At 61.3% G+C, this 53,866-nt stretch carries 50 protein-coding genes and 6 pseudogenes (1 of these 56 cut by a window edge); 50 read left to right on the top strand and 6 right to left on the bottom strand.

Features of this window, described 5'->3' with window-relative positions; translation table 11 throughout:
- Positions 1–245 carry the 3' portion of a hypothetical protein gene (locus NKH23_RS08130; protein ID WP_353034461.1) on the top strand. It extends 127 nt beyond the left edge of the window, so 245 of the gene's 372 nt are visible here — the last part of the coding sequence; its start codon lies off the left edge, out of view; it ends in the stop codon at positions 243–245.
- A 69-nt stretch (positions 246–314) separates the two neighbouring features.
- Here NKH23_RS08130 and NKH23_RS08135 read toward each other — a convergent pair whose 3' ends face one another.
- The gene (locus NKH23_RS08135) at positions 315–635 is read right to left on the bottom strand and encodes a HesB/IscA family protein (RefSeq protein WP_352506805.1); all 321 of its coding nucleotides are present in this window, start codon (positions 633–635) and stop codon (positions 315–317) included.
- A 724-nt stretch (positions 636–1,359) separates the two neighbouring features.
- Here NKH23_RS08135 and NKH23_RS08140 point away from each other — a divergent pair.
- The 9 genes from NKH23_RS08140 to NKH23_RS08180 all read left to right on the top strand — a co-directional run bounded on the left by NKH23_RS08140 (position 1,360) and on the right by NKH23_RS08180 (position 9,961).
- Positions 1,360–2,427: a hemin-degrading factor gene (locus NKH23_RS08140; protein WP_352821000.1), complete on the top strand. Its 1,068-nt coding sequence runs from the start codon at positions 1,360–1,362 to the stop codon at positions 2,425–2,427.
- Between the two features lie 848 nt (positions 2,428–3,275).
- Positions 3,276–4,493 (top strand): cytochrome P450, encoded by a 1,218-nt coding sequence (locus tag NKH23_RS08145; RefSeq protein WP_352548234.1) that lies wholly within the window; start codon positions 3,276–3,278, stop codon positions 4,491–4,493.
- A 39-nt stretch (positions 4,494–4,532) separates the two neighbouring features.
- A complete protein-coding gene (locus NKH23_RS08150) occupies positions 4,533–4,745 on the top strand; it encodes a ferredoxin (protein WP_352821002.1) in 213 nt (70 codons plus the stop codon).
- 950 nt (positions 4,746–5,695) lie between these two features.
- Entirely contained in the window at positions 5,696–6,004 is a 309-nt protein-coding gene (locus NKH23_RS08155; protein ID WP_353034464.1) for a hypothetical protein, read from the top strand.
- Complete coding sequence (locus tag NKH23_RS08160; RefSeq protein ID WP_353034466.1) at positions 6,001–6,396, top strand: E2/UBC family protein; 396 nt, start codon at positions 6,001–6,003, stop codon at positions 6,394–6,396. Before NKH23_RS08155 ends, NKH23_RS08160 begins: the two co-directional genes overlap by 4 nt.
- Positions 6,393–7,721: a HesA/MoeB/ThiF family protein gene (locus tag NKH23_RS08165; RefSeq protein WP_353034468.1), complete on the top strand. Its 1,329-nt coding sequence runs from the start codon at positions 6,393–6,395 to the stop codon at positions 7,719–7,721. Before NKH23_RS08160 ends, NKH23_RS08165 begins: the two co-directional genes overlap by 4 nt.
- Complete coding sequence (locus NKH23_RS08170) at positions 7,718–8,260, top strand: ubiquitination-like system serine protease family protein (protein ID WP_353034470.1); 543 nt, start codon at positions 7,718–7,720, stop codon at positions 8,258–8,260. Before NKH23_RS08165 ends, NKH23_RS08170 begins: the two co-directional genes overlap by 4 nt.
- Entirely contained in the window at positions 8,257–8,487 is a 231-nt protein-coding gene (locus tag NKH23_RS08175) for a multiubiquitin domain-containing protein (RefSeq protein ID WP_353034472.1), read from the top strand. Before NKH23_RS08170 ends, NKH23_RS08175 begins: the two co-directional genes overlap by 4 nt.
- 7 nt (positions 8,488–8,494) lie before the next feature.
- Complete coding sequence (locus tag NKH23_RS08180; RefSeq protein ID WP_353034474.1) at positions 8,495–9,961, top strand: phosphotransferase; 1,467 nt, start codon at positions 8,495–8,497, stop codon at positions 9,959–9,961.
- A 231-nt stretch (positions 9,962–10,192) separates the two neighbouring features.
- Here NKH23_RS08180 and NKH23_RS08185 read toward each other — a convergent pair whose 3' ends face one another.
- Complete coding sequence (locus NKH23_RS08185; protein ID WP_353034476.1) at positions 10,193–10,576, bottom strand: tyrosine-type recombinase/integrase; 384 nt, start codon at positions 10,574–10,576, stop codon at positions 10,193–10,195.
- A gap of 121 nt (positions 10,577–10,697) precedes the next feature.
- Between NKH23_RS08185 and NKH23_RS08190 the strand changes: the two genes are divergently transcribed.
- From NKH23_RS08190 to NKH23_RS08220, 7 genes and pseudogenes are all read left to right on the top strand, one after another.
- Positions 10,698–10,823 carry a hypothetical protein gene (locus tag NKH23_RS08190; RefSeq protein ID WP_353034478.1) on the top strand — a complete coding sequence of 42 codons (126 nt, stop codon included), beginning with the start codon at positions 10,698–10,700 and terminating at the stop codon, positions 10,821–10,823.
- Positions 10,824–10,826: 3 nt separating this feature from the next.
- Positions 10,827–11,183, top strand: coding sequence for a hypothetical protein (locus NKH23_RS08195; protein WP_353034480.1), 357 nt, complete (start codon positions 10,827–10,829; stop codon positions 11,181–11,183).
- 528 nt (positions 11,184–11,711) lie between these two features.
- A pseudogene (gene fdxB / locus NKH23_RS08200) lies at positions 11,712–12,013 on the top strand (ferredoxin III, nif-specific); the annotation flags it as partial.
- A 41-nt stretch (positions 12,014–12,054) separates the two neighbouring features.
- Positions 12,055–12,675, top strand: coding sequence for a nitrogen fixation protein NifQ (locus NKH23_RS08205; protein WP_353034482.1), 621 nt, complete (start codon positions 12,055–12,057; stop codon positions 12,673–12,675).
- A 139-nt stretch (positions 12,676–12,814) separates the two neighbouring features.
- Positions 12,815–13,603, top strand: a pseudogene (locus NKH23_RS08210) (ABC transporter permease); the annotation flags it as partial.
- Between the two features lie 313 nt (positions 13,604–13,916).
- On the top strand, positions 13,917–15,020 hold the full coding sequence (locus tag NKH23_RS08215; protein ID WP_352749953.1) for an IS5 family transposase: 1,104 nt from the start codon (positions 13,917–13,919) through the stop codon (positions 15,018–15,020).
- Positions 15,017–15,361: a hypothetical protein gene (locus tag NKH23_RS08220; protein WP_352622070.1), complete on the top strand. Its 345-nt coding sequence runs from the start codon at positions 15,017–15,019 to the stop codon at positions 15,359–15,361. Before NKH23_RS08215 ends, NKH23_RS08220 begins: the two co-directional genes overlap by 4 nt.
- Here NKH23_RS08220 and NKH23_RS08225 read toward each other — a convergent pair.
- The 3 genes from NKH23_RS08225 to NKH23_RS08235 form a co-directional block, all read right to left on the bottom strand.
- A complete protein-coding gene (locus NKH23_RS08225) occupies positions 15,358–16,575 on the bottom strand; it encodes an MFS transporter (RefSeq protein WP_353034485.1) in 1,218 nt (405 codons plus the stop codon). The two genes, NKH23_RS08220 and NKH23_RS08225, sit on opposite strands and share 4 nt — an antisense overlap.
- A 57-nt stretch (positions 16,576–16,632) precedes the next feature.
- Positions 16,633–18,069, bottom strand: a complete 1,437-nt coding sequence (gene rpoN / locus NKH23_RS08230) for an RNA polymerase factor sigma-54 (RefSeq protein ID WP_353034487.1) — start codon at positions 18,067–18,069, stop codon at positions 16,633–16,635.
- A 69-nt stretch (positions 18,070–18,138) separates the two neighbouring features.
- Positions 18,139–18,672 carry a peroxiredoxin gene (locus NKH23_RS08235; protein WP_353034489.1) on the bottom strand — a complete coding sequence of 178 codons (534 nt, stop codon included), beginning with the start codon at positions 18,670–18,672 and terminating at the stop codon, positions 18,139–18,141.
- Between the two features lie 1,368 nt (positions 18,673–20,040).
- Here NKH23_RS08235 and NKH23_RS08240 point away from each other — a divergent pair.
- From NKH23_RS08240 to NKH23_RS08400, 33 genes and pseudogenes are all read left to right on the top strand, one after another.
- Positions 20,041–20,196 (top strand): annotated as a pseudogene (locus NKH23_RS08240) (hypothetical protein); the annotation flags it as partial.
- A gap of 121 nt (positions 20,197–20,317) precedes the next feature.
- Positions 20,318–21,520 carry a cytochrome P450 gene (locus NKH23_RS08245; protein WP_353034491.1) on the top strand — a complete coding sequence of 401 codons (1,203 nt, stop codon included), beginning with the start codon at positions 20,318–20,320 and terminating at the stop codon, positions 21,518–21,520.
- A gap of 90 nt (positions 21,521–21,610) precedes the next feature.
- Positions 21,611–22,900: a cytochrome P450 gene (locus NKH23_RS08250; protein WP_353034493.1), complete on the top strand. Its 1,290-nt coding sequence runs from the start codon at positions 21,611–21,613 to the stop codon at positions 22,898–22,900.
- A 1-nt stretch (position 22,901) separates the two neighbouring features.
- Positions 22,902–23,027, top strand: a pseudogene (locus tag NKH23_RS08255) (ferredoxin); the annotation flags it as partial.
- Between the two features lie 168 nt (positions 23,028–23,195).
- Positions 23,196–24,038, top strand: coding sequence for an SDR family oxidoreductase (locus NKH23_RS08260; RefSeq protein ID WP_353034550.1), 843 nt, complete (start codon positions 23,196–23,198; stop codon positions 24,036–24,038).
- On the top strand, positions 24,038–25,381 hold the full coding sequence (locus NKH23_RS08265; protein ID WP_353034495.1) for a cytochrome P450: 1,344 nt from the start codon (positions 24,038–24,040) through the stop codon (positions 25,379–25,381). The genes NKH23_RS08260 and NKH23_RS08265 overlap by 1 nt, the downstream gene beginning before the upstream one ends.
- 148 nt (positions 25,382–25,529) lie before the next feature.
- Positions 25,530–26,528 carry a polyprenyl synthetase family protein gene (locus NKH23_RS08270; protein ID WP_353034552.1) on the top strand — a complete coding sequence of 333 codons (999 nt, stop codon included), beginning with the start codon at positions 25,530–25,532 and terminating at the stop codon, positions 26,526–26,528.
- A gap of 148 nt (positions 26,529–26,676) precedes the next feature.
- On the top strand, positions 26,677–28,227 hold the full coding sequence (locus NKH23_RS08275; RefSeq protein ID WP_353034497.1) for a hypothetical protein: 1,551 nt from the start codon (positions 26,677–26,679) through the stop codon (positions 28,225–28,227).
- On the top strand, positions 28,224–29,126 hold the full coding sequence (locus NKH23_RS08280) for a terpene synthase family protein (protein WP_353034499.1): 903 nt from the start codon (positions 28,224–28,226) through the stop codon (positions 29,124–29,126). The genes NKH23_RS08275 and NKH23_RS08280 overlap by 4 nt, the downstream gene beginning before the upstream one ends.
- 85 nt (positions 29,127–29,211) lie before the next feature.
- Positions 29,212–30,261 (top strand): type 2 isopentenyl-diphosphate Delta-isomerase, encoded by a 1,050-nt coding sequence (fni, locus tag NKH23_RS08285; protein ID WP_353034501.1) that lies wholly within the window; start codon positions 29,212–29,214, stop codon positions 30,259–30,261.
- Positions 30,262–30,316: 55 nt separating this feature from the next.
- A complete protein-coding gene (locus tag NKH23_RS08290; protein ID WP_353034503.1) occupies positions 30,317–31,483 on the top strand; it encodes an NAD(P)/FAD-dependent oxidoreductase in 1,167 nt (388 codons plus the stop codon).
- 137 nt (positions 31,484–31,620) lie between these two features.
- Complete coding sequence (locus NKH23_RS08295; protein WP_502912330.1) at positions 31,621–32,208, top strand: transposase; 588 nt, start codon at positions 31,621–31,623, stop codon at positions 32,206–32,208.
- 124 nt (positions 32,209–32,332) lie between these two features.
- On the top strand, positions 32,333–32,659 hold the full coding sequence (locus NKH23_RS08300) for a helix-turn-helix domain-containing protein (RefSeq protein WP_352825324.1): 327 nt from the start codon (positions 32,333–32,335) through the stop codon (positions 32,657–32,659).
- Entirely contained in the window at positions 32,634–33,890 is a 1,257-nt protein-coding gene (locus NKH23_RS08305) for a type II toxin-antitoxin system HipA family toxin (RefSeq protein WP_353017310.1), read from the top strand. The genes NKH23_RS08300 and NKH23_RS08305 overlap by 26 nt, the downstream gene beginning before the upstream one ends.
- 487 nt (positions 33,891–34,377) lie before the next feature.
- The gene (nifH, locus tag NKH23_RS08310) at positions 34,378–35,271 is read left to right on the top strand and encodes a nitrogenase iron protein (RefSeq protein ID WP_023801970.1); all 894 of its coding nucleotides are present in this window, start codon (positions 34,378–34,380) and stop codon (positions 35,269–35,271) included.
- 98 nt (positions 35,272–35,369) lie between these two features.
- Positions 35,370–36,872 (top strand): nitrogenase molybdenum-iron protein alpha chain, encoded by a 1,503-nt coding sequence (gene nifD / locus NKH23_RS08315; protein ID WP_353034505.1) that lies wholly within the window; start codon positions 35,370–35,372, stop codon positions 36,870–36,872.
- Between the two features lie 128 nt (positions 36,873–37,000).
- Positions 37,001–38,542 (top strand): nitrogenase molybdenum-iron protein subunit beta, encoded by a 1,542-nt coding sequence (gene nifK / locus NKH23_RS08320; RefSeq protein WP_353034507.1) that lies wholly within the window; start codon positions 37,001–37,003, stop codon positions 38,540–38,542.
- Positions 38,543–38,598: 56 nt separating this feature from the next.
- Positions 38,599–40,089: a nitrogenase iron-molybdenum cofactor biosynthesis protein NifE gene (gene nifE / locus NKH23_RS08325; RefSeq protein WP_353034509.1), complete on the top strand. Its 1,491-nt coding sequence runs from the start codon at positions 38,599–38,601 to the stop codon at positions 40,087–40,089.
- A gap of 9 nt (positions 40,090–40,098) precedes the next feature.
- Positions 40,099–41,481 carry a nitrogenase iron-molybdenum cofactor biosynthesis protein NifN gene (gene nifN, locus NKH23_RS08330; RefSeq protein ID WP_353034511.1) on the top strand — a complete coding sequence of 461 codons (1,383 nt, stop codon included), beginning with the start codon at positions 40,099–40,101 and terminating at the stop codon, positions 41,479–41,481.
- A complete protein-coding gene (gene nifX, locus NKH23_RS08335) occupies positions 41,447–41,944 on the top strand; it encodes a nitrogen fixation protein NifX (RefSeq protein WP_353034513.1) in 498 nt (165 codons plus the stop codon). The genes nifN and nifX overlap by 35 nt, the downstream gene beginning before the upstream one ends.
- 17 nt (positions 41,945–41,961) lie before the next feature.
- A complete protein-coding gene (locus tag NKH23_RS08340; RefSeq protein ID WP_353034515.1) occupies positions 41,962–42,441 on the top strand; it encodes a NifX-associated nitrogen fixation protein in 480 nt (159 codons plus the stop codon).
- Between the two features lie 108 nt (positions 42,442–42,549).
- Positions 42,550–43,254 carry a response regulator transcription factor gene (locus tag NKH23_RS08345; protein ID WP_352823563.1) on the top strand — a complete coding sequence of 235 codons (705 nt, stop codon included), beginning with the start codon at positions 42,550–42,552 and terminating at the stop codon, positions 43,252–43,254.
- A 349-nt stretch (positions 43,255–43,603) separates the two neighbouring features.
- Entirely contained in the window at positions 43,604–44,248 is a 645-nt protein-coding gene (locus NKH23_RS08350; RefSeq protein ID WP_353034517.1) for a universal stress protein, read from the top strand.
- Between the two features lie 1,340 nt (positions 44,249–45,588).
- The gene (locus NKH23_RS08355) at positions 45,589–46,758 is read left to right on the top strand and encodes a TlpA disulfide reductase family protein (protein WP_353034519.1); all 1,170 of its coding nucleotides are present in this window, start codon (positions 45,589–45,591) and stop codon (positions 46,756–46,758) included.
- A 333-nt stretch (positions 46,759–47,091) separates the two neighbouring features.
- Positions 47,092–47,563, top strand: a pseudogene (locus tag NKH23_RS08360) (NifX-associated nitrogen fixation protein).
- Positions 47,564–47,587: 24 nt separating this feature from the next.
- Complete coding sequence (locus tag NKH23_RS08365; protein WP_352571114.1) at positions 47,588–47,791, top strand: CCE_0567 family metalloprotein; 204 nt, start codon at positions 47,588–47,590, stop codon at positions 47,789–47,791.
- On the top strand, positions 47,788–48,108 hold the full coding sequence (fdxB, locus tag NKH23_RS08370; RefSeq protein ID WP_353034521.1) for a ferredoxin III, nif-specific: 321 nt from the start codon (positions 47,788–47,790) through the stop codon (positions 48,106–48,108). Before NKH23_RS08365 ends, fdxB (NKH23_RS08370) begins: the two co-directional genes overlap by 4 nt.
- Before the next feature lie 29 nt (positions 48,109–48,137).
- Positions 48,138–48,461 carry an exopolysaccharide production repressor protein gene (locus NKH23_RS08375; RefSeq protein WP_353034523.1) on the top strand — a complete coding sequence of 108 codons (324 nt, stop codon included), beginning with the start codon at positions 48,138–48,140 and terminating at the stop codon, positions 48,459–48,461.
- Positions 48,462–48,550: 89 nt separating this feature from the next.
- Positions 48,551–48,956: pseudogene (locus NKH23_RS08380) on the top strand (pyridoxal-phosphate dependent enzyme); the annotation flags it as partial.
- Between the two features lie 351 nt (positions 48,957–49,307).
- A complete protein-coding gene (locus NKH23_RS08385; protein WP_353034525.1) occupies positions 49,308–49,613 on the top strand; it encodes a hypothetical protein in 306 nt (101 codons plus the stop codon).
- A 370-nt stretch (positions 49,614–49,983) separates the two neighbouring features.
- Positions 49,984–50,175, top strand: coding sequence for a hypothetical protein (locus NKH23_RS08390; RefSeq protein ID WP_353034527.1), 192 nt, complete (start codon positions 49,984–49,986; stop codon positions 50,173–50,175).
- A 902-nt stretch (positions 50,176–51,077) separates the two neighbouring features.
- Entirely contained in the window at positions 51,078–52,337 is a 1,260-nt protein-coding gene (ectB, locus tag NKH23_RS08395) for a diaminobutyrate--2-oxoglutarate transaminase (protein WP_353034529.1), read from the top strand.
- A complete protein-coding gene (locus NKH23_RS08400; RefSeq protein ID WP_353034531.1) occupies positions 52,327–53,169 on the top strand; it encodes a 2OG-Fe(II)-dependent halogenase WelO5 family protein in 843 nt (280 codons plus the stop codon). Before ectB ends, NKH23_RS08400 begins: the two co-directional genes overlap by 11 nt.
- Positions 53,170–53,317: 148 nt before the next feature.
- On the opposite strand, the gene NKH23_RS08405 is transcribed toward NKH23_RS08400, so the two are convergent.
- On the bottom strand, positions 53,318–53,494 hold the full coding sequence (locus NKH23_RS08405; RefSeq protein ID WP_353034533.1) for a hypothetical protein: 177 nt from the start codon (positions 53,492–53,494) through the stop codon (positions 53,318–53,320).
- Positions 53,495–53,866 lie beyond the last annotated feature (372 nt).

Genomic DNA, 53,866 nt, shown 5'->3' on the forward strand with positions numbered 1-53,866 from the left:
ACCGGATCGGCGTCGGCATGGCCAAGTCCGCAGTCGCAAGGACGCCCGAACACGACAACGTTATCGATAAGCCGAATTTGGCGCAGCGGCGCGATTTGGCCGCCAGCTTGGGTGCCACCAGGAACCGAACTGTTTCGGGAGGCGACGTTCTTTGCATCCTACCTGAAGCGATTGCCGGTCCCAAGATCGGCTTCGACCTTGCCTTGTTGTTGAGGACAGGGACATCTGTTGTGCCGGCCATATAAGCCTCCTCTGCCGCAAATGAGTGCGTCGGCGGCAATCGCTTCATGGACCCGCACAGGCGCTTCGGGCGATCAACTGAAGGACTTGCCGCAGCCGCACTTCTCGCGCGCGTTGGGGTTATCGAAGACAAAGCCGGAAGATTCGAGCCCGGTGAGGAAGTCGACGGTCATGCCGGCAACATGCGGTTGGGAGCCCGCGTCCACGAACAGCTTGATCCCATCTGTCTCGGTGATCGCGTCGCCCTCGCGCGACACGCTCTCCAGGCCCATTAAGTATTTGAAGCCGGCGCAGCCGCCGGCCTGGACCATGATGCGAAAGCCTTCCGCCGGCTCTTGGGCGCGGGAAAGAGCAGTCTTGATGGCGGCAACAGCGTTGTCGGTGAGCGTAATCATGGCTCCATTCTCCTCAGTCCGGGACCTGCTTGCGCATCACGCTGCATGCACCGTGCCAAAGCGAAAACCGTTTCAACACAGCGCGCCATCTCTGACCCTGCGGTGATTCTTGTGAGTCCATTGCTGCGAAGGTGTCGGCCAACCGACACGTACTGTCGGGTTTGTCGGGTCCGCCACGCGGGATGTTGGGCCTGAGTTGTTGGCTGAACTCACATTAAACCAATGACCATTACAAAAGACTCCTTCTGAGCTTGCTTCGGCGCAATTGGCACGGTTTTTGAAGCTCCACTGGCGAGGTGGCAAGAGACTGCCGATCCACAATCGTGTCGTGGGTGCCCTCGCGATCGATGCGGCGAAGCAAGGGAGCAACATGTCAGGACTGGGTCAGACACGCTTTGTTTGGCGAAGCAGCGCCGCCCGTGGCATCCGAATGACCGATTGGCCGATTGCGACAACACCCACAATCGCTCACCACCGCCCGGTGGCCACCGACCGGCTCGATGAGATTCCATCGGCATGTGCCTGCTCGTGTCACTCGGGTCTCGCCGCTCCGATAGCACCCCCGGTTTTCGCGCGGGTGCGACGACGTGCGCACGCTGTCCAGCGACACTTTGTTCACGGGCCAGCAGCAGATCAGGGTCGAGCATTACGGCGCGCCCGATCGGCTGAAGATTCACCGGCAGGGCAGCTGATCCTCACACGTAGGTGGAAGCAGGGGTAAGACATGGACCAGCGCGAGAAACCGTCGCCGGACGAAATCCGGCGGGCGTGCGAAGACAATCCGAAAATCCGGGAGCATGATCTCGCCGCTCGATTGGGCATTTCGGAAGCCGAATTGGTCGCGGCGCATTGTGGTCACGGCGCGGTGCGCATCGAGCCGCGCGTCGATGATCTGCTGACCGGCCTCGAAGCGGTCGGCGAGGTGATGGCGGTCACCCGCAACCAAAGTGCCGTGCACCAAAAGATCGGCGTCTACGACAAAGTGGTCACCGGCAACCCGCATGCCATGGTGCTCGGCGACGAGATCGACCTGCGCATCTTCCCGAAAGCGTGGGCGTATGGCTTCGCCGTCGAGAAGCGCGAGGGAGCCGAGATCCGCCGCAGCCTGCAATTCTTTGATGCCACCGGCGAGGCGATGCACAAAGTACATCTCAGGCCCGCCTCGAACCTGCAGGCCTATCAGAATCTGGCGGCAGAGCTCGCATCCTCCGACCAGGAGCCGATCATATCGGTCGAGGCGAGCGGGGTGCGCGATAACGCAGTGAGTCCAGACCAAGCCGCCACGGTCGACGACCTACGCGAGCACTGGAGCCGGCTGAGCGACGTGCATCAGTTCTACCATATGTTGAAGGCACTGAAGCTCAGCCGCTGCCAGGCGATGCGTATGGCCGACGAGGATTACGCCTGGCTGCTCGACAATGATGCCGTTGGCGCCCTGTTCCAACAGGCGGCCGAAGACGAGATGCCGATCATGTGCTTTGTCGGCAATCATGGTTGCATCCAGATCCATTCCGGCCCGATCAAGTCGGTCAAGCAGATCGGGCCGCGGATCAATGTGCTCGACGAGACCTTCCATCTGCATCTTAGGACCCATCACATCCGCGAGGTCTGGGCCGTGCGCAAGCCGACGAGGGACGGTCACGTCACGTCCATTGAAGCCTATGGCGCCGACGGCAAGATGATCATCCAGTTCTTCGGCACGCGCATGGAAGGCGAACGCGAGCGCAGCGACTGGCGGTTTCTGGCCGAGAGTCTGCCACGCGTTCCCGGTCCGACCGACAGGGATGTGTAGAGCCGACAGGCCCTCGGAATGAACCGGCCGCCATAGGACTCGGCACCACGTTCCGACAGCGGCTCGCGAGGAAATTTAGGTCCATGTGCGGAAAAGCTTGCCGTCGTAGCGCATACGCACGGTCAGATGATGCACGCCGGAATCGACGGCATCGATACAGTCAAGCTAGTCGTCGCCGGACCGGTGCGCACGAGTGCATCGCCGTCTGAGGGAAATCCTTGCAGCGGCTAAAACAACGCATATGCCATCAGCGCCGAACCGAAGCGGAAGCGCCGCCAGGTCTTGTCGGACCGCACCCGAACCTTGCGCTGGGTCGCGTCGTTGCTCAATCCGGGCCGTGCGAGCGATCTCCTCGCTCGTCGACCGGAAGGCTGTGCAGCAGCAGCCAAGCCGAACAGCCCGATGTCGCGGACTCGACAAACCGACCACGGATGTCGGTTGTCGGACGTTGTCCTAAGAATGATGGACAGGTGATCATCAGCGGCGGGCCTAGTGCAGGCTGGCATTGCTTGGTGCAGCGCCATGGGTACGCCTATCCGGCACGCGACTTGCTTCGACAATTTGATCAGCAGGGCATCAGCAGTGCGTCACGGAGCTCAGAGGTGATTGACCAGCCTCTCAACCCTAACGGGGATAAGCGGCGGCTTTGCTTCATGACCGCAGCGCGGCGGAGATGCCCCTTCTGATCGACTTCGCAACCGATCTCATCCGCGCTGGTGCAGGTGGGCTGTATCAGGCGACAGAATCTAGAAGGCGCCCGACAAGAGACGTGCCCATGCTGGAAATCGACTTTATGAACAGCGGTGCAATCTCAATCGAGCCATGAACGCCAATGTAGAGAAAACAAAATGGCGACCAACCCCGTTCCAGATCATGTCCCGCCCGAAATGGTGAGGGACTTCAGCCTGTTTACATCGCCAGGGATGCCACCAACACCCAACGGGGATCCACACGCAGCTGTCGCTTGCGTACATGACGGGCCTCCGATCTTTTACTCCCGCTACAACACGCAAGATGGCCGGGGTACCTGGGTCATCACCCGTGCCGCGGACCAGCGGAAGGTGCTGCAGGACGCAGAGACTTTTTCCAGCCATCGCAGCATCTTCTCCTCCATACTGGGTGAAAACTGGCCGACGATCCCGCTTGAGCTCGATCCACCGGCCCATGGCGTCTTTCGCTCACTGCTCAATCCGCTGCTTTCGCCAAAGCGGGTGTTGGCTTTGGAACCGGCTGTCCGCGAACGGGCGGTCGAGCTGATCGAAAGGATCGCCGCGTCGGGCACAAGCTGCGACGTGATGAAGGATTTTGCCTTTCCTTTCGCGGTGAGCACCTTTCTTCGCTTTCTGGGGTTGCCCGATGACCGACTCGATACATTCGTCGGCTGGGGGAAAGATCTGCTCCACGGCGACGATAAGGAACGACCTGTGGCTGCCCGGACGATCGTGGCATTCATCGACGAACTTGCAGCCATGCGCCGCCAGGAGGCGGTTGACGATTTCATGACCTTTATCGTGCAGGCACAGGTCGAGGGCCGCCGGCTGACGGACACCCAAGTCCGCGGCATCGGCGTGCTTGTCTTCGTCGCTGGGCTCGACACGGTCGCAGCAGCTATAGGCTTTGACTTGGCGTACCTCGCGCGCAACCTCAAAGATCAGCAATTGCTGCGGAGCGAACCGGACCGCATCCCGCTCGCAACCGAAGAATTGCTGCGGGCCTATCCGCCCATTCAGTTGATCCGCGTGGCTACGAAAGATATCGACTTCGAAGGCGCGCCGATCCGGAAGGGGGACTATGTTTCCTGCGCCACGATGATTGCCAATCGTGACCCGGCGGAATTCGAATGCCCCAACACAATCGATTTGGAGCGTGAGGACAACCGCCACGCAGCGTTTGGCTATGGTCCCCACCGTTGCCTTGGCTCACACCTTGCCCGGCGGGAGATTGTCATTGGGCTGGAGGAGTGGCTGGCGCGCATCCCGGCTTTCAGGATCAAGCAGGGTACGGCACCCATAACCTCTGGCGGCCATGTATTCGGGATCGAAAATTTGATCCTGGACTGGTCCTAGGCCCGCCCCGGCCCGGGCACAGACAATGGAGGCAGCGCCATGCGCATCATCGTCCAAAATGCCAAATGCCAGGGTCACGCGCGATGCGCGGCGCAAGCGCCGGACATCTTCAAGCTTGATGACGACGGTTACATCCTGCCTGGTAACATTGAAGTTGCGGAAGGGGAGGAGCTGCCTGCATCGCGAGGCGCGCGATCCTGCCCCGAACGGGCGCTCGAACTCGACCGTACACCGGCTGCGCGGGTTGAATAGGACGTCATTCAAGTCGAGAGTCAGGCGGGCTTGAATGGGGTCGACCACGTGGCCGCACACCGGGGATGATGTAGGTGAACTCGACTGATTGGCGGGGCGGGCCTGGCTGCACGACCTGGCTTAAATTGACGTTGGCTGAGCCGACGATCTCACCACGCCATTCGCCTGCAACAATCGGCGGCAGCTGAAGACGGGTTGCCTTTCTTCGAACTGTCATTCCCTGGGTTTTGCATCAGGAAGCCGGCAATATCAACACCCGCTGCCTCAAGCCTACACCAACTAGCCGCTACGACCGCCAGCCCGGTCCGTGCGAACCTGATCGAGCCGTGTGTTGACCAAGAGGAAAACAGGAGGCCACCATTCGCCAAGCTGCGATATGGTCCGAAGGAATGTCCGTTCTTCCAAAACCGGCTGAATTCTGGAATCCAAGCCGGTGCGGCCGCGTTGGCGAGGCCTAACAGGCCAGCGATTTCAATTGATGGAGTGGCGCGCCCGAAGACTTGCCGAAGATACTGGCTACCAGTGATGCCCTTTGGAATGTTTAACAATGCCAAGCGCAGCACGGATAGCCTCGATCCGGTCCGGCTCCGGGAGATGTACTATGTCTTTCATAAGAATTGAAAGACGGCGTGTATTATATGCAACGCCACCCAAATGGCGAGCGCAGCCAATAGGCAATCAGCGCAAGCGGACTTGCAGCAGCGCTGGCAATGGCACTTAAGAATGCGCCTATGCCGGCTTGTGCACCCATCTGATCCCCCAGAGGCTATTACTCAATCATACCGGGTAGCTTCTTTGCTACCTAGCGCATTTTTCTGAATGCGACATTCAGTTCGCTTCAGCGAATCTGGGCGCAAGTGGCGGCCGGCGGGCTCATGGTCGTTGACCAATGCTAGATTGGTCGAGGAGCTGAAAAATGCTTCAGGGGAAAGCATCTGAGCGCGACTTGCGTGACAGCAGTCACCTGCCTATATCTGTTTTATTCTTTGGGGGGCAACATGTCAGGCAAATATCAGTTTCGCTACGGCGACGTGAAAATCGATTCCGATTTGGAATTCATGACTGGCGCGCAAATCAAGGCAGCGATCAAGGCCTTAGCGCCGGGTTTTGATCCCAACCAAGATCTTGTGCTTGAGGGTCACGGAAATGACCCTGATCAGGTGATCACAGATGATCAGGAGGTCGACCTCTCGCACAAGCACGGCGGTCCTAAACAGTTCTTTTCGCGTCCACCCACGAATTTCGGCGCATCCGCGTGATTTCTCCCATCACGCTCAAGGAGATTGAGCGCGTACGGGAGCGCTTTCCGGAAGCGACCTATCAAGAACTGCCATCGACGGCAGTATTGGTGACGCTCCCAAAAGTCGCCCTACCGGAGGGCTGGTCGCTCACTGAAACACCGCTCTGGTTTCTAGTTCCCGTCGGCTATCCAGGCCCGTGTCCGGATTGCTTCTGGGCTCACGAGACGTTGCGCCTGGCCGGCGGCGCGCTTCCACAAGCAACGCAGATCCAGGGCATTCCTGAGACCCCGACACAAGCTTTGTGGTTTTCGTGGCACGTGACCGATATCCAGACGCAGTGGAACCCCGCACGCGACAAGCTATCAACGTACGTTTCCATCATTCTCGACCGGCTTCGGAAGGTTCAATGATCTCCCTTGCCTTCGCTGCACCGGCTCTCTCCGATTTGCGCGATGCGCTTGACGACTCAACGCTAGAGAGCGCGGCAATTCTCCTGTGCGAGCCGGTTTTCGAAGCGGGGCGGATACGCCTTCTCGTCAAAGAAATTCATATCGCCTCTGCCCATGACTATCTGGAGCGGTCGGCCGTGCGCGTCAGGTTGGACCCGAACTTCTGCCTTTCGATCGAGAAGAGCGCGAAGCTCAATCGGTTTTCTTTGGTCTATGTCCATACACACCCCAGCCCCGGCCATCCCGATTTTTCACCAGAAGACGACGCCACCGAGGCAAAGCTGTCCGATTATCTCAGTTGGCGTTGTCCAGGCGTGCCTCATCTGGCGCTCCTTTTCCCGAGAGATGCCGCAACACGCTGCCGCGTCGTTGGTTCGTTTCAGGCTGTGCCTGTGGTTCAGGTCGGCGGCGATATCGTATGTGCGACTGAAGACGTCCAAAAGCTTGAGATCGATCGCTTCGACCGCCAGATTCGGGCCTTTGGGGAGGACGGTCAGAAGCGTATCGCAGCTCTTGAAGTCGGTATCGTCGGGCTCGGAGGCACCGGCTCGATTGTGGCTCAGCAACTGGCCCACCTCGGCGTGATGCGATTTGTGCTCATCGACCCGGATCAAGTCGAGACGAGCAACCTCAACCGGGTAGTCGGAGCGGGGCCAACGGACGTTCTGCAATCGAAGGTCGCGGTTACAGAACGGATGATACGGTCGATCCGATCCGAAGCGGACATTGTGGCGATTTCGGGTGATGTCACAGCTCGGTCGGTGGCACGCCGCCTGTCAGTCACTGACTTCATTTTCGGCTGTACTGATACTCACTCAAGCCGTCACACGATCAATCAGCTCGCTTATCAATACCTTATTCCTACCATCGATCTTGGCGTCGCCATCGGCAATTCGGGCGATCAGGCCACAATCGGTTCGCACGTTCAGATGCTGGCGCCAGGGCTACCCTGTCTATGGTGCTCAAATCACTTGAATGCTCACCGCATTCGCGAGGAACTTATGACCCAGGAGCAGCGCGCCAGCGATCCCTATTTCGAAGGTGGCAACGGAGTACGGCAGCCGGCTGTCATCAGCCTCAATGGTACGACCGCCTCACTCGCAATCACCATGTTTCTTTCGGCGGTGGCTGGCATCCCCTCCCGCCCACGATATCTTGCGTACGATGCCGTGCGTGGCCGCATGAATGCCCTCGCAGTCGCGGTAAATCCCGGCTGCCCCTTTTGCGGTCCTGAATCAACATTAGGAGTGGGCGATCGGGCGCCCTTGCCAGGTCGACCCGAATGACCCGCGCGCGAAAAATACGATTTCTGGGCGAGGCGCAGGGACACAGACAAGCGGAAGGACTTTTGCAAGGACCAGGCGACGCCGTAATTGATCTGCGGGGCACTGAACGTGGGCTTGTCATGCTCTGCCCGGATGGATGTGGTGATGTACTTACCGTCAACCTCGACCGCCGATCCGGTAAAGCGTGGCGTCTGGATCGCCGCCTTGGCAAGCTCACCGTCTACCCGTCCGTCTGGCGCGACAGTGGTTGTCGTGCCCACTTCATAGTCTGGCGCGATCAAATCTTATGGTGCGATTGGCGCGAGGGGCCTGATCCTGCCGACGAGGCTCTTGTGGAGCGGGTGCTGGGTCAGTTGATCGAACAGGCCGGCGACTTCGTGCATTACGAGGCGATCGCCGAAGCTCTCGGCGAAAATCCATGGGATGTCTCGTGGGCCTGTAGCGTCCTCGTCCGTGACGGCTTAGCGACACAGCGGGATTTCTCACTCTATCGAGCCGCCGGTGAACCGCTGCGTCAGGGCTGGCAAAAAGAAGCATGAGCGATCGTCAAACGCGCACCGTCATGATCAACGGGCGGGCATTTAAGGTCACGCTTACATCTCTTTCGCCACTGCAGATTCGGGCGCTCGCGGGCCTTTCGCCGGACGACGATCTGATCGCCGAAGGAAGTGGCGAGCCGGATCGCCTTCTGGCGCCCGGCGAGCGCATCGAGCTCTCGTCGCCGGTCACGCATATCTTCAGTCGCCCTCCGACATCGTTCGGGTGAACCTGTCATGCGTAACAGGATCGTATGGGTTGGCGCCGAACCACCTTCCGAAATCGCTCGGCAGCTCAGCGAACGATGGCTGATGCTCGACAGGCGCGACGCCGAGACAGCGGCGGGAGCTCTGGCCAACGGCCGTGCGCTCGTCATATCCTGCAACTCGGCCGACGATAGCGTCGTGTCCATCGCCAAAAAGCAGCTGATCGATGAGGCTCTGCGTCACGGGTTGATGGTTCGCGTGATCGCCCCGACCGAGCAGCTAGACCTGGTACAGGCCGCAATCAAGACTGCGTTCTTCCCGGCCGAGAAGCTCGACGCGGCCGAATTCCTACACGATCTCGGCGAGACCTGCGCGCGCTTCGAGCCCGGTCCGGATTTTTCGCATGCAGTTGTGTTCGAGAACGCGGGCAGCCTACGCACCGAGCAGCTTATCCTCCTCAGGCGGGCCTTTTCCGACTGTACCCACGTCTACCTCAAACCCCTTGAGGGCGGGCGCAGCGCAACCGTGCTTCTGGCTCATGCACAGCTCGCCGACTCGCGGGCTGGGCCTTACCCCCTTCCATTCTTCGCTAAACTCGACCGACGGCCGAAGGTCGAGCGCGAACTCAGGAACTACCGCGAGTGCACGACGCTTTTTGTCCCGTTCTATGCGCGACCTAATATTGATGAGACGCGTTGCGTCCTCGGCGCCGAATATGGACTCATCGTTGGCAATTTTGTTGAGCAGTCCGAACCGCTTTCTGTTGTGGTGGAAACCGGCCGCGGCCAACCCGCCATCAATTCGCTGTTCGAAGACGCACTGCGCGGCTGGCGATCGCAAGCATATCGCGCGGGGCACGCGCTCACGAAGCGGCCGATCAGCGCGTCGATGGGCGGAGCTCTGTTCCATAAGCCAGCGAACAGCAAGCTAGTTGCCTACGCCCAAGAGGCCGCGCGGTTTGGGCCGCTCACGCCCCCAGATACGGTTGCCCGAGCACTGGATGCCCTGCCTGCCATTTCGCATTCGATCGCGTTGTCGCATGGCGACCTGCATGGGGACAATGTCCGGGTTAGGCTTGGTGGCCAAGCTATCCTGATTGATTTTGCTTCGGTCGGTCTAGGTCCACTTGTAGCTGATCCCGCGCAGCTTGAGGTATCACTCGTTCTTCATGCTTTGGCGCCCGAGCAGGAGTGGCAGAAGATGGCCGGCGCGCTCTACGCGCCTGAAGCACTATACACGGTTCCCGCCCCCAGAGCGCCGACCAGTCCGCTAAACGATTTATGGGATGCTGTTCGGCAAATCCGTCGCATCGGCCTTGGGGAGGAGAAGGCCCCCGGTGAGTATGCGAGCGCGATTGCCGTCGCGCTCTTGCGTAAGGCGTCACATCATCGCGATGCCGGTGAACAGAGATCCCGACGTCCTTATCTTCTTTGGCTGGCCGCCCGCACTGCCGACCACCTAAAAAGTCATCCGCCGACTATGTCGAAGGGGGCTTAAAGCCGCGCCTTTCCAGCGGAACGGCCAATTTTTGTTACACAAATCCTTGCACGTAAATTGCAAAATCGACTACTATCGCTGTATAAACAATGAGATGCAGGGAGGAGACTCGGTCTTCAAAACCGCAGGTCTGTTCGAAGCAGGACTGATTGTAACCGCAGCCATCGATCGGAGGCGTGTTCATCGCGACCGGACATTGCGGTCTGGTACGCCCAACTTCACTCGCGTTAATCAAGCAGCCCTCGTCGCTCTGATAGTATGAAGCATTTCCGGCTTGAGATGCGTGTAGCGTCGCAACATCTTCCAATCCTTATGACCCGTTACCAGCGCCACCTGTTCGATCGTGAATCCAGCTTCGAAGAGGCGACTTGTTCCTTCGTGCCGTAAGTCATGAAAATGAAGATCGTGGATGCTCAAGTCAGCGCACCCTCGACGGAAGGCGGTGCCGACTGACCGATGATTGAATGGGAAAATTCGGTCATCGTCATTGCTACGCTTGGCCAGCTGGTCCTCGACAATGGCCCATGCGTCGTATCCAGTTGCCGCGAATAGCGGTATGCGCTGATTGTTGCCGTTCTTATTCCGAGGGTCTTTCCGGTCACGGATCAGAAGCATCCGCTTGCGAGACTCCAAGTCGGACCAACGCACCTGCAGATTTCCTCCTGGCGCATCGCGGTTGCGACGGCGAAACGTATGATCTGACTAACCGGTGCAATTTGACGAGGGTTGGATCGAAGTGACCGATGAGCCTGTCGAGTTCATCCTGCGTCGGCCGCCTGTCGCGCTGATGGCCTTTCCCAACGAGGCCAAGCCTCTTCAGGGCGATACGCGCCAGATCAACCGGCTCGACCTGGACAGGTAGACCGTGAACGGCGGCAGCATGAGACAGGATAAGTTTTACAAAGCCGATGTCGATGCCGAGAGTGGTCGGTCCGGCACCTTGCGCGGCCCGGTCGCGACCAAAATGAATGAGCCGTTCGCGATCGAGAGCCGCGATGTTGCCCTTCCCCAGATGTCTTTGGAGCATATCGAGGGGTGCGGCCTTGGAGCGGCGAGGGGACTTGCCTACATCGCACAAGTCGTCGATATGAAGGTCGACGAGTTCGCCGAAAGTTTTCAGGCGCGCTATACGGGACTCAGTCGGCGTCTCACCGCGATCGACTTGGCGCTCGGTTTCGGTCGCCCAGCGCCGTGCGTCGTCTCGGCAGGAAGGTCTCGCTGACGTAGCGACCTTTGCGACGGACTTGGACACGCCAGGAACCGGACGAGAGCTTTGTGTAGGTGGCCATTTTTTCGTGTGCGCTCCGTGTGCACTGAGAGATCGAAACGTAGCGAAAAGGGTCGTATTCTGGCGTAAATTCGTGTGCCCTCGGCAGGGTCTAACGATTTGATGTTAAAGAAAAAAGGATGAAAATAGAGTGGCCGGGGCGCCTATGATCAACAGGTCGCTCGCTCATGCCGGGTTGAAATCTGCCACGGTTCGAACGCCCACCTCAGCTGCTTGATGGTCTCAAAGAGGCATAAGCGCGCGTTCAATCAGCAGGGGTACCGAGCCTACCGCCTCACGATAGGCTCGGAGTCGAAGATTCGATCAGACATGCCTTGCCCCGGCTTCAATCGCTGTTCCTATGGCCTTCGGCCGAAGCGCAGCGTTCACCTTTGCTGTTCGCACAGTGAGGATGCAGCTTCAGCATGGCGCTGGCAGTGCGCTCAGCATCTGCAAGAGCTCGCTTGCGTTGGAGAATTCACGATGGCACCCCTCGTCACTTGTCAGGGGTTCAGACGGATGCCGCACTATCTGACCGCTATCGATGGCAGGACCTGGATGGGCTGCGCCCGCAGTCTCAAGGTCTGCTCGCGCGAGGTCATGCATCTTTACGGCGTCGGTGATGCGGGTGAAATCCTCAGCGTCTGCGACGGCGAGGATACGATTCGACGGCGAGCTCGATCGCATGATCATGGTTCTCGACCATTGCCGCCTTTGCATTGGCTGCGGAGCCTGGCGCCCGCTTCTGCCCGAAGAACTGCCCGACCCATGTTGCGGCCGACCGGTCGCTGAATGGCTTGATAGGACAAACCAGGAGAACGGCACCATGTTTGCCCAACACTATGCCCGGCACAGCACTGGCCAATGGCCGCAGATCGAGCTGGAGAGGAGGTTCGACCAGCATGTGCTTGCGTGTGTGCTTTCACGTGCGCTCGAGGAGATCGAGGCCGGCGAGGCGACGGCGACGGAGGCAACCGGCCTTTCGCGCGCCGAGCTGCGCGATGTCCTGGCCCGCTGGTTCCCTGCTATTCCTATCAACGCGTTTGCCTTGGAAGAGGTGAGCGAGCCCGAGCCGGATCTGGAGGAAGAACTTCTGCGCGGACTGTTGCTGGCGCATGCCCGGCCGGGCGACCCGGCGAGCGCCCGCTTCGCCAAGATCATCGCCCGGCGTGCCATGCGCAATGACCATCTCTGGCAGGACCTTGGCCTTTTTAATCGAACCGACCTCGGTTGCCTGCTCGCCTCGCATTTTCCGACGCTGGCGGCCGGCAACACCCAAAACATGAAATGGAAGAAATACTTTTACCGCAAGCTCTGCGAGGCCGAAGGTTTTTCGCTGTGCAGCGCGCCCAGTTGCCGGGAATGCAATGATTTCGAAAGCTGCTTCGGCCCGGAGGAAGTCGAAAGCCGCCTCACACGGATCAAGAACGGCATTGCCTCGGATTGAGAGCCGCTTTCGTCAGTCGTACAGCCCCAGCGCTCGCGCCGCGCCATATGTCTCTTGTCGAATGTCGACCGACGCCTTCGAGATTTGAATGCTGTGCCTGCTCTCTGAGCTCGCGATGCTGGCTTCGGCGGTCGCCGTCATGGTGGCGGTGCAGGACCCGACCCGCACCATCGCCGCCGAGCAACTGGTGTTCTCCGTGCCGTTGCTGCTCGCCTGCCTGGCCGGGCTCTATTCGGAGCGGGCCGGCGTCTTCGACAACGGGCTCGAGGGCAAGATGCTGGCCAGCACCTTTGACGGCCCCTCGGCGGCCGCGGTTACAGGCTCGGCCCGGCTCGGCCTGGGCGCTGCCATAGCCACCCCCGTGGATTTTCGCGCTGGTGCACGGTTTTCGCCTGGATCACCCATCGCGGCGGCCAGATTGTCTTCGGCGTCGCCATTAATTTCATCGCTGCCGGCTCCACCATCATTCTCGGTCAGGCCTGGTCACGGCAGGGCCCGCGCGCCGGCGCTCTCCGAAGACACGCGTTCCGAGGCGATCGTTGTGCCCAGCGCCAAAGCGGTGCGCGGCGTGCCGGTGCTCGGGCCGGGCTATCCCGAGCTGATCTATGGGCCATTCGCTGCTGGTCTATGTCGCGTCCCTGATGGTGCCATCTACCTGGTTGGTGCTGTTTAGCACCCGCTTCGGCCTAGGGCTTCGCGCGGTCGGCGAAAATCCGGCCGCCGTTGACACGACTGGCATTTCGGTGACCTGGCTGCGCTATCGTGCGGCATCTTCACCGGCGTTCTGACGGGCATGGCCGGCGCGTACCTGTCGCTAGTCCAGAATGCCGGCTTCGTGAAGGACATGACCGCCGGCTAGGGTTCCATCGCGCTAGCAGCGCTCATCATGGCCAAATGGAAACCGGTGCCGGCGATGTTCGCCTGTCTGGCGAAGATAGCCATGGCCCGGAGGTGAAGCCGGCGAGGCGCTGGCGCTGGTCCATGCGAGATCGGAGGCCGACACGGAACAGGCTGCCGCGGCGGCGATCCAGTCGGCCTATACGCTCAGCGAAAACGAAGCCTGCAACCGCCAAAGTAATACTGCGGAGGATCGCGCCGCGCCGTGCATGCGATTGCATCTCTCGTCCCGCTGCGCTGCTGAGGCCTCTTCTGTCAGGCGGTCTAGCAGGCTGTTGAAAAAGGCCCTCGCCACCGGACCGCAGCAATGATTCACTGGCTCCGAAGGGATTCGGAGGTGACGAGTGCGCGGCGGCGACGATCGAACTGGCGAACTTTTCAGCTACGTGGACCTTGAGGTCCGGGTTCGGCGCAATCATCCATTGCGGGCGATCAGGACGATCGTGACTGAAGCCCTGTCGAGGCTGGAGCGTGAGTTCGCGGCGCTATATTCGCCGATCGGACGGCCATCTATCCCGCCGGAGAAGCTGCTGCGGGCGATGCTTTTGCAGGCGTTCTATTCGATCCGCTCGGAGCGGCTTTTGATGGAACGGTTGGAATACGACCTCCTGTTCCGCTGGTTCGTCGGCATCGGCGTCGACGACGCAGCCTGGGACCATTCGGTGTTCTCCAAAAACCGTGACCGGCTGCTGGAGGGCGATATCGCGGCGAAGTTCCTGGCGGCCGTGCTGGCGCAACCCAAAGTCAAGAAGCTCCTGTCCACGGATCACTTCTCGGTCGACGGCACGCTGATCGAGGCCTGGGCTTCGATGAAGAGCGTCAAGCCAAAGGGCGGCCCAAGCGGCGGTCATGGCGAACCGCCGGCAGACGGCGGCGGACGCAATGCGGAAGCGGACTTCCACGGCGAGAGGCGGTCGAACGAGACGCACACCTCGACTACCGACCCCGACGCCAGGCTCTACCGCAAAGGGCGGGGCAAGGAGGCCAGGTTGTGCTTCATGGGACATGGGTTGATGGAGAACCGCCACGGCCTGCTGGTGGAAGCCTGTCTGACGCTGGCCGACGGACATGCCGAGCGGGTGGCGGCCCTGCACATGATCGAACCTCGTGCCGACCGGCCGCGGGCGATCACGCTCGGTGCCGACAAGGCCTATGACGCAGAGGACTTCGTCAACGAGTTGCGCTCGATGAAGGTGACACCCCACGTAGCGCAGAACACGAACGGCCGTCGTTCGGCGATCGATCGCCGCACCACGCGCCACGGTGGCTATGCCGTCAGCCAGCGCATCAGAAAGCGCATCGAAGAGGCGTTCGGCTGGATCAAAACCGTCGCTGGGCAGGAGAAGACCAAATTGCGCGGCCGCGACCGCGTTGGGTGGGCCTTCACCTTCGCGGCCGCCGCCTACAATCTGGTGCGGCTGCCCAAGCTCTTGGCGGCGTCGAAATGACCGTGCCCGCAGGCTGCCAACTGATCGGCCGCTGGCGGATCATCGAAGCCGATCTGTGGGATCGCGGTTACCTGAACCTCGGTGGACCCGCAACCATCGCCATCGGACCCGACAACAACGGCGAGATCGCCTTTGGCGCCCTGCAAGCCGGTCTCGAACTGAGCTACAGCCCCTCGATAGTTCACTTCACATGGGCCGGGTGTGACGAGATGGATGAAGTCACAGGCGACGGCTATGCCGAATTGCTCGACGACGGCTCGATCGAGATCACATTCGCCTACCACAACGGCGACGAGGCCATCCTCAAGGCAATACGTCAGACTTCTTCAACAGCCTGCTAGGTCTCGCGCTTCGGGCCGAGCAGGAACACTGTCAGGGCGGCGAGGAACGTGGCAACAGCACTGTAGGCAATGGCACTGGTAATCCCGGCATTGTCCACCAATAGTCCGCCGAAAATCGCGCCGCCTGCGATTGCCACTTGGAACGCTACGACCATCAGCACACCGGCGCTTTCGGCCTGCTCGGGAGCGGCGCGCCACACCATCCACGTTTGCAATCCCACCGGCACCGCGCCGAAGGCAAAGCCCCACGCGGCAACCGCAATCGCCGAGGCCAAGGCCGATGCTCCCGCCGTCAGCAGCGAAACAGCGGCTATCGCTATGAGCAGCGGCGCAAGGGCCGCGACTGCCTTGAGACTGTACTCGGCCAGAAGCCCGCCGGCCAAATTGCCGAAGAATCCGCCGATGCCAAAAGCAAGCAACACAAGCGAGATCGTCTCGACATCCAGCGCGGGAATCTTCTCGAGGAAGGCGCGGATATAGGTGAATCCGGCGAAGTGGCCGGAAGCGACCAGCAGGACGACCAAAAGCGCGACTTTGACCATCGGAATCTTAGCCACATCCAGCAGGCTGCGGAAGCTAGCCACTCCAATCGGAGGCAGTCTCGGAATGGTTATGAGTTGCACCAGCAGTGTAGCCGCGCCGCCGACTGCGGCGAGCATGAAGGCGCTTCGCCATCCCCAGATATCGCCGACATAAGCGCCGATTGGAGCTGCGCAAACGGTAGCGACGGAAACGCCGGTGAGGATGATCGATATGGCGCGCGGCAGGAGGTGGCTTGGAACGAGCCGCATCGCCACTGCTGCCGACATCGACCAGAAGCCTCCGAGCGCTATGCCGAGTACGACGCGTGCCGTCAGGAGTGCCGCCAGCGACCACGCGCCGGCCGCCAGAACGTCCGACAGGATCAGCAGCAGCGTCATCGCCCACATGACGATCCTGCGGTCCAGGCGCTTTGTGATGATGGCCACAGTCGGCGCCGAGATCGCCCCGACGATAGCGGTCGCCGTCATCGCCTGTCCAGCCGCTCCCTCGGTGATACCGAGATCATGCGCGAGCGGCGTGAGCAGGCTGACAGGCAGAAACTCTGCGGTCACCAGCCCGAAGGTGCCCAAGGAAAGCGAAATGACCGCACCCCATGCGGGACCAGACGGTGGGACGGGCTTTTCTGAGTCGTGCAGAACAGCGTCCACGACGCCTGCCGCGGATTGGGTCATGAACGAAGTCTCCACTTTGATGCAATGCAACGTGATGTTGGCTGCCTTGACCCAAATTTATAAACACAAGCGCATTTCCCGGCGGCGTTGCACGGAGGAGGGGATGTTCATTGCTTCGCGATATTTTGTGACGGTGCGGCGTGCAACATCGATGCCGGTTTCCTTCAGCCGGGCAGCGATGTCCTCATCGGAAAGCACGTCGCCGGGAGATTCTGCGGCAATCATCGCTTTGATTCGATGCCGGACAGCTTCGGCGGAGTGCGCATCGCCGCCTTGGCAGGACGCGATCGCGACGGTGAAAAAATACTTCAGTTCAAAGACTCCGCGCGGGGTAAGCATGTACTTGTTCGAGGTCACCCGGCTTACCGTCGACTCGTGCACGCCGATCGCGTCAGCGACGGTTCTAAGATTGAGAGGCCGCAGGTGGGCGACGCCATGTTCCAAAAAGGCATCCTGCTGACGCACGATTTCAGCCGCAACCTTAACAATCGTCTTGGCGCGCTGATCGAGGCTGCGGATTAGCCAGTTCGCGTTTTGCAAGCATTCGTCGAGAAATGCTTGATCTTTCGAATTTTGGGCAGTTTGACGCGAGACTTCGGCATAGTAGCTTTGGTTGATCAGCAGCTTTGGTAGCGTGGCGGGATCAAGTTCGATCTGCCACCCGCCTTGCGGTGAGGGCGTGACCCAGACGTCGGGTATGATTGATTCAGACGCACCGGATTGGAATCGGTTCCCAGGCTTGGGATCGAGCGCCCGAATCTCATGCATCATGTCGAGAAGGTCTTCTTCATCGACGCCGCAGTGCTGCTTCAGTGCCTCAAAATCGCGTCGCGCAAGCAATTCAAGATGGGCAACCAAAGCTGCCATTGCCGGGTCGAGCCGGTTTCGCTGGCGCAACTGGATCTCGAGGCATTCTCTGAGACTTCGCGCAAAAACTCCCGGTGGATCAAATTGCTGCAAGGTTCCGAGAACCCGTTCCACAACAGCCTCACGGACACTCAGGCTCTCGGCCAGCTCCAAAAGGTTTGCCCGAACATAGCCAGTGTCTTCCAGATCGGCGGCAAGCTGGCCAGCGATCAGCCGCTCCTGTGGTGTGAACGCAGTGAGGGCGATCTGACGAGCGACATGGTCGTGCAATGTTTCGGCGAGGGTGGCAAACTCGTCGAGCGAAGGGCCATTGCCCGGCGGGTTGTTGGTCGTGTTGCCAAGTGATTTCCATTGCCCGAGCCGTTCAGGCGACCCTGCCCCGGTCGGTCCTTCAACGGCGTTTGCGCCAGGGCCGATAGGTTGATCCGCTCCCGAAATCGAAACATCGTCAAAAGGCCCGCCATCGTTTGATGCAGATTCCAAGAGCGGGTTCTTCTCGATTTCCCGCTCCACGAACTGATGCAGTTCAGTATGCGCCAGTTGCAGCAAGCGAATCGACTCAATGAGTTGAGGCGATGCGACCATGGATTGCTTCTGGCGCTGAAGCAGGCTTGCTGAGGATTGCATGGTGAGCGCGATAATCCTGTCGAGGAGCCTCTTGGGGCCGGCAATGGCACCAGTGAGACGTTTTCTAGGTCATGCGGAGGCTTTCAGCGTTTCGAGAACGTTTTGCGGGGATGAGACGCCATACGGGTCGGCCTCGCAGTTGTCGGAGAAACCTTCCTCCTCGAACCAGTGCTCCACCACGCCCTTGTTGATCAGGGCGGCGTAGCGCCAGGAGCGCATCCCGAAGCCGAGATTGTCCTTGGCGACCAGCATGCCCATCTTGCGTGTGAACTCGCCTGAGCCGTCGGGGATGAGCTCGACCTTCTGCAGGCCCAAGGACTTCCCCCACGCATTCATGACGAAGGCATCGTTGACGGAGACGCAATAAATCGCGTCAATTCCCTCCTTCTCAAACTCATCATAGAGCTCTTCGAAATTGGGCAGTTGGTAGGTCGAGCAGGTCGGAGTGAAGGCGCCAGGCAGCGAGAACAGGATGACGCGCTTGCCGGCAAAGTAGTCGTCAGATGTCTTTTCTTCCCAGCGATATGGATTTGGGCCCTGGACTGACTCATCGCGAACACGCGTGAGAAAGGTGACGAAGGGAACCTTCTTTTGAACGGTCATCAACTTGCTCCTCAGGAAAAAACTGGCGCGCCGGATTCTGGCAGAGGCTGGCGCAATACCGAGCAAAGGCTCGTATGCCGGGCATGAAATGAGGCCCTCGCGGCTCGCACCCTCCTTTTTCCATCCCGATGTAGGGGAACGTCTTGGCTGCTGGTCTTCGTCACTCGAACGCCATCGATCTGAGCAAGTGGAGGCTGTCGAGCCGCTGGGGCAATCTTTCCACGGCTATGGCGCCGGAAGCGGCATCCATCGCTTGCGCTCGTGCCCGGGACAAAGTGATAGCGGGCCCGAAGTAGCCAATATCGAACGCGTGTGGAGGCCTCAAATGGGACTTCACGCAAGAGACCCGCGTCACTGAGCTGGTTCGGCGTATTGTCGAAGTTTGCCAGTGACCCGCCGACCTTGGCTTCGGTGGCTCTTTGATGGGGCTCTTGGGCACTCACATGCTGATCAGAACCGGTAAACGGCAATTGCGCGAGCGCCATGTGTTGGCGTGCCGGCATCGGACCAGCCGTGCGCAAAGCGGCTGCCGAGGAGGGACCTCCGGAGGAGATGATGTACCGATGTTCAGCGGGAACAGGCACCGTCTCCTCAGGCCACGGTCTAGAGCTTCGCGTGTCGGGCATGGCGCAAGTCGCTTTCATCGTGTTTTGATGGGCTCTGACCAGGAGCAGCAAGCGGCGTGCCATTTCAAATAGAGATGCTTTTGGAGCGATCCTTTTTCTTGGAAGGACCGTGTCTTCAAGACCGGGCGCGCCCGATAACCGCCTCGTCAGCACGCTCGACAAGGGTGCTGTATGGTGCGGATATGCGGCTGCTTCCGCACCGGCTGGACAAAGACGAACCGAAAGCCGAGCCGATGCCCTACCTCACACCGGCGGGCACTGCAGCGATTTCGTAGCGTTTGCCGCAAACGTGTTCTTGCGTGCGCAGGCTCGGCTTTCGCGAACATGCGCCTGTCGCAGCAACCATGAACGCGCGCTCTCGAGCAAGCGCCCTGACTCCGTGAGGATCGAATTCCCCAATCGTGTCTGTTTGCCGCCCCTTATGTTCGAAACTGGACCAGAATGTCGCAAGCCCGACCGAAAGGTCGCCCAGCGCGTACTATCCGACACTGTTCTGTCGCCTTTGTTGGTCCGCGACGCCGGCCTATTTCGCCGAGCTCTTGTCCGGCCTCAGGCTAAGCCGCTAAAAGCATCACAAATTTTTTTCTTCGGTCGGCCAAATTGGCACGAGTTTTGAAGCTCCTTCGTTGCGAGCCGGGAGCCGCCGACCGACCCCATCTCGTGGACGATCGATGGGACGAAGAAAGAAAAGCAAAATGTCAAATTCGCGTCAGATAGCATTCTATAGGAAGGGGGCCTCGGCGAAACCGCCCCCTACGAAACAGGCTCGCCGCCTTTGTCGACCCTTGCGCGGGAAATCCTGATGGCCGGCTGCGACTCAAAGGCCCTCCACACTCGCCTGATCCTGAACTCGAAGGCGCAGGATAAAGTTCTGCATCTCGCCGCGCGGTATGCCTAGACAGTTACACGCGGGCTACGCCGCGGAGGACTTCGTCTACATGCCGTCTTACGTCATTGGCTGCCCGCAGCGCCTGCCGGTCACCTTCCGCCCTTCCATCGCTTAGAGATCAAGTGCCACCATGTCCGAACAACCCCTGCCGACGCTGCCGATGTGGCGCGTCGATCACATCGAGCCCTCGCCCGAGATGTTGGCGCAACGCGCCAACGGTCCGATCCACCGCGTGCGCTTCCCGTCCGGGCACGAAGGCTGGTGGGTGACAGGCTACGATGAAGCCAAGGCGGTGCTGTCCGACGCGGCGTTCCGGCCCTCGGGAATGCCGCCCGCGACATTCACCCCGGATTCGGTGATTCTCGGATCGCCGGGGTGGTTGGTCTCGCACGAGGGGGGCGAGCATGCCCGGTTACGCACGATCGTGGCGCCGGCCTTCAGCAACCGCAGGGTGAAGCTGCTCGCGCAGCAGGTCGAGGTGATCGCCGCGCAGTTGTTCGAGACACTGGCGGCCCAGCCCCAGCCCGCCGACCTGCGGCGCCACCTCTCCTTTCCACTTCCGGCCATGGTCATCAGCGCGCTGATGGGCGTGCTCTACGAGGATCACGCCTTTTTCGCCGGGCTGTCCGACGAGGTGATGACGCACCAGCATGAAAGCGGCCCGCGCAGCGCGTCGCGCTTGGCCTGGGAAGAACTGCGCGCCTACATTCGCGGCAAGATGCGGGACAAGCGCCAGGATCCTGGCGACAACCTGCTGACGGATCTGCTCGCGGCGGTCGACCAGGGCAAGGCGACCGAGGAAGAGGCGATCGGCCTGGCGACGGGCATGCTGGTGGCGGGGCACGAGAGCACCGTCGCGCAGATCGAATTCGGCCTGCTGGCCATGTTCCGCCATCCGCAACAGCGCGAACGCCTGGTCGGCGATCCATACCTGGTGGACAAGGCGGTGGAGGAAATCCTGCGCATGTACCCGCCGGGCGCGGGCTGGGACGGCATCATGCGCTATCCGAGGACCGACGTGACCATCGCGGGCGTGGATATTCCTGCGGAGAGCAAGGTGCTTGTCGGCCTGCCGGCGACGTCGTTCGATCCGCGCCATTTCGACGACCCGGAAATCTTCGACATCGGACGTGACGAAAACCCGCACCTGGCGTTCTCCTACGGGCCGCACAACTGCATCGGCTTGGCGCTGGCCAGGCTGGAACTCAAGGCGGTGTTCGGTTCGATCTTCCAGCGCTTTCCCGCGCTGCGCCTGGCCGTGGCGCCCGAAGAACTGAAGTTGCGCAAGGAGATCATCACTGGCGGGTTCGAGGAGTTCCCGGTGCTCTGGTGATGCGCGGACGCCACCAGGAATCGCGATGTTCTCCAAATTGCCGGCGCGCCTGCCGCGCCGATCAGATCAGCCAGCCAACAGGTGACCAAGATGGACGTGCAAGAAACCACGGCAGCATGCCGGGACGCCTTCGCCGAACTGGCGTCGCCAGCGTGCATTCAGGACCCGTATCCATTCATGCGGTGGTTGCGCGAGCACGATCCGGTGCATCGCGCGGCGTCGGGCCTCTTTCTGTTGAGCCGCCACGCCGACATCTACTGGGCGCTCAAGGCCACGGGCGATGCTTTTCGGGGACCGGCGCCGGGCGAACTGGCGCGCTATTTCCCGCGTGCGGCGACCAGCCTGTCACTCAATCTGCTGGCGTCCACGCTAGCGATGAAGGAACCACCGACGCATACGCGTCTGCGCCGGCTGATCTCGCGCGATTTCACGATCGGCCAGATCGACAACCTGAGGCCGACCATCGCTCGCATTGTCGCAGCGCGCCTGGACGGCATGGCGCCCGCACTGGAGCGCGGGGAAGCAGTGGACCTGCATCAGGAATTCGCGCTGGCCTTGCCCATGCTGGTTTTCGGCGAACTGTTCGGCATGCCCCCGGACGACATTCTCGGGCTCGTCACCGGCATCAGCGCCATTCTGGAAGGCCTGAGCCCGCACGCCAGCGATCCCCAACTCGCTGCGGGGGACGCGGCCAGCGCCAGAGTGCAGGCCTACTTCGGCGACCTCATACAGCGCAAGCGCACCGATTCCCGCCACGACATCGTGTCAATGCTGGTCGGCGCACACGACGACGATGCCGAGATGCTGTCGGATGCGGAATTGATCAGCATGCTCTGGGGCATGCTGCTGGGCGGCTTCGCCACCACTGCCGCGGCCATCGGCCATGCGGTCCTGGCGATGCTGGCGTATCCCGAACAGCGGCACTGGCTGAAGGGAGATGCCGTGGGGGTGAAGGCATTCGTCGAAGAAGCCCTGCGCTACGACGCGCCCGCCATGTTCAGCTCCATTCCGCGTATCGCCCAGCGCGACATCGAACTGGGCGGCGTGGTGATCCCGAAGAACGCGGACGTGCGCGTGCTGATCGCGGCCGGCAATCGCGACCCGGACGCCTTCGCCGATCCCGACCGCTTCGATCCCGTGCGGTTCTACGGCACCAGTCCTGGCATGTCGATCGACGGGAAGATCATGCTGACCTTCGGCCACGGCATCCACTTCTGCCTGGGTGCGCAACTGGCCCGAGTGCAGTTGGCCGAGAGCCTGCCGCGGATCCAGGCGCGCTTCCCCACGCTGGCATTGACCGAGCAGCCGACCCGGGAGCCCTCCGCGTTCCTTAGGACGTTCCGCGCGCTGCCGGTTCGGCTGCATGGGCAGGAGGGCTGAGATGCGCGTCCTGGTCGATCAGGATCTGTGCGGAACCACCGGGCAGTGCGTGCTGACGCTGCCGGGCACCTTTCGCCAGCGCGAACCGGACGGCGTGGCCGAAGTGTGCGTGGCGACGGTCCCGCAGGCGCTGCACGCCGCCGTGCGGCTTGCGGCCAACCAGTGCCCGGTCGCCGCCATTCGGGTCATCGAAAGCGACGCTGGCCATGACGAGCGCGCCAGCGCCGACCCTGCGCCTTCTTCGGCGGAGGCCGAGCGGCATGCTGCGAAAGACCAATGCAATTCAGGAGACACGATGGGACGGTTTGAAGGCAAGGTGGCAGTGGTGACCGGCGCCGGCGCCGGCATCGGCAAGGCATGCGCTCTCGCCATCGCGCGCGGGGGCGGAAGAGTGGTGGTGGCCGACATTGATGGCTCGGCGGCCATCGCCTGCACCGCGCAGATCGCGGCCGAAGCAGGCCACGCGCTGCCCATAGCCATGGATATCGCCGATGAGCAGGCGGTGGCAGGGCTGTTCGAGACGGCGGAGCGGCACTTCGGGGGGGTCGACCTGCTGGTGAACAATGCGAGCGCCATGCATCTGACCCCGCGCGACCGCGCGATCCTCGACCTGGACCTGGCAGTCTGGGACCAGACCATGGCGACCAATCTGCGCGGCACGCTGCTCTGCTGCCGGCAGGCCATCCCACGGATGATCGCCCGCGGCGGTGGCGCGATCGTCAACATGTCGTCGTGCCAGGGGCTCAGCGGTGACACGGCGCAGACGTCCTACGCCGCGTCGAAGGCGGCGATGAACATGCTCTCGGCTTCGCTCGCCACCCAATACGGTCATGCGCAGATCCGCTGCAACGCCGTTGCGCCGGGTCTCGTCATGACCGAGCGTCTCCTCGCCAAGCTGGACGAGTGCACGCAACGGCATCTGCGCCGGCACCAGCTCCTGCAGCGCGTCGGCCGCCCCGAGGACGTGGCCGCGCTCGTGGCGTTCCTGCTCTCCGACGATGCTGCGTTTATCACAGGCCAGGTCGTGTGCATCGATGGCGGCATGCTGGCGCATGTGCCGACATACGCCGACGGTGGCAACAGCTGCGCCGCGCGCCCTGCCGGCGACACCGAATCGGCGGCGGCGGCGCGCTGCTGATGGACATGCTGCTCAACCCACTCAACCGTCGGCACCGGCTGCGATGTGACATCCCGGTCATGCCTGGCGCTTTCCCCCTGGTCGGGCATCTTCCCGCCATTGTCTGCGACCTGCCGCGCCTGCTGCAGCGCGCAGAACGGACGCTGGGCAGCCACTTCTGGCTGGATTTCGGCCCTGCCGGACATCTGATGACCTGTGTGGATCCGGACGCGTTCTCACTGCTCAAGCACAAGGACGTGTCCTCGGCGCTGATCGAAGAGATCGCGCCCGAATTGCTTGGCGGAACGTTGGTTGCCCTGGACGGCGGCGCGCACCGGCAGGCGCGCGATGCCATCAAGGCAGCGTTCTTGCCCAAGGGGCTGACCCAGGCCGGGATCGGCGACCTTTTCGCGCCCGTCATCCGGGCGCGGGTGCAGGCATGGCGCGCCCGCGGCGAGGTAACCATCCTGCGCGAAACCGGCGACCTGATGCTCAAGCTCATCTTCAGCCTCATGGGAATCCCCGCGCAGGACCTGCCGGGATGGCATCGCAAATACCGGCAACTGCTGCAGTTGATCGTCGCGCCCCCGGTCGACGTGCCCGGACTGCCCTTGCGGCGCGGCCGCGCCGCCCGCGACTGGATCGACGCGCAGTTGCGCCAGTTCGTCCGCGACGCGCGCGCGCATGCCGCGCGCACCGGGTTGATCAACGACATGGTGAGCGCCTTCGACCGCAGCGACGATGCGCTTTCCGATGACGTCCTGGTCGCCAATATCCGCTTGCTGCTGCTTGCCGGTCACGACACCACTGCCTCGACGATGGCCTGGATGGTGATCGAGCTGGCGCGGCAGCCTGTTCTGTGGGACGCCCTGGTCGAGGAGGCGCAACGCGTGGGCGCGGTGCCGACCCGGCACGCGGACCTGGCGCAGTGTCCGGTCGCCGAGGCACTGTTCCGCGAGACGCTGCGCCTGCATCCGGCGACCACGCTCCTGCCGCGTCGCGCGCTGCAGGAATTGCAACTCGGCCAACGGCGCATTCCCGCGGGCACCCATCTGTGCATCCCGCTGCTGCATTTCTCGACCTCGGCGCTGCTGCACGAGGCGCCTGATCAGTTCCGCCTGGCGCGGTGGCTGCAACGCACGGAGCCGATCCGGCCGGTGGACATGCTGCAGTTCGGTACCGGCCCACACGTCTGCATCGGCTACCACCTGGTATGGCTGGAAATGGTGCAGTTCTGCATCGCCTTGGCGCTGACCATGCACCAGGCCGGGGTGCGGCCGCGGTTGCTGAGCGGCGTCGAAAAAGGCCGGCGCTATTACCCGACCGCACATCCGTCCATGACAATCCGCATCGGATTCTCATGATCTGGCATCGCATGCCCCGTGTGGCGGGCAGCGGCGCCGGCGACGCGCGACATTGCTGCACTCGGCGCGCGCGCTCGGTGCGACGCCGGCAACACCGCGGCGGCTCGGCGCTCGCCGCGGCCGTGTCAGGTACAAGGACATGAACAACATGCAGACCGGTTCCACGCTACACGACGACCGAACTGGCGTTTCCGCGCTCGGCGGATTGGGCGCGCAGGCGCGCGGCGCATCCGGCAGGCTGCTGCCGGAGATCTGGATGCAGGACGGCGCAAAGCGGGTCGAACAGGCGCTGGCGCGTCTTCTCTGCGCCGAAGACGACGGTGAGACCGAGCTGATGGCGGCGATGCGCTACGCCACCTTGCATGGCGGGAAGCGCACCCGCGCCTTGCTCTGTCTGGCTGCCGGCGCACTGGCCGACACGCCGGCGCACATGCTCGACGACGTCGGCGCCGCCATCGAGATGATGCACGCCTGTACCCTGGTCCACGACGACCTGCCCGCGATGGACGACGACGTGCTTCGCCGCGGCCTTCCGACCGTGCACGTCAAGTTCGGCGAAGCCACTGCGATCCTGGTCGGCGATGCGCTGCAGGCGCACGCCTTCCTGACCCTGGCGAGCCTGGATGCGCCGGGCGACAACCGTATCGCGCTCGTGCGCGAACTGGCGCAGGCCGTGTCCGCCGAGGGTGCCGCAGGCGGGCAGGCCATGGATCTGTCGCTGGTCGGAAAGCACGCCGAGCTGGACAGGATCGTGGCGATGCACCGGATGAAGAGCGGAGCGCTAGTGCGCGCGTCCGTTCGCATGGGCGCGCTATGCTCCATCGCGGAGGATGCCGTGCACGCTGCGCTGTACTGTGCGCTCGATCGGTACACCGCCTGTTTCGGCCTGGCGTTGCAGGTGATCGACGACATTCTCGACGCGACAGCGGATACCGCGACGCTGGGCAAGACCCCCGGCAAGGACGCGGCGGCGCAGAAGCCGACCTGCGCGTCGATCATGGGGCTGCAGGCAGCGCGCCAGTTCGCGCTGGATTTGTTGCGCGACGCCGGGGAAGCCATCGCCCCGCTGGGGCCGCGTGCGGAACGGTTGGCACAGATACTGCAGCGGGCCAACGGATATCTGTTCAAGCACGCGCCATGCGCATGAGCACGCCCGTCCACATGGAGTCGCCCCTGTGCCGGTGCGATCGGCCGGCGGCAGCGGTGCATGCTGCACTGTGCCCAAGTCCGCGGCGATGTGCGCGGCGTCTGCCGATCCTGGTTCTCGTTAGCCCTCTGCAGAAGGAACATCCGGCGTGAACGCGCTGTCCGAACAGATCCTTTCCGAATTGCGCCACCTGCTGAGCAAGATGAGCGACGGCGGCAGCGTCGGTCCGTCCGTCTACGACACGGCGCGAGCTCTGCAGTTCCACGGCAACGTCACCGGTCGGCAGGACGCATACGCGTGGCTCATCGCGCAGCAACAGGCCGATGGCGGATGGGGAAGTGCGGACTTCCCGCTGTTCCGCCATGCGCCCACGTGGGCGGCGTTGCTGGCATTGCAGCGTGCCGATCCACTTCCCGGCGCTGCCGACGCAGTCCAGGCTGCAACCCGGTTCCTCGAGCGCCAGCCCGATCCCTACGCGCATGCGGTGCCGGAAGACGCGCCGATCGGCGCGGAACTGATCCTGCCCCAGTTGTGCGGCGAGGCCGCATCCTTGCTGGGCGGCGTTGCGTTTCCGCGCCACCCGGCGCTGTTGCCGTTGCGGCAAGCGTGCCTGGTCAAGCTGGGGGCGGTGGCGACGTTGCCGAGCGGCCATCCGTTGCTGCACTCCTGGGAAGCCTGGGGGACGTCGCCGACCACCGCATGCCCGGATGACGACGGCAGCATCGGCATCAGTCCGGCGGCCACCGCCGCGTGGCGTGCGCACGCCGTGACACAGGGGAGCACGCCGCAGGTCGGGCGCGCCGACGCGTATCTGCAGGCGGCATCGCGGGCGACGCGCAGCGGCATCGAAGGTGTCGTTCCCAACGTCTGGCCGATCAATGTGTTCGAGCCGTGCTGGTCGCTGTACACCCTGCATCTGGCCGGGCTGTTCGCGCATCCCGCGCTCGCCGAGGCGGTGCAAGTGATCGTCGCGCAGCTCGACGCCCGCCTAGGCGTGCGCGGTCTGGGCCCGGCCTTGCACTTCGCCGCCGATGCGGACGACACCGCCGTTGCGATGTGCGTCCTGCGCCTCGCAGGCCGCGCCACGGCGGTCGATGCGTTGCGCCATTTCGAAATCGGCGAGCTGTTCGTCACCTTCCCCGGCGAGCGCAATGCCTCGGTGTCGACCAACATCCATGCCCTGCATGCGTTGCGAATGTTGGGAAAGCCCGCGGCCGGCACCAGCGCCTACGTCGAGGCCAATCGCAACCCGCACGGTCTATGGGACAACGAAAAATGGCACGTTTCGTGGCTGTATCCCACCGCGCATGCGGTCGCTGCGCTGGCGCAAGGCAAGCCCCAGTGGCGCGACGAGCGCGCGCTGGCGGCGCTGCTGCAGGCGCAGCGCGGCGACGGCGGCTGGGGCGCCGGTCGCGCGTCCACATTCGAGGAAACCGCCTATGCGCTGTTCGCGTTGCACGTGATGGACGGGAGCGAAGAGCCGACAGGGCGCCGACGCATCGCGCAGGCGGTGGCGCGTGCGCTGGAGTGGATGCTCGCCCGCCATGCGGCGCATGCATGGCCGCAGACGCCGCTGTGGATCGGCAAGGAACTGTATTGCCCCACCCGGGTGGTGCGCGTGGCCGAACTCGCCGGGTTGTGGCTGGGGCTTCGTTGGGGGCGGCGCGTCCTGGCCGAGGGAGCAGGAGCGGCTCCATGATCCAGACCGAACGCGCGCTGCAGCAGGTGCTGGAGTGGGGGCGATCCCTGACCGGGTTCGCCGACGAGCATGCCGTGGAAGCGGTCAGGGGCGGCCAGCACATCCTGCAGCGCATTCACCCGAGCCTGCGCGACACCAGCGCCCGCACCGGCCGCGATCCGCAGGACGAAACGCTGATCGTGGCGTTCTATCGCGAACTGGCGCTGCTGTTCTGGCTCGACGATTGCAACGACCTTGGCCTGATCGCGCCGGAGCAGCTCGCCGCGGTGGAGCAGGCGCTGGGGCAGGGCGTGCCGTGCGCGCTCCCCGGATTCGATGGCTGCGCTGTGCTGCGCGCTTCGCTGGCCGCGCTCGCCTACGATCGTCGCGACTATGCTCGGCTTCTCGACGATACCCGGTGCTACTGCGCGGCGCTGCGCGCCGGACACGCGCAGGCGGCAGGGGCGGAACGCTGGTCCTTCGCCGAGTACCTGCACAACGGCATCGATTCGATCGCCTACACGAACGTGTTCTGTTGCCTGTCGTTGCTGTGGGGGCTGGACATGGCGAGCTTGCGCGCGCGTCCGGCGTTTCGTCAGGTCCTGCGGCTCATCTCCGCGATAGGGCGCCTGCAGAACGATCTGCATGGACGCGACAAGGACAGGTCGGTCGGCGAGGCCGACAACGCGGCGATCCTGCTGCTGCAGCGCTATCCGGCTATGCCCGTGGAGGAGTTCCTCAACGACGAGCTGGCCGGCCATACGCGCATGCTGCACCGGATGATGGCGGAAGAACGCTTTCCCGCGCCGTGGGGACCATTGATCGAGGCCATGGCGGCCATCCGCGCGCAGTACTACCAGACCTCGACTAGCCGCTACCGCAGCGACGCTGCGGGGGGAGGCCAGCGTGCGCCGGCCTGAACGCACGGGAGGCGGCGGCGTGCGCGCGCTGCCGTCGGTCCGATCCGACGCAACGCCGCCGCCCGATGCGACGGATGGAGCGAGCATGAGCGACACCGCCCTGAGCCGGCGCAAGGGCGACCATCTGGACATCGTGCTGGATCGGCGAACGGCGCCGGCCAAGGCCGCCGCCGGCTGGGAGTACATCCGTTTCGAACACTGCGCATTGCCCGAGTTGGACCTGACGCAGATCGACCTGCGCGCCTCGCTGCTGGGCAAGACCATGCGCGCGCCGCTGCTGATCAGCTCCATGACCGGCGGCATGCCACGCGCCGAGGCCATCAATCGCCATCTGAGCGAGGCAGCGCAAGCCTTGGGGATAGCCATGTGCGTCGGTTCGCAGCGCGTGAGCCTGCAATCCCGCAACTCCCAGGGGCTGACGCGCGCGCTGCGCCGCCTGGCCCCAGACATTCCCTTGCTGGCCAATATCGGCGCCGCGCAACTGCGCGAGGCCGACGGCCTGGACCTGGCGCGCCGGGCGGTGGATGCGCTGGAGGCCGATGCACTCATCGTTCATCTCAATCCGCTGCAGGAAGCGGTACAGCCGGAGGGCGACCGCGACTGGCGCGGCGTCCTGGCGCAGATTGCTCGCGCAGCGCGCAGCGTGGGCGTGCCGATCGTGGCCAAGGAAGTGGGGTCGGGCCTGTCCGCCTCGGTGGCCTGTGCGCTCGTCGAGGCGGGCGTGGCGGTGATCGATGTCGCCGGCGCCGGCGGCACCAGTTGGGCCGCGGTGGAGGGCGAGCGCGCCCGCGATGCCGCCGACCGTGCAGTGGCGATGGCGTTCGCCGATTGGGGGACTCCGACCCCGGCCAGCGTGCAGGCGGTACGTCGGGCGCTGCCAAAGGTGAAGCTGATCGCGTCGGGCGGGATCCGCGACGGCGTCGACGTGGCCAAGGCCATCCGCCTGGGCGCGGACATCGCTGGGCAGGCGGCCGGCGTGCTGCGAGCGGCTACGGCATCCACCGAGGCGGTTGTCGCGCATTTCGAGATCGTCATCCGCCAGTTGGCCGTGGCCTGCTTCTGCACCGGCTCGGCTGATGTGGCGGCGTTGCGTCAGGCGCGCTTGTTGCCCTCGGCGCATCTGCCCGCCGGTTGATGCCGGCGTCGCCCGCACGTGGCGGCGGGCGCCTAGAACTGGAGAAGCGAAAAAGGTGCATTACGACATCATCATCATCGGCGGAGCCATCGTCGGCTCCTCGGTCGCCTATTATCTGCGCGAGGAAGGGTTTTCGGGCTCGATCGCGGTTGTCGAGCGCGACCCGCAATTTTCCCATGCGGCGACAACGCTGTCCTGCGCCTCCATCCGCCAGCAGTTCTCGATCCCTGAAAGCATCCGGCTGTCGCAGTTCACGCTGAAACTGTTCCGGCGGTTGAAGGAAGAATTCGGGGCGGACGCCGATATCGGCTTTCGCGAAGGCGGCTATCTGATCCTTGCCGGGGAAAACGGGCTGCCTATCCTGCGGGCCAACCACGGGGCGCAGATGGCCGAGGGCGCCGACATCGTGCTCGAGGATGCGGAGGCGCTCGTCCGCCGGTTTCCCTGGCTGTCGGCCGCGGGCATCACTGCCGGGGCCTACGGCCGCAGCGGCGAAGGCTGGTTCGACGCGCACGCGATGCTGATGCTGTTCCGCAAGGCGCTACGGACGAAGAACATTGATTTCATCACGGCGTCGGTGACCGGTATCGAGCGGCGAGGCGAGCGCATCACCGGTGTGACCCTCGACAATGGCGAACGGCTCGAGGCGGGCACCGTCATCAACGCCGCCGGGCCGAATGCCGGCAAGGTGGCTGATATGGCCGGGCTGGTGCTGCCGGTGGAACCGCGCAAGCGCAACGTCTTCGTCTTCGAGGCGCGCGAGAAATATGACGACATGCCGCTGCTGGTCGACCCGAGCGGCATCTATGTCCGGCCGGAAGGCTCGGTCTACATCACCGGCGGCGCCGAGCCGGAAGAGGGCGAAGGACCAGCCGACCCCGGCGATTTCGAGCCCGACTGGCCGCTGTTCGAGGAGGTGATCTGGCCGGTGCTGGCGACCCGCATTCCGGCCTTCGAGTCGATCAAGCCGACGCGCGCCTGGGTCGGCCATTACGACTACAAGACGCTCGACCAGAACGCGGTGATCGGCCCGCATCCCGAGGTCGGGAATTTCCTCTTCGCCAACGGTTTTTCCGGCCACGGCCTGCAGCAGGCGCCGGCGGTCGGCAAGGCGCTGGCCGAGCTTCTGGTGCATGGCGGCTACCGCACGGTGGATTGCTCGGCGTTCGGGTATAACCGGGTCGCCGAAGGACGGGCTTTCAGGGAATTGAATGTGATTTGAGCAGGAAGGGCGGGTGCGCCGCGACGGTCCTTTTGATGCTGGAGGGACAGAGGGGCGCGAAGGAACGCGACAGGTGGTCGATGGCCCAAAGCTGGCGAAAACAGCCGGCCAGGGCCTGCCGCGAACGGAATGATTTTGTGATGATCGTGGCGCTCGATCCGCCGCATTTCCGGACGATCAGCGACTTCCCCAAGCGGCATTTGAAGGCGCTCAAGGCGCTGTTCGTGCAGGTTCTGAAGCTGTGTGAGACGGCAGGATTGGTCAAACTCGGCCATGTCGCGCTGGATGGCAAGAAGATCAAGGCGAGCGCGTCGAAACACAAGGCGATGAGTTATGAGCGCATGAAGAAGCGCGAGCTGGAATTGAAAGCCGAGGTCGCTCGCATGCTGACGGCGGCCGAGGCCGCGGATGCCGAGGAGGACGTGACTTTCGGCAAGGACAAGCGCGGCGACGAGATGCCGGATTGGGCCGGCGACAAGCAGAACCGGCTGGCCAAGATCCAGCAGGCGATGGCGTCGCTGGAAGCCGAGGCCAAGCTGGCGGCGCAAGAAGAGCGCCGGACCGAGGCCGAAAAAGAAGAGCAGCGCCAGGCCGCAGGCCGCAAGAAGCCTGGCAAACCGGCGGCGGCGCCATCAGAGGAGCCCGGTGGCCATAGCAGCTGTTCTCGGAGGAACGCCGTTCGCTGTGCGGCGCTAAAGCCTGAGAGATCCTCGAAGAAGGATTGATCTCTTTGCATATCATTATCTTTATATATGATACGCGAACAGATCATAAAAGTTTTGACTTGCTCGCTGGATGAGATACCTTTGCGTATCATCGCGCATTAGAATAGATCGTATAGGTATCATGATGGACTCTGAATCGGAAATTCTGCGCGAAATCGGTGGGCTTTTCAGGCAGGCGAGGCTGGCCGCTGCCATGACGCAGGAGCAGGTCGCTGACTTGGCGGGTATATCCCGTCCCCGCTATCGCGACATCGAAAAGGGAGCCGCAGCGGCGCGTGCGACGACGCTCATGAATATCGCTCGCGCGCTCGGTCTGGAAATGATGCTGGTTCCGCAAGTCATGGTGCCGGCTGTCCAGGCTCTATTGCGTCCGCATGATGATGACGATCGACCCGCCTTTGTTTCTCAACCTGACGATGACGATCATGGCTCCAGTCTTTCGCGCACCTAAGACGATCCCGTCGTTGGACGTGCTCTTGAACGCACTGAAGATCGGCACAATCGTTAGGACGCCGGGCGATTTCAATGCATTCAACTTCGATGAGGCCTACCGCGCGACGGGCGGCTTTCCGGTTTTCAGCCTATCGTTCCGGGCAGCGACGGGAGGATTGCGGAAAGATCCGAAGCCTCTTGCGGACGCCTTGCCCGCTTTCTTCGCGAACCTCCTGCCGGAGGAGAAATTGCGCGAGGCGATGGAAAAGCACCACGAAGGCAATGTGCGGCCAGGCAATGATTTCGAGCTTTTAGCGGCGCTGGGCGCCGATCTGCCGGGAGCCGTGCGGGCGTTGCCCAGTGACGGCGCGATAGCAGTTTCGCAGGATGCTTCAAAGCATAACCCCAAGGCACGGTTCTCACTTGCCGGCGTGCAGATGAAGCTGTCGGTCATGAAGAACACTGGAAAAGGCGGCGGCCTTACCTTGCCGATGGACGACGAGCAGGGCCGGTACATCGCCAAGTTCCCTTCGACGGCGTTTCGGGGAGTTTCCGAGAACGAATTCGCCAACCTGGCGCTGGCAGCAGCAATCGGCATGGAGGTTCCTGAACGCGAACTTGTCGAGAAGTCCGATTTCGAGGATATTCCCGAAGAATTCAACACGCTGTCAGAGGGCAAGGTCCTTCTCGTCAAACGCTTCGATCGCGGCGCTGAGGGCGAGAGGATTCACATCGAGGATTTCGCTCAGGTCTTCGGCGTCTATCCCTCGCGCAAATATGAGGGCGCCGCTTATCACGACATAGCCTCGGCCCTCGGCGCGGCCGTTTCGCCTACGGCGGCTCTCGAATTCGTCCGCCGCCTGGCACTGACCGTCATCACCGGCAATGGCGACATGCACCTGAAGAACTGGTCGTTGATCTATCCCGGAAACGGCGACAAGCCGGCGCTTGCACCAATCTACGACGTCCTGTCCACCGTGCCATATATTCCCGCCGACGCCATGGCGCTTTCGCTTGGAGGGGAGCGCTCGTTCAAGGCGCTAACAGCACCGCGATGGAAAGCATTTGCGAACCGTGCAAGGCTTCCGGAGCCGGCAGTCCTGAAGGCAGTGGTCGAGACCGTCGAACTCGTCAACGAGCACTGGTGGCATCTGCCTGAGCGCGACGTTGTCGCAGCGAAAGTGCTCGCGCGGATCGACGAACATGTGAAGGCGATGACGCCGATACTGAACTCCTGCGCCGACAAGTGAGCCGAGTCCGCTTGGGTTGGTGATATGGCCGAATTATCCGCCCGTGGCCCCGGATGGATGGCCGTGGATCCGATGGTATGCCAGCGTGGCGCGCAAGATTCCGCGCAGTGTCGATGAGGACACGCGAGACCAAGCACGTCAGCTCGCCGAAACAGAAGAGTTCGCACATCCCGCAATTAACGCTAGAGGGTCAAGATGCTGTTCGCCCACCTCAACACAACGATGCGGTTCGAACGAATGCGGTGACTGAGGATCGCGTTCCGACGCTTTGTGTCGCCATTGTCGGGTCCGCTACACGGCTTGTTCCGACGATCCTTTCTTTGGCCTCAAGCTAAATCCCTGAAAAGCAACCATGAAATTATTCTTCGGTTCGATCAGCCAAATTGGCACGAGTCTTGAGATCCTTGGGTGCGAGGCGGCGACAGCTGCCCGACCGGCATTCATGTCGCGGCAGCCGCGATGAATGGAACGAAGGAAGGAAAGCTACATGTCAGGTTTGCGTCAGATCGCCTTTTACGGCAAGGGCGGCATCGGCAAGTCCACCACCTCCCAAAATACGCTCGCCGCCCTTGTCGACCTCGGGCAGAGAATCCTCATCGTCGGCTGCGACCCCAAAGCCGACTCTACCCGCCTGATCCTGAACGCGAAGGCGCAAGATACGGTCCTGCACCTCGCGGCAGAGGAAGGTTCGGTGGAAGACCTGGAACTCGCGGACGTGCTCAAGGTCGGCTACAAAGGCATCAAATGCGTGGAGTCGGGCGGCCCTGAGCCGGGTGTCGGCTGCGCCGGTCGCGGCGTGATCACCTCGATCAACTTCCTCGAGGAGAACGGTGCCTACGACGATGTCGACTATGTCTCCTACGACGTGCTCGGGGATGTGGTGTGCGGCGGTTTCGCGATGCCGATCCGCGAGAACAAGGCCCAGGAAATCTATATCGTCATGTCCGGCGAGATGATGGCGCTCTATGCCGCCAACAACATCGCCAAGGGCATCCTGAAATACGCCCATTCGGGCGGCGTGCGGCTCGGCGGCCTGATCTGCAACGAGCGCCAAACCGATCGCGAGCTCGACCTCGCCGAAGCGCTGGCTTCCAGGCTCAATTCCAAGCTTATCCACTTCGTGCCGCGCGACAACATCGTCCAGCACGCCGAGCTCAGGAAGATGTCTGTGATCCAGTATGCGCCGGACTCCAAGCAGGCCGGGGAATACCGGGCGCTGGCCGAGAAGATCCATGCCAATTCGGGCCAGGGCACCATCCCGACCCCGATCACCATGGAGGAGCTCGAGGACATGCTGCTCGACTTCGGCATCATGAAGACCGACGAGCAGATGCTTGCCGAGCTTCAGGTCAAGGAAGCGGCCAAGGCGGCCGCGCAGTAACGACCGCTACTGACTGCGGGCGCGGTCTAACCTGGCGCGCCTTTCAAAGAACGGCGCCTCGTCGGTGAGGCGTCACCCTGAACCTTGAAAGGGGTCCCATGAGCCTGGAATACGAGAATGACGGTGCCCTCCATGCGAAGCTTATCGAGGACGTGCTGTCGCAATATCCTGACAAGGCGGCGAAGCGCCGCAAGAAGCACCTCAGCGTCGCAAAGAGCGGCGACGAGGCTGGCGAGGAAAACGAGGTCCTTTCCGAATGCGAGGTCAAATCGAACATCAAGTCCATCCCCGGGGTGATGACCATTCGCGGCTGCGCCTATGCCGGCTCGAAAGGCGTGGTGTGGGGCCCAGTCAAGGATATGGTCCATATCTCGCACGGCCCGGTCGGCTGCGGGCAATATTCCTGGTCGCAACGCCGAAACTACTACGTCGGCACGACAGGCATCGACACGTTTGTCACGATGCAGTTCACCTCCGATTTCCAGGAGAAGGACATTGTTTTCGGCGGCGACAAGAAGCTGGAACGGATCATCGACGAGATCGAGGAACTGTTTCCGCTGAACAAGGGCATGACTGTGCAATCCGAATGCCCGATCGGCCTGATTGGCGACGACACTGAAGCGGTGTCCCGCAACAAGGCCAAGGAGCACGAAAAGACGATCGTGCCGGTGCGCTGCGAGGGCTTCCGCGGCGTCTCGCAATCACTCGGCCACCACATCGCCAACGACGCGATCCGCGACTGGGTGTTCGAGAAGAAGGAGGTCGAGTTCGAGGCCGGCCCGTACGATGTCAATGTGATCGGCGACTATAATATCGGCGGCGACGCCTGGGCTTCGCGCATCCTGCTCGAGGAGATGGGCCTGCGCGTGGTCGGCAACTGGTCGGGCGACGCTACGCTGGCCGAAATAGAGCGAGCGCCAAAGGCCAAGCTCAATCTCATCCATTGCTACAGGTCGATGAACTACATCTGCCGGCACATGGAGGAAAAGTATGGCATCGACTGGATGGAGTATAATTTCTTCGGCCCCTCCCAGACCGAAGCCTCTCTGCGCAAGATAGCCAAGCATTTCGGGCCGGAAATCGAGGCCAAGGCCGAGGCGGTCATCGCCAAATACCGGCCGTTGGTCGATGCCGTCATTGCCAAGTACCGGCCGCGCCTCGAAGGCAGGACGGTGATGCTCTATGTCGGCGGGCTGCGCCCCCGTCACGTCGTCACGGCATATGAGGATCTGGGCATGGTGATCGTCGGCACTGGCTATGAATTTGGCCATAACGACGACTATCAGCGCACTGGCCACTACGTGAAGAAGGGCACGCTGATCTATGACGACGTGACTGGTTACGAGCTGGAGAAGTTCATCGAGGGGATCCGTCCTGATCTCGTGGGCTCCGGCATCAAAGAAAAGTACCCGGTCCAGAAGATGGGCATACCGTTCCGTCAAATGCATTCCTGGGATTATTCCGGCCCGTATCACGGCTACGACGGCTTCGCCATCTTCGCCCGCGACATGGATCTGGCCATCAACAACCCAGTCTGGGGCCTCTACGACGCCCCCTGGAAGAAAAAAGCCGAGCCGTCGGCGGCGATCGCAGCCGAATGAAAATCTGGCCTCCCGGAAGCCGGGAGGCCGTTGAACGCCTGTGGCCGTTTGTCCGCGGGAGACCTGAAACGTTTCGACGTCCCTGTCCCGCCGTATGGCGCGGCCAGATGGAGAAGAGGTAACCACCCATGCCGCAGTCGGCTGAAAAAGTTCTCGACCACGCGCCCCTGTTCCGCGAGCCGGAATACAGGCAGATGCTCGCCGAGAAGAGGCTGAATTTCGAATGTCCGCACCCGGCCCAGGTCATTACCGACCAACGCGAATTCACCAAGACGTGGGAATACCGCGAAAAGAACCTTGCTCGCGAAGCGCTTGTCGTGAACCCCGCCAAGGCCTGCCAGCCGCTCGGCGCGGTGTTCGCGGCCGCGGGCTTCGAGCGAACCATGTCCTTCGTCCACGGCAGCCAAGGCTGCGTGGCCTATTACCGCTCGCACCTGTCGCGCCATTTCAAGGAGCCTGCTTCGGCAGTTTCCTCCTCGATGACCGAGGACGCGGCAGTGTTCGGTGGCCTGAAGAACATGGTTGACGGGCTCGCCAACACGTACCAACTCTACGACCCGAAGATGATCGCCGTCTCGACCACTTGTATGGCCGAGGTCATTGGCGACGACCTGCACAGCTTCATCGAGAACGCCAAGGACGAAGGCTCGGTCCCGCGCGACTTCGACGTGCCCTTCGCCCACACGCCGGCCTTCGTCGGTAGTCATGTCGACGGCTATGACGTAACGGTCAAGGGCATTTTGGAGCACTTCTGGAAAGGCGAGGAGCGCACGGAAGCCGAGGGAACCATCAACATCATTCCGGGTTTCGACGGCTTTTGCGTGGGCAACAACCGGGAACTCAAGCGCCTGCTCGATCTGATAGGCGTGTCCTATACCTTCATCCAAGACGCCTCTGACCAGTTCGACACGCCGTCGGACGGCGAATACCGCATGTACGACGGCGGCACGAAGATCGAAGACGTGAGGAAGGCACTCAACGCCGAGGCGACTCTTTCGCTACAGCATTACAACACCCGAAAAACACTGGAGTATTGCGAGGGGGTAGGGCAGGCGACTGCCTCGTTCCATTACCCGCTGGGAGTCCAGGCGACCGACGACTTCCTGATGGAGGTCTCCGCGATTTCCGGCAAGCAAATCCCAGAGGCAATCCGCCTGGAGCGCGGCCGACTTGTTGACGCCATGGCGGACAGCCAATCCTGGCTGCACGGGAAGAAATACGCCATCTACGGCGATCCGGACTTGGTCTACGCCATGGCCCGCTTCATCATGGAGACGGGCGGCGAGCCGACCCATTGCCTCGCCACCAACGGCACCTCGGCATGGGAAGCGGACTTGAAGGAACTGCTTGCATCCTCGCCCTTCGGCAAGGATGCTCAAGTCTGGGCGGGCAAGGACCTCTGGGCGATGCGCTCGCTGCTCTTCACCGAGCCGGTGGACCTGCTGATCGGCAACTCCTATGGCAAGTATCTGGAGCGCGACACCGGCACGCCGCTGATCCGGCTGGCGTTTCCGATCTTCGACCGCCACCATCACCATCGCTTTGCGCTCATGGGCTACCAAGGCGGGTTGCGCGTCCTGACCACGATCCTCGACAAGATCTTCGACAAGCTCGATCGCGAGACAAGCGAGACGGGCGTGACGGACTATTCGTATGACCTCACCCGCTAAGCGTGACGGTCGGCTTCGGCCGGTCGTCTTCCCGAGGGACTTTGGAGACCGACGCAATGTCCTTGCTCAGAGCCAAAATCCAGGATGTCTTCAACGAGCCTGCCTGCGAGAAGAACCGCGGCAAGGATGCCAAGGCGCGCAAAAAGGGCTGTTCGAAGCCACTGACCCCCGGGGCGGCGGCCGGCGGCTGTGCCTTCGATGGCGCCAAGATCGTGCTGCAGCCGATCACCGACGTTGCACATTTGATCCATGCGCCGCTCGCCTGCGAGGGCAATTCCTGGGACAACCGCGGTGCGGCTTCGTCCGGGCCAACGCTGTGGCGCACGAGCTTCACGACCGACCTCACCGAACTCGACGTTGTGATGGGGCAGGGCGAGCGGAAGCTCTTCAACGGGATCCGCGAGATCAAGGAAGCGTATGGGCCGCCGGCTATCTTCGTGTATCCGACCTGCGTGACGGCGCTGATTGGCGACGACATCGAGGCCGTCTGCAAGCGCGCGGCGGAAAAGTTCGGCCTGCCGGTGGTGCCGGTCGATGCGCCGGGCTTCGTCGGCTCCAAGAATCTCGGCAACAAGCTTGCCGGCGAGGCGTTGCTCGATCATGTCATCGGCACGGCGGAGCCCGACGATGCCGGCCCTTACGACATCAATATCCTTGGCGAATTCAACCTCTCGGGGGAATTTTGGCTGGTGAAGCCGCTGCTGGATCGGCTCGGCATCCGGGTGCGCGCCTGCATTCCGGGCGACGCGCGTTACCTCGACATTGCCTGCGCGCACCGCGCCCGGGCGGCTATGATGGTGTGCTCGACCGCGCTCATCAATCTCGCCCGCAAGATGGAGCAGCGCTGGGATATTCCGTTCTTCGAGGGCTCCTTCTACGGCATCACCGACACCTCGGAAGCGCTCCGACAGATCTCTCAGCTGCTCGTGAAGAAGGGTGCCGATCCGGAGATCCTCGGCCGCACCGAGGCATTGATTGCAGATGAGGAGGCGATCGCTTGGAAGAAGCTCACGGCCTACCGGCCGAGGCTCGAAGGCAAGCGCGTGCTGCTCAACACCGGCGGTGTGAAGTCCTGGTCCGTCGTTCATGCGCTGATGGAGATCGGCATCGAGATCGTCGGCACCTCGGTCAAGAAGTCGACGGTCGAAGACAAGGAGCGAATCAAGCAGATACTCAAGGACGACAACCACATATTCGAGCAGATGGCAGCGCGCGAGCTTTACGCGATGCTCTCAGAACACAAGGCCGATATCATGCTGTCGGGCGGGCGCACGCAGTTCATCGCGCTGAAGGCCAAGACACCCTGGCTCGATATCAACCAGGAGCGCCAACACCCTTACGCCGGCTATGACGGCATGGTGGAACTCGTACGCCAGATCGACCTCGCCATTCATAACCCGATCTGGCGCCAGGTGCGGGAGCCGGCACCATGGGATTGCCAGCCTGCGGTGAGGGAGGAACTGCCGAGCACAAGGAGCGAGACCGCGACCGTCCAGGCTTTCAAGAAATTCGCCGGCACGATGGCCGACGATCTCGGCGAGTGTTGAGGAAAGCCGATGGTCCACATCCTTCCCCAGACGAAAGCGGCGGCGGTCAATCCGCTGAAGTCATCGCAGCCGCTGGGTGCCGCCTTGGCCTTTCTTGGCGTCGACGGTGCGATGCCGTTGTTCCACGGCAGCCAAGGGTGCACCAGCTTCGCCCTCGTGCTCTTCGTGCGGCATTTCAAGGAAGCCATCCCCTTGCAGACAACAGCGATGGACGAGGTGGCGACGATCCTCGGCGGGGCAGACCATCTGGAAGAGGCGATCCTCAACCTCAAGGCCCGCACAAGGCCAACGCTGATCGGGGTCTGCACCACGGCGCTGGTGGAAACCCGGGGCGAAGACTGCGCAGGAGATATCGCCAATATCAGGCTGAAGCGCACGGAAGAACTCGCGGGTACGGAGGTGGTGCTAGCCAACACACCGGATTTCGACGGCGCAATCGAAGAGGGCTGGGCCAAGGCGGTCACCGCGATGATCGAAAGGATTACGCGGCCCGGCAAGCAGGCGCGGCAGTCGAAGAAGATCGTGATCCTGCCTGGCTGGAACCTCACTGTGGCTGATATCGAGCATTTGCGTGAGATGGTTGAAAGCTTTGGACTGAAGCCCGTGATTCTGCCGGACGTCTCCGGCTCGCTCGACGGTACGGTGCCCGACCGCTGGGTCACCACCACCTATGGCGGCACCAGCGTCGAGGATATCCGTGAGCTTGGCACGGCCGAGCAATGCATCGTCATCGGTGAGCATATGCGCCGCCCAGCCGAGCTGCTGCAGAGGTTGACCGGCGTGCCTTACGTGCTGTTCCGGTCGCTGACTGGATTGAAGGAGGCCGACCGGTTCGTCTCGCTGTTGTCCGCGGTTTCGGGCGCGGCGGCGCCGGCTGGGGTGCGCCGTCGCCGGGCGCAGTTGCAGGACGCGTTGCTCGACGGACATTTCCACTTTGGAGGCAAGAAAATTGCGATCGCTGCTGAACCAGACCAACTCTACCAACTCGCGAGCTTCTTCATCGGAATGGGCTCCGAAATCGCGGCGGCGGTCACCACGACCGACATGTCGAAAATTTTGGAGGAGGTACCGGCGCAGTCGGTTCAGATCGGCGATCTCGGCGATTTGGAAGCTCTTGGCGCCGGCGCTGATCTTCTCGTCACCCATTCCCATGGCCGTCAGGCGGCGCAGCGCCTCGGCATTCCGCTCATGCGGGTCGGCTTCCCGATCTTCGACCGGCTCGGCAGCCAGCACAAGCTCACAATCCTCTACCAAGGGACCCGCGACCTGATCTTCGAGGTTGCCAACACTTTTGAAGCCAACCGGCACGCGCCGACACCTGAGGCGCTCGATCCACTCCGTAAGCGAGAAATGCCAGATGAGCTCCGTTCGTCGCCTCTCGCTCGTCACTGACGAGGTTCACGCACCGACGCCGGAACGCCAAGCCGGCGCATTGCGCGTGGCGATCGCCACGCAGGACATGAAGAACCTCAACGCCCATTTCGGTTCGGCCAGGCGCTTTGCTGTCTACGACGTGACGCGCGAGGAGTGGAATCTCGTCGAGGCCGTGGCCTTCGATGACGTTTCCGATGAGAGCGGGAAGCATCGAACTGAGGGCGACGACCGCATCACCCCGAAGGTGGAGGCGCTGAAGGGCTGTCATCTCCTGTTTTGTCTGGCGATCGGCGGACCTTCAGCAGCCAAACTTGTTTCGGCAAAAATTCATCCGATCAAAGTGCCGCACCCCCAAACCATCCAAGAGGTGCTGTTGCGCACGCAGATGATGCTCAGGACGTGTCCTCCCCCTTGGCTGCGCAAGGTGCTGGCGCAGGCAGGTGTGGCCGAACACAAACCGTCCTTCGAGGACGAGGACTGAAATGAGGAGTGGGCGAAATGTCTGACGCCGTGGTTAGCCCTGCTGTCGCCGAAGACGAGGCGGCCCTTGCCACCCCGTTCGTCAAATGCCTCGTGCGGCTGGTCCGGGCTCATGATTCCCACGGGTCTTGGGAAGGCAAATCGGACGCCGAGCTGCTGGGCGACTTCATCGTCACCAGGGAACAGCGCCGTGCGATCCCGATCATCGGCGATCCCGATCCGGACGTGCTGTGGAGGCTCGAGATGTTTTACACCGCCGTCGGGCTTGCGATCGAGGAGCGCTCCGGCCGGATGGCATCGCCGATGATGGAGATGAGCCATGAGGGCTTTGGGCGCGTGCTTCTCACGGCCGGGCGGTTGGTCGTTCTGTCGAAGACCCTGCGCGACGTCCACCGGTTCGGCTTCGAGACGTTCTGGAAACTCGCCGCGGCCGGTACCAAACTGGCGGGCGAAGCGACCGCAGCCATTGAGGCTCATCCCGAGGTGGCGCGGGCGTGATGAAACCGATTTTCGATCAACGGGATCGTGTCAGGCCTTGAGGACATGCGATGGCCAGCCCTCTCAATCGAGGCGGTCGAGGCCGATGTGGTTCTTGGGGTAGCGCTGATGAAGCCACTGGTCCTGATCTGTTCGCAGGATCCGGAGTTCTATCTGGTCCACAGCCACATTCTGGAGGTGGATGGCTTCACGATTCAACTGGCCGGCGGCGTGGAGGAGGCGCTTGCATTGGCCAGTGAACGGGAGCCGAAGGCCGTCGTGCTGGACTGCCAGCCAACAATCGCGACAGGCTCCACAATCTGCGCCCGGCTCAAGGGGGAGCCCCGGACCGGCGGCCTGCCCGTAATTGCGCTGATCGCGCCCGGCGCCGAGAACCAGCACCTCGATCTCTTGAAGGCTGGTATTGACGAGAGCTTTGTGCGGCCCTTCGCGCCGGCCAAGCTGCTTGACTGTCTACGGATGAAGCTGGCGCTGCCAAAGCCGGGTTCGAACGGGATTGAAAACGGCGGCTGGATCTCCTGTGGCGACCTTGAGATAAGGCTCGATGCCCACCGCGTTCGGGGTAATGGCCACGAAGTCCACCTTGGGCCGATCGAGTTCAACCTGCTGCGGCTTTTGCTTGAGACTCCCGGCAAGGTCTTCACCAGAGACGAGCTGATCAGCGCGGCCTGGCCGCCCAATATCCATGTCGGTGTACGCACCGTGGATGTCCATATCAGCCGGCTCAGAAGGGCTCTGAAGGCGGCCTCCCCCTCCAGCGTCATTCGTACCGTCAGGTCGGCCGGCTACTCGCTCGAGTGGCCGGACGGCTGAATAGATAACCGATGTGGTGCCACTCCGCATTTCCGCCGTGCTGAGGGCAAGTCTTGCGGCTTCGAAACGCGCCGGCAGGTACGACATATTCAGAAAGAAGCAGTCAAATGGCTTTCAGAAGCGTACTCAGTGTGACGGGAGCTGACCACTCCGATCAGGATGTCAGAACAGCTGCCAGCTTGTGTGCCGAAGTCGGCGCGTATCTTTCCGTACTGGTGATGTCGCCTCCGCTGCTCATTATGCCTTCTCCGCTGCTCGGCGATGGCATCCCGAGTGGCCTGGACAACGCGCACAGGCCATCGCCAGACTGGACAAACGGTTTAGGCAGATCGAAAGATTTTCACAGGACATGGCCAACCTGGAAAAGACATCCAGGGAAATTCACAAACTGCTGAGAGCCACGTGGCGCTGCTATGATGTCGATACCGAACACTGGGACAAGGCTGGCATCGGTGACGCGGTGCGACAGCGGGCGCTCTGCACCGACCTGACCATCATCGGCCCCGCACTTCTCGACGACACTAGTCTCGGACCTCTTGTTATCAACGGCAGCTTGTTCGATACGGGAAAGCCGGTGCTTGTCGTGCCGGAGGGCGCTGAGGCGACTCTGTCGCCACGGCGAGTGCTGGTCGGCTGGGATTCGCGAGTCGAGGCGTCTCGTTCGGTTCGGGAAGCGCTGGATCTGCTAGCCGGTGCTGAGGAAGTTCGTGTCGCTCTAGTCGATCCGGAGGCGACCTGCACCGGAAACGGCGCCGAGCCGGGAGCCGACATCGCTGCCTATCTCACTCGGCACGGTGCTCGGGTGTCGGTTGACCGGCTGGCGAGCGCCGGCAAACCGGTGGCTATGGTGCTCGCGCAGCACGCAATCGACACGTCTGCCGACATGATAGTCATGGGCGCTTATGGCAACCGCAGGCTACGTGAGCGACTCTTCGGCGGCGTGACGAGATGGATAGTTGGGAAGCCGTCATTGCCCTTGTTTTTGGCTCGCTGACGGGTTCCAAAGTAGCACCGACGCTGTCCGAAGCTCTACTCCCCTGGGTCACCTATCCCGATGCCAAGTTAGAGAAAGGTCGCGGCAAACGCGCCCGGTTTCGCGCGCCTCCTCGAGCCAATCTGCAATCGCCGTCGCCGAGAAAATCGCGGACGTCTCGCGTTCGGGGTTCTGCTCGCCCGAGATGATCCATAACGCGGAGACCAACACCGGGCAGAGATATGGGCAGTCCTCAATGCAGTGAAGATCACGGCTCGCAGGTCGGCGTCAGGTCAAAGAGAGTCGTTCAGCGCGGCTGGCCGAGTTCCGATCCGTAGCGGCATCGTACGGGCGGTATCATGATCTCTCCTGACTACTGGCCGGGAGCTGAACAACGCGATGACCGGGCCGAGGCCGACGCCCCTCAATTTCGAGTCGGGACGGTCGGGCTCTTGCCGGGTTCGGCAGGAATCGATCGTATCAATCACATTGTCATCATGTGGGATGGTAGCCGGGTTAGCGGCGAGGACGGCCGCGTCCTCAGTGTTTCAGTCGGTCCGGCCGGACCCGCGTGACGACCGAGCGGTCTTTTGGGGCTGGTCAAATTCCGACAACGCTCAAATTCGAACCAGGCGGTCCCTGTAGCGCCTGAGCACAGGGAATACAGAAAATATCGGCACAAAGCAGGAATGCCGGAGAGTTCAACGGCCGGCACATGCCGGCACTCGGCTTGCGTTTTTCGCCACGACATCATCGCGATCTGACGATGGCGGTATTGGCGAGCTACAGCTGGACCGGCTTCGGTCGTGAAACTCCGGCGTTGCGAGAGGAATTCAAGCGCAAAGCGGAAGAGGTAGAGCAGAGCCGATGCTCGGAGGGAGCGGCCCCTGCAATCGCAATGGCGTTCCGCTGAGCGACCGGAGCGGCAAGAAGCTCAAGCAAGACTTGAGGCGGACCATGATGACGTGGCTGGCGGTAGCCAACGCAGTCATGATGTCCATCAGCCTCGTCCCTCGGCCCGAATGCGTATTGAGTCGTCCGGGCCACGCTTTTCTGCCGCCGCGAAGCGCGTGATGGTTGTCGAAAACCTGACAGCGGCAGAAAACATGTCGGCTTCAATACAACCGGCCATCTTGCCTTTTGGAGGTTTTTCTAGCGATTTATGCGCTTACTGCCCGCTGAGCGCGGTGGCACGGCCTTTGCGAATTGAGATTCAGCAACACTGAGTGAAGGCTGACTGCACGCAGATGCGCAAGACGAGCGATGCTCTCCCTTCGTTGAACCCTAGTGCCCCGTCTCAAAGGGGGAACAAGCTTGCGCATAAGGTCACGCAACCTTTGGCAACAGCTTTGGAGAGCAAAATGATGTTGCGGATGGGGTCACCGGCTCCTTCGATCAAAGTGGAGGACTGGCTGCGTGGCGAGCCCCTTGCGAACTTCCAGCCCGGCAAAGTCTATATTGTCGAATTTTGGGCAACTTGGTGCGAACTATGTGCGGCGGAGATGCTCGATCTGATGCGGCTACAGGAGAAATACAGGGACAGCGGACTTGAGGTCGTCGCAGTCGCGGCTAATGAAGACGCTCCAACGGCCGTTGAGGCTCGCACCAAGTTAAAAGCTTGGTTGACCGAAAAGTGCTCGCATCTGAACTATCGGATCGCGTTCGACCACACAGGTGAAATGAACAAGCTTTGGATGAAACCCAGCTTTTCCGCCGGGATTCCGACTTCGTACGTGGTCGACCGAGACGGCCAGATCGCCTTTATCGGTCATCCAAGCCAACTCGATGAGGTTTTGCCGGAAGTGCTCAACGGCAGCTGGCGCACCAGCGACAAAGCGAAAGCCGCCGATACGGAGCGGATCGCCACAAGCGAACCCATGGCGCCCCAACAAGCGTTGAAGAAGCCGATCGATGACAGATTCTGGGCGGCGGTGAAGTTAGAAGATTGGAAGACGGCGCTCTGGGCGATCGAAGAAGGCATCGCCTTGATGCCGGACGACATCAATTTCCGTCTGGCTCATGCGCATCTGTTGCTTCACAAAATTCAAGACATGTGGACCGGCTTGCCCGTGATGAGCCAATTGGTTCGCGACGCGATCGACAAAAACTCTGAGGACTGGATGGTTTCGGCGCTAGACCAACTTTTCCATCCGGCGAATGACCATTCGCGCCTTCCCCCTGCTGAGCGCTTCGCGATGGGCAAGGAGCTGTCCGAACACATCCTGGCGCTGAATCCCCCGCAAGGCGACAGCCCTAAGTTCCGGTCCTATCCCGCGGTCGCCCGGTACTATCACGAGAACGGCAACAATGATCGCGCGATCGAATTGGTCGAACTGGCACTGACGTCGCTGGACGGTCCGGAGCCTATCCCGGCCGAATTGAAAGAGCAGCATCTGCCGGATTTGCTGCAGGCCCTCACCAAGTACAGGGGTGGGAAGGTTTGTTGCGGCGCACTCTGTGCGGCTCCGCAAAACCATTTCCCGAAGGTGCCAAAGCGCGGTCGGCCGAGGAGGAAAGATAAAAAAGGGTAATTGGTCGAAATGGCTTACTGGGCAATTCGTCCATTTCCCTGGCGTGACCGCAGCAGGAGGGTCCATGCAGCACTTGGTCGATCGTCTGCAGCAGGATCGAGGCTCGAAACTTCATGGCCACCGGCCGCATTGCGGCGGAAGTGATGTTCGACGCGAATCCACGTTGAAGACTTCGCAGTCAAGGACGTGTTCAAGGTCGGCCAGAGGGATATCAATTGCGTGGCATCAGCCGCGCCGAGCCGGGCGTCGGCTGCGCAAATGTGCCCGAAGTAGGCATCCCAGAAAACAGACATCGTGCTTCGACGACGAGGACTGAAATCAGGAGAAGGCGAAATGTCTGATGCCGCAGTCAGCCCGGCTGTCAACGAGGACGAGGCGGCCCTTGCCATGCCTTTTTGTCAGATGCCTCGTGCGGCTGATCCGTGCTCAGGATGCCTTCGGGTCACGGGAAGGCAAATCGGACGCCGAACTGCTGGGCGACTTCATAATCAGCAGAAAACAGCGCGGTGCGATCCCCATCATCGATGATCCCGATCCTGACGTGCTGTGGAGGCTCGACATGTTCTAAACCGCCGTCGGGCTCGCGATCGAGGAGCGCTCCGGCCTGATGACATCGGCAATGATGGAGATGAAATTCACGAGGACTTGGGGCCGCATGCTTTCCACGGCGGGCAGTTGGTCGTTCTGGCAAGACGTTCATCGGTTCGGCTTCGAGATGCTCCGGAAACTGGCTGAGGCCGGTGCGAAACTGATCGACGATGCGACCGCAGCCACTGAAGCCGGTCCCGGTGTGGCGCCGGCGTGATGAACCGATTTCGAGGAAGGGTTTATGTCAAAGCTAGATGAAATGGGGAAGAAAGTCCGAAAGCTTCAGCTGCGCGCAGCAGTCGCCAAGATGAAATTGCGCGACCTTGCAGAGGATCTCCCGGGAAAATGGACGGAGATAGAGGACGTTGCCAAGGAAACGTCCGCTGTTTTTGCCGAGTTGGATGGTGCCAAGAGAGAGCTCGCTGCAATGAAGAAGTTACGATGAGGAGCACATTCACCACCCGCGACGGCTCCGAATGGATGCCGGAATATCTCACCGCTATTGACGGCGCGACCTGCATCGGCTGCGGCCGCTGTTTCAAAGTCTGCTCTCGCGAGGTCATGCATCTTTACGGCGTCGATGACGCGGGTGAAATCCTCGGCGCCTGCGACGGCGAGGACGACGACGACTTCGATGGTGAGCTCAATCGCATGATCATGGTCGTCGACCATGCCGGCCGCTGCATTGGCTGCAGAGCCTGCGGCCGCGTCTGCCCAAAGAACTGCCAGACCCATGTTGCGGCCGACCAGGTCGCAGCATGATCTGAGGAGACAAAACCAGGAGAACGGCGTTGCCCTTTAGAATCTTTTGTCGCGTCCTGGGCCTGGTGCTGTGCAGCACCGCACTGATTGTCTACTTCGCTTCTCATTCCATTGGCACAGTAGTCATCACGACGCTGACTTGTTCGCTGCTCCTTCAGCTGGCGTATTTCGCAAGCGTGATCTTTCTGATCTGGCGGTCTGGCTGCGTTAGCCGAGCTGGCCAAAGGGCTGAGCATTTCGACAGTTGCAAGGAAGTTGGATCCGAGCCGGCAGACCTTGATGAGGTGACGAATGAATCCCCAGATTTGCTCCAGCGCGATCAACTGCTGGCCACATCGCTGCTGCTGCCTTGAGGCGCCATGACAAGGTCAGTGCTCAAGCTGGCGCCACTTTGGACCAACCATAAACATTGAGCAGATATTAGAAGGAATACTGTGCTTGGACGCATGCCGGCATGCTCGTTGGATTCGCCAAGGACGGTCAACAGCGCAACGTGCTCGGTATCGATGCCTCCGCCACCCCGCCCAAACCAAGGCGACAGGTGCTAAGTATTGCCCGGGATACTGCGAAGCTCGTCAAGTTGGGCATGGAAATCGTCCAGCATGACGTGGTGTTGCTCGAGGGGTACGCGTCTCCCGGTTACGGCCTTCCGTCCGAGGCAACGAAGCAGGCCATCCGCCTGTGTGCGCGGCTCGAGGGTATAATTTCCGATCCCGTCTACGAGGGCAAATCCATGCAAGGGATGATCGACCTCGTCCAGAAAGGCTTCTTTCCAGAGGGATCGAGCGTACGCGCATCTCGGCGGCGGGCCGGCCATCAACGGGTACAGCTACACCTTCCGCAACGGCTGGCGCTCGACAGATTGCGATTTCGCCGTCCTGCCGTGCCGGCGATGCGCCCAAAGTAGGTGCGGGCCGCCCAGCAAACCGAGGGAGCCGGCGGTTGATTGCCGCCCAACGCGAAGCTGACTGAGTTCATTTGGAAAACTTTGATCGATGGATATTTGCTGAGGAAATCGAAAATCCCTGGGAGTATGATCATAGCAATATTGGAATTCTAGTTGATAGACCAGACATCCCAAGCGACATAGTTCAATATCTGATGGCAGGCGAAACAACGTTCGATCAGAATTAAATGAACTAACTTGTTATTTGAAAGTTCAGGAATGGCCAATAGCGCCAGAAAAGTGGAGGCATCCGATGATCTTACAGGAACTGGGCTCTGCCATCCCGGGCGGCGGGGTTTTGGAAATAACGACGACCACCGGCTGCATCGTCGGATGTTCTTATTGTCCGCAGGACAAGTTCGCCCATCGGCAAAGAGCGGTCTCTCATGTGAAGCATCTTCGTCTTGAAGATTTCAAGCGATGTCTGGCGCGCGTACCAACTTCCGTCGACAATAGTTTCGCCGGGTACTGCGAGCCTTGGCTCAATCCGGATTGCACCGAAATGGTCGGCACGCTTACGCCAGGGGCCATGGCGTCCGGATTTTCGCGACGCTTGTAGGAATGAAGGGGCGGGATCTACACCGCTTGCAAGCGCTGCGCTCAAGGGTATTCGTGATCCATTTTCTCGATGATGGCGCATACATGAATAGCCGCCTCGTCGGAGACAATTATCTCGCTTTGATTCGTCAAGTGGTCGACACAGACATTGCCTCAGTTCGGTTTATAGTCCTGGGCGAGGTCCATCCCGATATCGTCGAGATAATCCCCGCCGACGCGCTAGTTCGCGCCCGCCTCTGAGCAGCAGGGGTGGAAGCGTCGATCCGAAGATCGTCGAACCACGGCAGCCGGTCGTCGGAGTGCTGACATGTGTTGACGGACGGCAGTATCGGAATGTTCTTCTCCCAAACGGTGACGTTACGCTCTGCTGCATGGATTTTGAACGGCGCCACGTATTGGGCAATCTTCTGCGCGACAAATACGAAGATCTCTTCGAAGAGTCAGCTTTTTGTGAGATCGTCGACCGCATGAATGGGACGGATGGTTTTTTTGCTTTGCAGGATGTGCGAATATGCCCATGCAAAGGCGTCCGCATGCTGATTGGGGGTCGGCGAACCGCCTGAAAGCGGGGCCGGAGCGAATGTCGATCCTCTCGAAACTGCATAAGGCGGGCCGCCTCCATCTGCCTCGCGTGAACCTGGTCGATGCAGTCAAGTCCCCTACTTTTACGCGGCTTCGACAGATCCTGTGGTTGCATCTCCCAGCACGAAGCTGTCTGTAAGCTTTTATTGGCCTAAAAGGGGGAGAACCGGCTTAGTCTGGTCCCACATCCAGATTGTATTATCCTCCGCTGTCGGCTTTTTTGAGACCCTGATCCTCATTCAGGCAGAGTTGGTCGAGACGCTTCAGAAACGGTCCGAAGCGGCTCCGACATCGAAGAACGCCGATCGTCGCCGCTACACCGCTCGCTCGCTAGAGCGCTGTTGAGGGCGCGCTCGCGAGCGGCTTCGCTACCGGCCGAGCTAAACCACCAGCCGGGGCAGGAGGGGTCGTGTTGCTGCCGGAGCGGCCTGCAACGCCTTAGCATGCTGCTGCACGGCAGAAGCGCCGGTCACATGAGCCGGTCTAGCGCTGAGCTTGATAGGACCGGCAGGGCGTTTCGCCGGGTACAAGCAGGTGCGTCAACTACCAGATGCCGTAGTATCGACGCCTGCCCGAAAACTCTACAACTGAATTCGTTCCAACGCATTGACCGAGAGATATGGGCATACATTACCACATGACGACGGGGAGGTTTCCAAGTGCGTCTGTGCAGCAGTTGAGCTGCCGCGCACGCCCCGGTCTCCTTTTATCGCGGAACTTTTGAGGAGTATGTAGCAAACAAATTTGTCGGAAGTCACCGACCTCCAAAGGGCCGTCCGGACTGTGCTGATCTTTAGGTGAAATTGAAGAACAACCGCGACCGACCAAAATGCATAAACCAATCTCTCGTTGAACGCGACTCTACATGCAGAGGGATCTTGAAATGAACACCGACGTTTTTACGACTTATGAGTCTAACGTTCGTCGCTACGCGCGGTCGTTTCCCACAGTCTTTACGAAAGCCCTTGGGGCGACAATCTGGGACGAGGCCGGCAACCCATTTATCGATTTCCTCGTAGGGTCCGGCGCCCTGAATTATGGACACAACAACCCGAATATTATTGCACCAGCAATCGAATACATGGTTGGCGAGAACATTCTTCTATCGCTCGACATGTATACGGCGGCAAAACGTGAATTCATTGAAGTGTTTGTGGATTCGATCCTGAAGCCTAGAGGCCTTTCCTACAAAATACAGTTTCCTGGGCCGACCGGCACAAACGCTAACGAAGCGGCACTGGCCCTGGCGCGAAAATATACCGGCCGCTCGAGCGTCATGGCCTTCACAAATGCGTTCCACGGCATGTCGCTCGGCTCCCTGGCGGTGTCGGGTTCGGCGTCAACCAGGGAACTGGGCGGCGTTGCTCGCCATGATGTGATCCGTGTCCCCTACGACGGCTACCCCACGCAAGCTTTCGATTCCGCTAGCTACATCGACTATGTTTTAGGCGACCCGGGGAGCGGCATAGAAAAGCCAGCCGCAATCATTCTGGAGACTATCCAGGCAGAAGGCGGCCTGAACACTGCATCTGCAGCATGGCTCACAGAAATTCAGCGCATTTGCCGTACGCACGGCGTCCTCTTGATCGTCGATGACATTCAGGCAGGTGCGGGACGAACGGGCGATTTTTTCTCATTCGAGTTCGCGAAGATCGACCCCGATATTGTATGCCTTTCGAAGTCCCTAAGCGGTTCAGGCAGTCCGTTCTCCATCGTTCTGATCCGCCCCGACCTGGACATTTGGAATCCCGGAGAACATAGCGGGACCTTCAGAGGCAACAATCTCGCCTTCGTGACTGCAGGGGCGATGTGCAAAATGTGGTCCGGTAGGCAGTTTACTGCAGGCGTCGAGCGGACAGCCGTCAAACTGCAAAGACACCTTGATCGCCTCGTTGCCAAATTTCCCAAGTGCATCGAACAAAAGCGCGGCCGCGGTCTGATGGCTGGCCTCAAGTGCCGTTCGCAGGCCGTTGTCGGCCGTGTGCACGATGTCGCATTCGAAAATGGCCTGCTGATCGAATCTTCAGGACCAAATCGCGACGTCATCAAAGTCCTCCCACCGATAACCATCACCGATGACGAACTCGATCATGGCATCGCCATCCTTGATCACGCACTAAAGGAGCAAGCCAATGGAGACTAATCAAGTATCCCAAGCCCCAGCCACCTCGCCTGTTGCGATCAGAGAACGAACCGGCTCGATCAGCACTGCGGACATCATCTCAGTCCTGAAAGGTGAGATCACCGCTCTGCACATTAGGCAAGCTTTCAGCACCGAAATAGCCGAGGAGATCACCGCGAACTTCAGTGGCAGTCCCGGTCTCAAGGAGCGTAAGGATGGCGTCCCCGGACAATATGTCGGCGCATCCCACTACAGGAAGGATGCAGCCACCTATTTCGCAGAGTCAGAAACTGCGCGACCCTACGTCGATGCCCTTTTCGGCAAATTGGTTGATCCCGTCCGAGCACTGTTCGACGCGTTGAAGCGCGAGCTTCACAAACAGGGCATTGAATTGCGGCTGGCCCGTTCGGAGCACGGTCAGGCTAATGTTTGTCGCGCTCTCAGTTGGTCTGGCAGCGGCACATTCTCCTTGGATCCCCACGACGACGTCGCTCAAGTGTTATGTGCTGGGAACGATTACGAGCTTTCTGCGGTGGCGCACAACACCGTCGCAGCACTCAACTTCTATCCCAGCATGCCCGAGGAAGGTGGCAATCTGCGGCTCTGGAGCCACAAGCCGACAGTCACCGACCGAAAGTCTCAACATGTGGAGACTACGGGCTATCCCTATTCGGCAGCCTATCTCGAGGGCGTTCCTTGTCGCGACTTCCAGCTTAGGGCGGGGGATATCGGCCTGATCGATGGCGGTTTCGTTCACGGGGTCACGGGTCAATCAGGCAACGGAAAGCGTCGCCTAGTGCTGAACAGCTTTTTCGGTTTTGCTCGCCCGAATCTCGTTCTCTGGTGGACATGATGCTGGATGTCGCAGCGACTAACTGGCTTCGACCGGCAGCTAAGGCGTCAACATCCTTCGTAACGGGTTGACCTGCAAATGACCAGCGGCTTCTGTGCATCTTAACCGCGATGCGAGAATTTTCGATTGCATCGAACCCGACGAATTGTCAATTACAGAAGGGGTGCATTGGGTCGAGCTTGAGGTGATTGAGCTGATCGATCTGCTTGTTGAGGCTAGGGATCTTCACAAGGCCATAGTGGAGGCGTTTAAAGCGGACCGGCATAACGCGCGCCGAAAGACCACGCTTTTCTTGAATGCGTGAATTTTCTTCCAGCGGCGTCATGAAACCTGCAGCTGGCCACAGCTGCGAGCTCCGATGATTATTTCGTCTTTTCCGCGAACGGCTTTCGTCACCTCCGCACCGGGGGGGGTACAACCTCTCTTTTTAATAGTAATATTATCACGCCGCCATGATTAGTAAATTAATTGTCAAAAACTCTTAACAATAATTCGCATATAAATACTATGTATGGTGATATTTCCGGGAGAACCCGGTGGATCACCATTTGGGGTAATGCAACGAGGCGTGGGAGCCAAATCTCATCTTACTTATGAAAGGACGTCCTGATGTCTGCAGTAGAATCCGCAGCAGGCGCTGTGCGCGCCAATCGTTTCCGCAACACCGCTTCGGTCATTGACCGAACGCGAACGCATT

This window comes from Mesorhizobium sp. M1328, assembly GCF_040318075.1.
Classification (GTDB): domain Bacteria; phylum Pseudomonadota; class Alphaproteobacteria; order Rhizobiales; family Rhizobiaceae; genus Mesorhizobium.

Coding starts and splice junctions, on each gene's coding strand:
- NKH23_RS08135 (WP_352506805.1), bottom strand. CDS start 635: ATGATTACGCTCACCGACAACGCTGTTGCCGCCATCAAGACTGCTCTT.
- NKH23_RS08140 (WP_352821000.1), top strand. CDS start 1,360: ATGGACCAGCGCGAGAAACCGTCGCCGGACGAAATCCGGCGGGCGTGC.
- NKH23_RS08145 (WP_352548234.1), top strand. CDS start 3,276: ATGGCGACCAACCCCGTTCCAGATCATGTCCCGCCCGAAATGGTGAGG.
- NKH23_RS08150 (WP_352821002.1), top strand. CDS start 4,533: ATGCGCATCATCGTCCAAAATGCCAAATGCCAGGGTCACGCGCGATGC.
- NKH23_RS08165 (WP_353034468.1), top strand. CDS start 6,393: ATGATCTCCCTTGCCTTCGCTGCACCGGCTCTCTCCGATTTGCGCGAT.
- NKH23_RS08170 (WP_353034470.1), top strand. CDS start 7,718: ATGACCCGCGCGCGAAAAATACGATTTCTGGGCGAGGCGCAGGGACAC.
- NKH23_RS08175 (WP_353034472.1), top strand. CDS start 8,257: ATGAGCGATCGTCAAACGCGCACCGTCATGATCAACGGGCGGGCATTT.
- NKH23_RS08180 (WP_353034474.1), top strand. CDS start 8,495: ATGCGTAACAGGATCGTATGGGTTGGCGCCGAACCACCTTCCGAAATC.
- NKH23_RS08185 (WP_353034476.1), bottom strand. CDS start 10,576: ATGCTTCTGATCCGTGACCGGAAAGACCCTCGGAATAAGAACGGCAAC.
- NKH23_RS08205 (WP_353034482.1), top strand. CDS start 12,055: ATGTTTGCCCAACACTATGCCCGGCACAGCACTGGCCAATGGCCGCAG.
- NKH23_RS08220 (WP_352622070.1), top strand. CDS start 15,017: ATGACCGTGCCCGCAGGCTGCCAACTGATCGGCCGCTGGCGGATCATC.
- NKH23_RS08225 (WP_353034485.1), bottom strand. CDS start 16,575: ATGACCCAATCCGCGGCAGGCGTCGTGGACGCTGTTCTGCACGACTCA.
- rpoN (WP_353034487.1), bottom strand. CDS start 18,069: ATGCAATCCTCAGCAAGCCTGCTTCAGCGCCAGAAGCAATCCATGGTC.
- NKH23_RS08235 (WP_353034489.1), bottom strand. CDS start 18,672: ATGACCGTTCAAAAGAAGGTTCCCTTCGTCACCTTTCTCACGCGTGTT.
- NKH23_RS08245 (WP_353034491.1), top strand. CDS start 20,318: ATGTCCGAACAACCCCTGCCGACGCTGCCGATGTGGCGCGTCGATCAC.
- NKH23_RS08250 (WP_353034493.1), top strand. CDS start 21,611: ATGGACGTGCAAGAAACCACGGCAGCATGCCGGGACGCCTTCGCCGAA.
- NKH23_RS08260 (WP_353034550.1), top strand. CDS start 23,196: ATGGGACGGTTTGAAGGCAAGGTGGCAGTGGTGACCGGCGCCGGCGCC.
- NKH23_RS08265 (WP_353034495.1), top strand. CDS start 24,038: ATGGACATGCTGCTCAACCCACTCAACCGTCGGCACCGGCTGCGATGT.
- NKH23_RS08270 (WP_353034552.1), top strand. CDS start 25,530: ATGCAGACCGGTTCCACGCTACACGACGACCGAACTGGCGTTTCCGCG.
- NKH23_RS08280 (WP_353034499.1), top strand. CDS start 28,224: ATGATCCAGACCGAACGCGCGCTGCAGCAGGTGCTGGAGTGGGGGCGA.
- fni (WP_353034501.1), top strand. CDS start 29,212: ATGAGCGACACCGCCCTGAGCCGGCGCAAGGGCGACCATCTGGACATC.
- NKH23_RS08300 (WP_352825324.1), top strand. CDS start 32,333: ATGGACTCTGAATCGGAAATTCTGCGCGAAATCGGTGGGCTTTTCAGG.
- NKH23_RS08305 (WP_353017310.1), top strand. CDS start 32,634: ATGGCTCCAGTCTTTCGCGCACCTAAGACGATCCCGTCGTTGGACGTG.
- nifH (WP_023801970.1), top strand. CDS start 34,378: ATGTCAGGTTTGCGTCAGATCGCCTTTTACGGCAAGGGCGGCATCGGC.
- nifD (WP_353034505.1), top strand. CDS start 35,370: ATGAGCCTGGAATACGAGAATGACGGTGCCCTCCATGCGAAGCTTATC.
- nifK (WP_353034507.1), top strand. CDS start 37,001: ATGCCGCAGTCGGCTGAAAAAGTTCTCGACCACGCGCCCCTGTTCCGC.
- nifE (WP_353034509.1), top strand. CDS start 38,599: ATGTCCTTGCTCAGAGCCAAAATCCAGGATGTCTTCAACGAGCCTGCC.
- nifN (WP_353034511.1), top strand. CDS start 40,099: ATGGTCCACATCCTTCCCCAGACGAAAGCGGCGGCGGTCAATCCGCTG.
- nifX (WP_353034513.1), top strand. CDS start 41,447: ATGAGCTCCGTTCGTCGCCTCTCGCTCGTCACTGACGAGGTTCACGCA.
- NKH23_RS08340 (WP_353034515.1), top strand. CDS start 41,962: ATGTCTGACGCCGTGGTTAGCCCTGCTGTCGCCGAAGACGAGGCGGCC.
- NKH23_RS08345 (WP_352823563.1), top strand. CDS start 42,550: ATGAAGCCACTGGTCCTGATCTGTTCGCAGGATCCGGAGTTCTATCTG.
- NKH23_RS08350 (WP_353034517.1), top strand. CDS start 43,604: ATGGCCAACCTGGAAAAGACATCCAGGGAAATTCACAAACTGCTGAGA.
- NKH23_RS08355 (WP_353034519.1), top strand. CDS start 45,589: ATGATGTTGCGGATGGGGTCACCGGCTCCTTCGATCAAAGTGGAGGAC.
- NKH23_RS08365 (WP_352571114.1), top strand. CDS start 47,588: ATGTCAAAGCTAGATGAAATGGGGAAGAAAGTCCGAAAGCTTCAGCTG.
- fdxB (WP_353034521.1), top strand. CDS start 47,788: ATGAGGAGCACATTCACCACCCGCGACGGCTCCGAATGGATGCCGGAA.
- NKH23_RS08385 (WP_353034525.1), top strand. CDS start 49,308: ATGATCTTACAGGAACTGGGCTCTGCCATCCCGGGCGGCGGGGTTTTG.
- NKH23_RS08390 (WP_353034527.1), top strand. CDS start 49,984: ATGGATTTTGAACGGCGCCACGTATTGGGCAATCTTCTGCGCGACAAA.
- ectB (WP_353034529.1), top strand. CDS start 51,078: ATGAACACCGACGTTTTTACGACTTATGAGTCTAACGTTCGTCGCTAC.
- NKH23_RS08400 (WP_353034531.1), top strand. CDS start 52,327: ATGGAGACTAATCAAGTATCCCAAGCCCCAGCCACCTCGCCTGTTGCG.
- NKH23_RS08405 (WP_353034533.1), bottom strand. CDS start 53,494: ATGACGCCGCTGGAAGAAAATTCACGCATTCAAGAAAAGCGTGGTCTT.